We start from the raw sequence: 57,671 nt of genomic DNA on the forward strand, positions 1-57,671 counted from the left end.
CCCCAGCTCTTGCTTCTGGGGTGAAAAAGGCCGCTAACGGCGCGCCAGAGACAAACCTTAATACGGATTATTCAGCACATCCATCGCAAAATACGTAAAGATCATGTCCGCGCCCGCGCGCTTGATGGCGCCCAGGGTTTCCTGCACCACGCGGCGCTCGTCGATGGCGCCGGCTTGCGCGGCGAACTTGATCATCGCGTATTCTCCGCTGACCTGGTAGGCGCCAATCGGCAGGCGCGTCACTTCGCGCAGGTCGCGGATGATGTCCAGGTAGGCGCCGGCTGGTTTGACCATCAGCGCGTCGGCGCCTTCGGCTTCGTCGATCAGCGACTCGCGCACGGCTTCGCGGCGGTTCATCGGGTCCATCTGGTACGTTTTACGGTCGCCCTTCAGGGTGCTGCCGGCCGCGTCGCGGAACGGGCCGTACAGGCCTGATGCGAACTTGGTCGAGTACGCCATCACGGGCGTGTCGTGGAAACCGGCCGCATCTAACGCGCTGCGGATGGCCGCCACCTGGCCATCCATGGCCGCCGATGGCGCGATGATGTCGGCGCCCGCCTGCGCGGCGATAACGGCCTGCTTGCCCAGGTTCAGCACCGTGCTGTCATTGTCGACCGTGTCGCCATGCAGGATGCCGCAATGGCCGTGGTCCGTGTATTCGCAGAAGCAGGTGTCGGACATCACCACCATTTCCGGCACGGCGTCCTTGATGATGCGCGACATGCGCGCCACCAGGCCGTCCGGGTTCAGGGTGTCCGTGCCGTGGCTGTCCTTGTGGTGCGAAATGCCGAAGGTCATGACGGAGCGCAGGCCGGCGCGCGCGTAGCGCTCCACTTCCTGCGCCAGCTTCGCTTCGGGAATGCGGCGCACGCCGGGCATGGACTTGATGTCGATGAAATCGCTGCTGCCTTCGTCGACGAAGATCGGCAGGACCAGGTCGCGCGGATTGATCTCGGTTTCGCGGAACAGCTCGCGCAGTTGCGGGGTCGCGCGCAGGCGGCGCATGCGCGAAGTGGGGAATTGTGCTGGCATGGGGTGACTGGCTTCAGGTTAACAACGCCGATAAGTATACGCCGATCGCGCCAGTTGCGCCGGACCGCCCGGCAAAAAAGCCGCGCAAGTCAAGAAATGGTCCCCTGCGCCGTCATTGCGCGTGCAGCAGGGCCGCCACTTGCCAGCGCATGTCCGCCGCCAATTGCACCAGCATGGCGCCGCGGCGGCGCGCGTCCGACCGTTTTTTCGACGGCACCAGTTCCAGCTCCGGCATCCGGCAAGGGCCGCATGGCAGGCGGAAATTGCCGTCGCTGGTGGGCTGCGCATGCAGCTCGCGCCAGGCCAGGTCGTAATCGCACGAGATATGCCGGCGCCGGCGCCAATTCAGCGCGATGCGGTTGGCGTTGCTGACCAGGTCCAGGTGGACGCAGCCGAAAAAATCGCCCAGGTCGCGCAAGGCGGCCACCATCAGGTTTTTCGGCCGACAGCCATGCAGCGCCCGCGTGGCCTCTTTCACCGCCTGCGCGCCGGCGGACGAACGCAAGCCCTGCAAGGCGCCCAGCTGGATGACGGCGCCGCCAGGCTGGGGACGGAACAGGAAACTGGCCAGGTAGAGCGGCACGCCGTCGCGCGTCAGGCGCAGGCACAACTCCCCTTCGCGGTGGCTGTCGTGGATGGCCGTCAGCTGCAAGCGGTAGGTGGCGCCATCCTTGCCTTCGATGGCGGCCAGCACCAGCGCCCGCCGCGCCGCGTATTCCACCAGCGGCCGCGCGCCCGCCTGCCACAGGAAGCGGTAATGCCCGCACAGCAGGTCCACCCGCGCCGCGCCGCCGAACTGGCCGCTGGCGTAAGGACGATAGATCTTGTACAGCAGGCTGGGATGGGCTTGCGCCAGCGCCGCCATTCCCGGCGTCGCGGCAATGAACGCTTGCCAGCGCGCGCGCTGCAGGGGAAAGACGATGGCGCCCAGCGCGGCCTTGATACGGTGGCCATGCTGGCGCAGTGGCGCCTGCTGCGGCGCGGCGTTGTCGCCGGTGGCGGTAAAAGTATGCATGCAAACGGCTCTACGACGTGTCGGGATAAGCGGGACGCGGCGACGGCCGCAGGCAGCCCGGAACAGGCGGCTGCGCGCACGCAGCCGCTCTACGCCGGGTAGAGCGGATGATAGGGCGAGGTGAAAATGAAGGGGGTTACAGTTTGGTAATGTCGACCTGGCCTGTGGCGCACAAGCACATTATGGCAGCGAGCCGGTTGCAGGTTCCCTGACGCCGCGCTTGAGCCGCTGCAGCAGCCAACGCCGTGCCGGCACTTCCAGCAAGCGATAGCTGATGCTGCTGACAAAGAGCAGGATGCCGGTGAAGATCGCCGCCTTCATGATGTAAGCTGATATACCCGTGCCCGGAAACATCAGGCGCAGCAGTTTCTGCAGCATCATGGCCAGCGGCAGATGCAGCAAGTAGATGGCATACGAGCAATCGCCCAGGAAGGCTGCCGCCCGGCCCTCAAGTATGGCCGGCCGCAACCTGGCGGCGAGCCACACCGTCGCGGGCAATGCCCCCATCACGACGAGGCCCAGCGGTATGACACCGGCGCTATCACCCAACGCATGAAAGGCGGCAAACACGCCGAGCGCCAGGGCCGCAAAATAGGCCAGTATCCAGGCATGCATCCGACACTGGAACAACAGCAAGCCCCCTGAAAAGCCCAGCAGGCCGCGCAGCAAGCCTTCATGTACGTCATCCGACCTATAGCCGCTCAGATAGCGGTTCATCCAGACGGCGCATCCCCATAGCAGCAGCGCCGAGCAAAAGTGTAGCGCGAGTTTCCAGCGCAAAGTATGCATACCCATGCGCACGGCAAAGAACCAGATCAGATTGATGAACACCTCGACGAAAATCGACCAGCTGGGTCCGTTCAAGGGAAAACTAGGTCTGTCAGCCTGTAGACAGGGCAGCATCAGCGCATTGGGCGCGAAGCATACGATGTTGGCCGACGTGGTGCCGATGTGGCTCTTGATCAGGATGACGGCAAGGGCCGCCAGTAGCGCGACAGCGTATAGCGGATAAAGCCTGGCAAAGCGGTTGCGCAGAAAGTCTCTGAAGGGCATGCCGAGGTGGATGCGCTCTTCATAGCTATGTGCCATGACCCAACCGGAGAGGATGAAAAAGAAGTCGACTGCCAGGTAGGCGTGCGTGATCGTGAAACCAAATATGCCCGGCAGATGATGCACGGCGACCAGCATCGCCGCCAATCCACGCAAGCCATCGAGAGAAACGATACGGCCGCCGAAATGGCCAGCCTTCATGCCAGCACCAGTCATGTTTGCTCCATATCTATCCACCTGTCGAATTGGCGCAGCACGCCAACAACGAGAACCAGGCAGATTTGGCGATCACTCGATGCGGCCGCACGACGAAGGCCGTGATCTACGGTCAAATGGCGAGGTCGAAAAAAAGTAACAAAATTATATCACAATACTTTATTTAAAAGCAAATATGGCAACGTTTATGCTGCAAAAAAAAACGCGGCGGGGCGGACAACAAGAACGGCTTAGCGGACAACAAAACCTGACAGCCTAAAACGCAGCCGCAAGCCCGGCGCCGCATCCTCGATCTCCAGGCTGCCGCCATGCAGGGCCGCGATGGCTGCCACGATGGACAGGCCCAGGCCATTGCCGGGCAAATGGCGGCTCTTGTCGAGCCGGTAAAAGCGCTGCGTCAGTTTCGGCAGTTCTTCAGCCGGCACGCCGGGGCCGTTGTCGCGTACGGCCAGCCAGCTGCCGTGTTCATCGCTGCCGGCCGATACTTCCACCGTGGCGCCCCGCCCCGCATATTTGATGGCGTTGTCGACCAGGCTGGCCAGGGCACTGCCCAGCAGGTTGCGGTCGCCGCGCGCCGGCACGCCCTCGCCATACATCTGCACCAGCAGCACGCCCTGCTCGTCGGCCGTCGCTTCATACATTTCCACGATGTCGGCGCCGATCTGCTGCAAGTCGATATCGTCGAAATTCTCGGGACGCATGCCCGATTCGGCCGCCGCGATCTGCAGCAGCTTGTCGAACACGCGCGTGAGGTCGTCGATGTCGTCGATGGCCGCCTGCGCCGCGCTTTCGTAGCCTGCCACGCCCTGCTGCTGGCGCAAGGCGCCATCGAGCTTGTTGCGAATGCGCCCCAGCGGCGTGCGCAGGTCGTGCGCAATGGCGTTCGACACATGGCGCACGCCTTCCATCAAGTGTTCGATGCGGTCGAGCATGCGGTTGATGTCGCGACTCAGCAAGCCGAATTCGTCTTCGCTGGAAACGGGAATGCGCCGGCTCAGGTCGCCGGCCTCGATTTCCCCCGCCGTGCGGCGAATCTGCCCGATGCGCGCCTCGAGCTGGCGGCGAAACAGCCACGCACCCGCCACCACCAGCAGGATGGCTACCCCGCCGCCATAGGCCAGCGAGCGCAGCACCAAGGCGCGGATCGACCTGCCCTCTTCCATGTCGCGCCCGACGAACAGGCGCGCTCCGCCATCGAGGTCGCGGATCAGCATGCGCGCGGGCACCCTGCGCCCTTCGCGCGTGACGTCGCGGTGCAGCAGGCGGCCCACTGGGCTGCCCACGTCGGGCCAGGACGACAGATTGCCTGCCACGCGGCGGCCATCGGCGTCCACCAGCAAAAAAATCTCCGTGTCGCTGTCGGTGCGGTCGGTCAGCAAATGGGCGATTTCCGCCGTCGTGCGGCTGCTGCCGCCCTGCTGGTACAGCGCGGCGAGGCGCTCCGAGAGCAGGGTCAGCTTGCGGTCCACGCTGCGATCGAGCACGCCGATGGTGCCGAAATAGAACACGGCGCAGACGATGCTGATCGACACGACCACCAGCACGCCATAGCCGAGCGCCAGGCGGGCCGCGATCGAGCGGTGCCAGTTACGCACTGTCGATCACGCCCAGCGTGTAGCCGACGCCGCGCACCGTGTGGATCAGCGGCGGCGAAAATTCCTTGTCCACCTTGGTGCGCAAGCGGCTCACCTGCACGTCGATGACGTTCGTCTGCGGGTCGAAATGGTAGTCCCACACGGCTTCGAGCAGCATGGCGCGCGTGACGGACTGGCCCTGGTGGCGCATCAGGTATTCGAGCAGGCGAAATTCGCGCGGCTGCAGGGCGATTTGCCGGTTTGCGCGCGTCACGCGCATGGTGCGCATGTCGAGCACGAGGTCGGCCACCTGCAGCTGCGTCGATTCGGGCACGGGCGCGGCGCGCCGCAGCAGCGCCTCGATGCGCGCCAGCAGCTCGGCGATGGCGAACGGTTTCGACAGGTAATCGTCGCCGCCGCTGCGCAGGCCGCGCACACGCTCGTCGACGCTGGAAAGAGCTGACAGCACCAGCACGGGCGTGTTGCTGCCCATGCCGCGCAGGCGCGCGACGATCGCCAGGCCGTCGATCTCGCCGGGCAGCAGGCGGTCGAGTACCAGCGCATCCCAGTCTTCGCCGCAGGCCAGGCGCATGCCGTCGATGCCATTGTCGCAGGCGGTAACGTCGTGACCCGCCTCGCGCAGGCCGGCACAGATATAGCGGGAAGTTTCGGCTTCGTCTTCGATGACCAGGCAGCGCACGGGATTTCCTTGTAAAGATCAGGCAGCAAATAGGCGCAGCATACGCCAGGCGCGCGCCACTTGCCAGTCCCGCCGCGTGCGGCGCGCAATGACAGGGTCGGGTACAATACGGCCTCGACATTGTTTGGCCGCGCGCCTGCGCCCCTGTTTTATCGGCGCCTCCCGGCTTGCCGCGGCCTCTATAGCCACCACTGCCACTAACGAACATCCGGCGCGCCAGGCGCGCCACAGACCAATACAGCCATGAAATCGACCCACTCTCTCGCACTGGCGCTGGCCATGGCCATCAGCTGCGGCAGCGCCGCCGCCGCAGATACCAAACAAAGCATGCTGTTCGATGAAATCCCCATCGGCAGCTGGAGCACTTCCGCCGAACTGGGCGCCATCACCACTTCGGGCAACACGGTCGGTACCTCCGTCACGGGCAAGATCGACGCGCGCCAGGAACTCGATGACTGGAGCAACCAGTACATTTTCAGCGGCTACTTCAAGGAAGACGAAACGACGAACGACGATGGACAAAAGATCCGCGAACGCTCGGCCGAACGCTTTTCCGCTTCCGCCAAGGCCGCCTACAAACTGATGGCCGACCATGAAAAACTCTTCGTCCTGGCCTCGCACGTGAACGACAAGTTCGGCGCCTACACCAAGTACTCGACCCTGGCCGTCGGTCATGGCTCGCGCTGGTACCAGTCGACAGACAAAAGCGTCGACGTGGAATTCGGTCCTGGCTATTTCAGCGGCACCAACGACGCGGGAGAATCGGAACACGGCCTGACGGTGCGCGGCGCGGCCGCCATGAAGTGGAAGATCAGCCAGTCGGCCATGTTCACCCAGACGGTCAGCGTGGAACGAGGCACCTCGAACACCCACTCGATCGCCGAAACGGCCCTCAGCACAAAAATCAACGGCACCATGCAGATGAAGGCCGCCTTCAGCGCCCGCAACGACACGCGCGTACCGGACGACAAGAAGAACACGGATACGCAAACCTCGCTGACCCTGGTCTACTCGTTCTAGGACGCGCCCCCATGCTGATGCGGCGTCTGCGCGTATGCGCCCTCCTGTGCGCGGCGGCGCTGCTGAGCGGCTGCGCCGCCGTCACCGTCAGCGCGATTTCGCCGGCCGACTACCTGCAGCAGCGGCGCGGCGACATCCTCACGACGGGCAAACTGAGCGCCTCGGCCAGCGAGGTGCTGCGCATCATCGGCAGCGACATCGCCGCCTGCGAAGCCAATACGGGCAGCTGCCGCGCCGACCTGGCCCGCTCCGAGCTGCTCAGCGACGAGCAGCGCCTGGCCACCCTGTCCGAATTGTGGCTGGAAAGCGCGCTGGCGGAAGAAAAGCAGGGTGGCCACCCCAGCGCCGAACGCCTGGCCGCCTGGCTCGAATCGGCCCGCTACGCGTACGCCTACCTGTTCTACACGACGCGCACGCCGGGCCAGCGCGCCTTCGAGGAACGCCAGACGCAAATCCGCGACTACTATAACTATGCCGTCCAAAAGGCCGTCGGCAACCTGTTCCGCCACCGCGGCGAATACCGCCCGGACGGCCATGTGATCCGCGTCGCCGGCTGGCAGATCGACAGCGAACTGTCGGCCCTGCGCCTGCCCGACGACGGCACCCTGCCCGACGAACTGCTGCCGGCCACCTCGTTGACGTTTTCCGGCCTGCGCAATGTGTACCGGCGGGACGGCTTCGGCGCCGACCTGGTGGCCGTCATGCCCAAGCCCGCCGGAGCCAGGGACGCGGCCTTCCAGGAAAGCCGCTTCCCCGTCGTCACGGCGCTGATCCGCTTCGATGGCAACAGCCTGCAGGAGGTATTGGCCACGCAGCAGCTGCTGGTGATGCTGGTCGACCCGACGCGCAGCGAATCGACGCGCATGGCGGGCCAGGAACTGCCCGTGGCAGCCAACTTCACGGCCGGCTATGGCCTGTGGCTGGCCCGTTCCGGCTTCGGCGTGCAGGCGTTGCGCACCCTGTTCGGCAGCGCCGACGGCATTTCGCGCCCGCAGGTGCACCTGATGCAGCCCTACGACCCGAACAAGCGCACCATCGTCATGCTGCACGGCCTGGCCAGCAGCCCGGAAGCGTGGATCAACGTGGCAAATGAACTGATGGGCGACGAACAGCTGCGCCGCCGCTACCAGATCTGGCAGGTGTACTACCCGAGCAATGCGCCGCTGGCGGCCAACAACGCCGCCATCCGCAAGGCGCTGAACGCAACCCTGGCGCAGTTCGACCCTGCCGCCAAGGCGATGGCCGCGAACGACATGGTCTTGATCGGCCACAGCATGGGCGGCGTACTGGCGCGCCTGATGGTCTCCGACGCCAGCAACACCCTGCTCGACGCCATCACGGAAGAATACAATTTGAAGGGCAAGAAAGCGGAAAAAGTGCGCGCCGGCCTGGCGCCCTACCTGAATTTCACGGCCATGCCGCAGGTGAACCGCGCCATCTTCATCGCCGCGCCGCACCGCGGCACCTCGTTCGCCAACCACAAGGTGGCGCGCTGGATCGCCAACCTCGTCACGCTGCCCATCACCATGCTCGACCAGTTGTCGGACGCGGCCGGCAGCCTGGCGCAGCTCGACACGGGCAGCAGCGAACCGCTGCGCATCCCCAACAGCATCGATAACCTCAGCGACAAGGACCCGTTCGTGCGCCTGGTGGCCGACCTGCCCATCAGCCCGAACGTGCGCTACTACTCCATCATGGGCAACGACACGCCGGACCTGCCGCTGGCGGAATCGAGCGACGGCGTGGTGCCGTATGCCAGTGCCCACCTCGACGGCGCGCAGTCGGAAAAAGTCATCCCTTCGTGGCACAGCGTGCAGGAAAGCCCGCAGGCGATCCTGGAGATACGGCGCATACTACGCATGCCGGATTAAGTCGCCAAGGCGATAGCAGCGCAGGCCGGATCAGGCGGGGCCGCCGAGGCCGCAGGCGGTAATCCGACAACATTATTGGCCACGCCCATGGTGATGTCGGCTTACGCGCTCCGCGCTAAGCCGACCTACCCGACTGGTGCCAATGGCTGGGCTGGCAACCGTAGGTCGGATCAGGCGAAGCCGTAATCCGACAACATTGTTAGCTTCACTTTGGGCAGCGCCAGCATCACACCGGCTCGCGCCACTTGTCCTTGATCTCCAGCATGGCCGGCAGCTGCTCGATGAACAGCGCCAGCAGCTCAGGATCGAAGTGCGTGCCGCTGTCGCGCTGCATGGTGGCGATGGCCTCATCAATCGTCCAGGCGCGCTTGTACGGGCGTTCGCTGGTGAGGGCGTCGAAGACGTCGGCGATGGCGACGATGCGGCCTTCGTGGGGGATTTCCTCGCCTTTCAAACCTTGCGGATAGCCGCTGCCGTCCCATTTCTCGTGGTGCGTCAAGGCGATGGTGCGCGCCATTTTCAGCAAGCCGCTTGCGTGCTCGCCGATGATGGCCGCGCCAATTTCCGCGTGGCGGCGCATGACTTGCCATTCGTCCGCATCGAGCTTGCCCGGCTTTTGCAGGATGGCGTCGGGGATGCCGATCTTGCCCACGTCGTGCATGGGCGCCGCGTTGAGCAGGTCTTCCGCCCTGCCCGCGCTGTAGCCGGCCGCCAGCGCCAGCTGGCGCGCGTAGTAGCTCATGCGGATGACGTGCATGCCCGTCTCGTTATCCTTGTATTCGGCCGCCTGCCCCAGGGTCTGGATCACCTGCAGGCGCGAACGACGCAATTCCTCGGCGTCCACCAGCGACAGATGCGTGCGCACGCGGGCGCGCACGATGGGCGGACTGACCGGTTTCGTGATGTAGTCGACGGCGCCCGCGTCAAAGCCGTCCGCCTCGTCCTTCACGTCGCACAGGGCGGTGACGAAAATGACGGGGATGGAGGCGGTCGCCGGCATCGCCTTCAGTTGACGGCACACTTCATAGCCCGTCATGGCGGGCATCATGATGTCGAGCAGGATCAGCTCGACGGGGTTGTTCTGCGCCAGTTCCAGCGCCTTCTCGCCATCCTTGGCGTACAGCAGGCGGTAATCGTCCTGCAGGATCTGGCGCAGCACCTGCAGATTCGTCGCTTCGTCGTCAACCAGCAGCAGGATCGGTTTGTCTTCGTGTAAGGTCATCGTTGGCCCAATATCAGGAAAGGTCGGCAGGCATAGGCGCTTCCAGCCACGCCAGCAGCTGTCGCAGCACGCCTGCGGCGCGCGCGAATTCAAAGTCGTCGATGGCGCTGGCCAGCGCCTGCAATCGCGGCTGCTGGCCGTGCGGCGCCAGCATGGCCGCGATCTGCGCCATCAGGGCGTCGTCGAGCTGTCCGCCTTCCAGGCTGGCGATGGCTTGCCGCAGCAAGGCACCAAAGGCGGTGGCATCGAGGGGCGCGCCGGCAGCCGGCGCACTCGCGGCCACGGCCGGCATACCCGATTCTTCCAGTTCGCCGGCCAGCGCCATGAAGGCGGCAGCCAGCTGCACCAGCAATTCGGTCGCCGGCAGCTGGCGCGAGATGGCTTGCTCGATGCGTCCCAGCAGGCTTTCGATCCGCACCAGGCACAGGTTGCCCGCCGCGCCCTTGATACGGTGCAGCAGGTGGCCCGCCACGCTGCTGCCGCCGCGCTCCAGTTCGGCCGCCAGCATGGCGGCGCAGTCGCCATTGGCTTGCACGAAGCGGCCAATCGCCCGTTGCAAGGCTTCGCGGCCGCCCCACAGGGCGATGCCGCGCTGCCAGTCCACCTGGCCGGTGGCCGCACGCGCCGCCGCGCCGGCCGCCGTCGGCGGCATGGACACGGCGATATCGAGCAGGCGGGCGATTTCCGCCGTCAGCTTGTGCATTTCCAGCGGCTTCGAGGCAAAACCATTCATGCCGGCCGTCTGCGCGGCGCGCCGGTCCTGCTCCAGCACGCTGGCCGTCAGGGCGATGATGGGCGTCGCCGTCAGGCCCTGCTCGCGCTCGTACACGCGGATCAGGCGCGTCGCTTCCAGGCCATCCATGCGTGGCATCTGCACGTCCATCAGGACGACGTCGAAGCTGCCCTTGCTGAACTCGCGCACGGCGCTCTCGCCATCGCTGGCGGCGATCACCTGGTGACCGGCCGCGCCCAGGCTGATCAGGAGCAGCTCCACGTTCTGCGGCACGTCGTCGGCCGCCAGGATGCGCAGCGGCGGCAAGGCCACCACAGGCTGCTCGCTGCGGCGCGACACGGCCTTGCCCGGCGCCAGCGGCAGCAGCACGTGGAACACGCTGCCCACGCCCAGGGTGCTTTCCACGGTGATGGTGCCCCCCATCAGTTCGACCAATTGCAGCGAAATCGTCGTGCCCAGGCCCGTGCCGCCAAAACGGCGGCTCATCGAGGAATCGGCTTGCGTAAACGGCGCGAAGATTTTGTCCAGGCGGTCGGCGGGAATGCCGATGCCCGTGTCGTGCACGGCGATATGCACCTGCTCGCCCTGCATGCCGACGGCCACGCGCACATGGCCCACTTCCGTGAACTTGACGGCGTTGCCGATCAAATTCGTCAGCACCTGCTGCACCCGGCGCGCGTCGCCCAGGAAGAACTGGCCCATGCCGGGATCGACATCGACATGCAGCACCAGGTCGCGCGCATGCGCCGTGATGCGCAGGGACGCGGCCACGTGGTCGACCAGGTCCGGCAGCGAAAAGTCCACCAGTTCCAGCTCGGTGGCGCCTTTTTCCAGTTTGGCCATGTCGAGGATGTCGTTCAGCAGCTCGAGCAGCGAACGGGCCGACTGGCGCACCGTGCCCAGATGGCGGCGCTGCAGGCTGTCCAGGGCAGTCCCCAGCAGCACTTCCGTAAAGCCGATGATGGCATTCATCGGCGTGCGGATTTCATGGCTCATGTTGGCCAGGAAGCTGGTCTTCGATTCGGCGGCCAGTTCGGCACGGTCTTTCGCCGCGCGCAGGTTTTCCTGCATGGCGCGCCGCTCGCTCACGTCGGTGGCCAGCTTGACCACCTTGAACGGCTTGCCATCCGTGTTGAAGATCGGGTTGTACGAGGCCTGTATCCACACTTCCTTGCCATGCTTGCCGATGCGCTTGTACTCGCCCGTATTGAATTCGCCCTGCGCCAGGTGCTGCCAGAACGCGACGTAGTCGGGCGAGGTCACGTAACCCGGCTCGCAGAACACGCTGTGGTGCAGGCCCAGCACGTCCTCGAGCTGGTAGCCGGTCAGGTCGAGGAAGTTCTGGTTGGCCGCCAGGATGCGTCCCTGCAGGTCGAATTCGGCGACGGCCGTCGCGCGCGAGATGGCCGTCACCTTGCCTTCGTATTCGGCGTTACGCAATTCGCTTTCCGTGATGTCGAGGATGACGCCGTCGATCCAGCGCACCACGCCGTCGTTATCGAGCACGGGGCCGCTGCTTTCGCGCACCCAGCGCTCGCGCCCGTCGCGGTGGATCATGCGGTAGACGTTCTCGAAATCGCGCCGTTCGCCGGCCGCCTGCACGCAGGTGTCGTTGACGCGCTGGCGGTCGTCCGGGTGCACGAGGTCGAACAGCCTGACCCGCCCTTCGGCGAAGTCCTGCGGCAGCCAGCCCGTCAGATTGAAGACGGCGTCGCTGATGAAGATCATCTTCCATTCGGGCGCGAAGCTGCAGTGGAAGGACACGCCGGGGATATTGCGGATCAGGGTGCGGTACTGGCGTTCGCTGTCTTTCAGTGCCTGCTCCATGCTGCGTGAAGAGCGCATGTCCGTGACAAACGCCACGAACAAGGGCTGGGCCGGCGCATCGATCTTGCCGATCGCCACGCGCATGGGCAGCACGGCGCCATCCTTGTGGCGGCCATCGAGTTCGCGTCCGCTGTCGAGGATGCGCGAGGCGCCCGTTTCCAGGTAATCGCGCAGATAGCCCTCGTATTCGGCCGCGTCGGCCGGCTGCAGCAGCACGCTGGCGTCGCGCCCCACGATCTGCGCTTCGCGCCAGCCGAACAGGCTTTCCGCAGCGGGATTGAAGGAGCGCACCTTGCCCTGGCCATCGATGGTGATCAGGCCATCGGCCGCCGTGTCGACGATGGCGCGCAGGCGCGATTCGCTGACGCTGGCGTGGCGCAGCAGTTGGCGGTAGCGCAGCAAGCCGTTCGCGGCGGCCACGAAGACGGTCAAGGTGACGGTGATCAGGGCCACGGCCAGGGCCACGAACGAGGCTTGCACCGTGATCGTGTTCTCGCCTGCCGTGGGCGTGCCGGAAAAACGCGCCGCCAGCATGCCTGTGTAGTGCATGCCGGAAATGGCCAGGCCCATCACCACACTGCTGAGCAGCAAGGACGCCAGGGGGCTCAGGCGCTGGCGCATGGCGCTCAAGCCGAAGCGCACCCACAGCGCCAGCATGGCCATGGTGACAGCCACCAGCAGCGACAGGGCAAACAGCCAGGGTTCATAGCGCAAGGCCAGCGACGTTTGCATGGCGGCCATGCCGCTGTAATGCATGGAGCCGATGCCCACGCCGACGAGCACGCCGCCCACCACCAGTTGGCGCCAGTTGATGCTCGGACGCGCCAGCATGTGCAGCGCCACCCACGAAGCGGCCATGCCGGGCAGCATGGAGAGCAAGGTCAGGCCGGGGTCGAAGGACACGCGCGTGCAGATGTCGAAGGCCAGCATGCCGATGAAATGCATCGACCAGATGCCGCCACCCAGCGCGATGGCACCCGTGATGATGGCCGTCTGGCGCTGGAAGCCGCGCTCGCTGCTGCGCGCCATGCCGGCGATCTGCAGGGCCATGAACGAGGCAAAGATGGCGATACCGATGGAAAACAGCACCAGCCAGGCATTGTGCGTGCCATAGATGTACTGCATGGTATCGGTCGATACGGCAAAGATGGAACTAAGCATACTGTCGTGGCATAAGAGAGTGAAACCTAACGTCGCAAAACATGACGGCGCACCGCGCGCCGGCGCCAGGCTTTTTACTAAAGCGGCAACACAGCGGAAATGACAACGGTAGCAGTCGACCAGGGCAAGGCTCGGTCATCACGCCCGCGCCTGCCGCGCGGGGGAAAGGTGCTTTTTTCAGAGGGAAAAAGCGGAATGCGTACGAACTCTGGCGCGGATGTCTGGCCGCCAGCGTGACGATGATTTTTTAAAGAGCCATGAGTATAGTTGCTTTGCGAAAATATTCATAGGACTTCAGCAATATAGTTGCCAAAAGAAAACCACTTTGCGGCCACGATGCCACAAGTTCAGGGAAGCAGGCGCTCGGCCATCATCTCGCCATCCCCATCGAGTCCTGTTTCAACGAAACCAGCCTGCGCGTACAGTTGCCGGGCGCGCGCATTGGCGGGCACGTAATAGAGCACCACCCTGCCCGCGCCGCGCGAGCGCATCTCGTCCAGCAGCAGGGCCAGCGCCGCGCGGGCCAATCCCTGGCCCTGCCACGGCGCCGCGATCATCAGGCGGTACAACACGTACGTATCCTGCCGCCCCGCACTGCCCGGCAGCGCGTACATGGCAAAGCCGATCAGTTCGTCGTCGGCATAGATGGCGCGCGGGTGCATGTTGGCGTGGCTGGCGGCCAGCGCCAGCGACTCGGCATTGCCGGCAATAAAATCGCGTTGCGCCGCATGCAGCGGCAGCCCGATGACGGCGTCGGCGTTGGCCGCGCAGATGGCGCGCAGGGTCAAGACAGCGTTGATGCTCACGCCCTTCCTCATGCTGGCGGCCACTGCGCGCGTATCGCGGCAGATTCCTGATAGGTCGGACCGGCACGCACGGCCACAGGGATACCGGCCAGCGTACAGCGGCGGCTCAGCTCGTCCTTGATCTGCCGCAACGATAAACGCTGCGGCACGGGCAGATCCATGCCCACCACGCGGATCAGCGGATAATCGTCGAGGATCGTGTGCAGCAGCAGCTCCACGCGTGCCATCGGCGGCCCTCCGCGGTAGACATTCACCGCGCCCGCGTAACTGACCACTTCCAGCGCGCGGATCTGCCGCAGCTCCAGTTGCAGCACCTTGTCATGGCCGGGCAGGCGCCGCGCCACCCGGCGCAGCAACAGGCCAGCGTCGTTGATCTCGACATGAAAAAACAGATTGGGGCCCGGCAACAGGATCAGTCCGACGATCCATGCGGCCAGCGCCGGCAGGAGCAGCAGCACTGCCTCGCCCGCGTACGCCACGTCGCGCCAGACGGCTTGTCCGACAAAGGCGAGGATCAGGGCGCAGCCCCCTAGCAGCACGCTGCGCGACAGCACGGGACGCAGATTGGCCATCATCGCCGCATGCGAGCTTGCATCGTCGGCCGCCGCAAAGCGTATCCATTCCGCGCGCGCCGGGTTCAAGCGCCTGGCGGGAATGCCGCTCAAGTATGCTGCGCCAGCATGCCGCGGAACCATGCCAGTTGCTCGCGCGTCAGGTAATTGGCGCCATCGCCGTGCAGGATGACGATTTCGATCTCGGCCGGAATCGACGCGACCAATTGCGCGCCCGTCACGGGAATTTTCGGAAAGGCGATGCCGGCCAGGAAGGCCAGGTCTTCCGCCACCGTCACGCACTGGCGCTCGGGATTGGGCGACGGCACAAGGAACAGGTCGATTTGCTCGCTCTGCCCGCCGATAACGACGTGCAATTGGGCGGCCAGCAGTTCGGGCAGGATCAGCTCGATGTTATTCTCGGTGCGCGATTGCTGGAAAGCGCTTTTCAGGGGCGTGAGGACAGGAGTAGCGGTCATGGCAAAGTGAAAAGATAAAGACGGCGGCAGTGTAGCAGAGCCGCCTGGCCCGGCGCGCTCTGCTGGCGCAACGGCTACATCTTGTAGTGCAAGGACAGCAGCACGCTGCGCGGCGCACCGTAGCGTTCCAGCCCGCCCGACCACGCATAGCCGAGGCCCTGGTAGTAGCGGCGGTCCAGCACGTTGTCGATATTCACGCGCAGCTGCAGCTGCTCGCTGATGCGGTAGCCGGCAGTCAACCCCACGATGGCGTAGCCGCCCTGCCGCGTCAGGTAAGCCGTGTCGCGGCGGTATATCTTGTCTTGGGCGTAGACGGAAGCGCCCACATTCCACTGCGCCAGGCTGCCGCTCAGCTGTACGTTCGTCATCAGCTTGAACAATTGCTTCGGCTCGTCCGTGGCGATGCGCTGGCCGATGTTGGCGGCCACGCTGTCCTTCGTATACTTGGCCAGTACATAGGTGTAGCCGCCCGCGATCTGCCAGCCCGGCAATGGCGAACCGGACACCTGCAAGTCGACGCCTTCACTTTGCACCTGCCCGGCCGCGCGGGCGCAATAGATGGCGCCGCCCGTGGGACAATTGAGCTCGTCGGCCATGGCGCGATTATTCTGCTTGATGCGGAACAGCGCGCCGCTGGCGTTGAGCCGGCCGCCGAAATACTCGCCCTTGACGCCCACTTCCAGGTTGGTGCCGCTCAACGGCGGCAAGGTATTGCCGCGTACATCGAGCGAACTTTGCGGCTCGAAGATCTGCGTGCCGCTCGCATACACGGAGTGATGCCGGTCCACATCGTAGACGAGGCCTGCGTACGGCGTGAATTTCGCGTTTTCCGTCAGGCCGCGGCGCCAGGCGGGGTTGGTGGAGTACCAGCCCGTTACATCTTGCGCATACCAGCCGAAGCGCCCGCCCAGCACCAGGTGCAGCGGGTCGGCCAGGCTGAAGTTGCCAGCCGCATAAATGCCCTTCTCGTCCGTCTTGCGACCCCAATTGTACGGCTCGAACGCCGCGCCGCGCATCGGGTAGGCATACGGATTCCACTGGCGGATATCGATCACGCGCGTGGCAGCGCCTTCCCAGCTCTGGCCCGCGTCGGAATCGTCATGGCGGTAGCTGGCGCCGACGATCACGTCGTGCTGGCGGCCGAACCAGGTGACGGGGCCGCTCAGGCGCCAGTCGGCCACGACTTGCTCCGTGTTGTACTTCCAGCCCGTTTCCGATTGGTTCAGCTTGTATATTTCGCCATCGATGCGGCTGTTGGTGGTATTGCGCGTGCTGGAAGAGGCGTCGATGCGCGTGATGGCGAAGCGGCTGCGCCAGCCCTGCTCCAGCTGCGTTTCCAGGTCGGCGAAGACGACGTTGTTGTCGCGCTTCTGGAAGGAGTCGGCATTGTTCAGGAAGGTAGAGCGGGGCAAGTCCATGTGACGGCCGTCAAGCAAGGTCGGCAAGCCGACGAAGACGCCATCGGTGCGGCTGTGCTGGCGCGAAAAACCGATGCCGGCCGTGGTCGACGGCGTCAGGTCCGCCTCGACGATCGCATACACGGTGCTGTTCCTGTTGTTGACCACGTCGACAAAACTGTCGCTGTCGCGCCAGCTGGCCGCCACACGCCCCCGCACGCTGCCCGACGCATTCAGCGCATTGCTGGCGTCCACCGTCAATTGCTTGTCCTTCCAGTTGCCCAGGTGGGCCGAGGTGTTCAGCAAGGGCGTGGCCGTGGGGCGCTTGCGTATCATGTTGATGCTGCCCGACGGCGCGCCCGCCCCTTCCATCAGGCCCGTGGCGCCGCGCACCACTTCCACCCTGTCGTACATCAGCATGTCGGCCGAGACGTTGCGCTCATTGAAACCCGTGACGTCCAGCGGCAAGCCATCGACATTCACGTGGCTCAAGGCGAAGCCGCGCGCGAAATACGTGGTCTCCTGGTCGGACACGCCCTGTGTCTTGCCATAGATGCCAGGCGTGGCGCGGGCCACGTCCTGCAAGGTGGTCAAATCGAAATCTTCCATCTGCTGGCGCGAAATGACGCTGACCGTTTGCGGCGTGTGGCGCTGCGACAGGTTCAAGCCCGTCGCCGTCGACATATTCCTCGACGTGTATAAACCCGTGCCTTCAGTGGCGCGGTCCGCCTCGGCGCTGACGACGACGGCGGGCATGCTGGCCAGGCCGCCGTCGACCGTGCCGGTATTCATTTTGCGCAACAGGTAATTGGCATTGCCGCCGTCCGCCACTTCCAGGCCGCTGCCCTGCAGCAGCTTTTGCAAGCCCGCCGTGGTGCCATGGCGCCCCTGCAAGCCCGGCGTCGCCAAACCGTCGAGCGCCACGCCCTGGGTGGACAGATTGATCCCGGCGGCAATGGCAAACGAGGCCAGCGCATCGCGCAAGCTGCCGGCGGGAATGCTGTACTCGCGCACGGTGGCGGCCGGGCTGGCCTCGGCGGCCAGCGCCGTTTGCGGCAAGCCGGCGCCAGTGGCACCTATGGCGAGGAGCAAGACCAGCGCGGCGCGCACGGCGCCGGTGGTGGGATGGAGCGTCATGCGTGCTGCTGTAAAGTTACGGTGCTGCAAAGCCATGTAAAGCCCTTTCGATGGTTCGGATTGTTCGTTCTCTACCTTGTATGACGAAGCAATCCGGAAAAAGGGACAGGGGAAATGCAAATAGTGGCGCTTGCCAGCTTGGCGGGGCGCAGCCACGCGTAAGCCGACAAGGACACCCGGCGTTGCCTGTCGGCTTACGCCCTGCGGGCTAAGCCGACCTACACAAGCACGCCAAACTGCCCATATCCGCACAAACCGTAGATCGGCTTAGCGGGGCGCAGCCGCGCGTAAGCCGACAAGACCAGCCCGCATTGCCTGTCGGCTTACGCCCTGCAGGCTAAGCCAACCTACAAGACCGGCATGCGTAAGACGACTAGCTCAAGCCGCCTCGACACTGATCCAGTAGCGCGTGCGGTACGCCAGCCGGATCGGCAAGGAACGTTGCAGCAAGAGCAGGATGTTGTCCGGGTCGTTCAACTGGAAGATGCCGTCCACGGGCATGGCCGCCAGTGCGGGATCGCAGCGCAGCACGCCGTACCGGTAACGCGCCACCTGTTCCAGCACCTCGCCCAGCGGCATGCGTTCGGCGATCAGCACGCCCTGCAGCCAGCCGGCAGCGTGCGGCGCCAGCGGCGTCAAGGCAGAAACAGCACGGTCATCGAAACTACCCTGCCGGCCCGCATCGATCCTGCGCGAGGCGTCGGGCGCTTGCGATGGCGCAATCTCGACGGCGCCCTCGCTGACGCTCACCTGCGTGCGCGCCAGCACGGTGCCAAGGTGGCGTACGCTGAAGTGCGTGCCCAGCGCGCGCACGGCGCCATTGCTGCTGCGCACGAGGAAAGGCCGCGCCGGCATGGACCTGTCGTGCGCCGTGGCGACGTGGATTTCCCCTGCATGCAACAAGACTTGCCGCGCCGCGCCGTCAAAGCGCACGTCGATGGCCGTGTCCGTATTGAGCACCAGCTGCGTACCGTCGGGTAATGTCATGCGGCGGATTTCTCCCCTGGCCGTGCGGATGCCGGCGCGCCACGCTTGCCATGGCGCCGACTGGCTGGTCAGCCACAGCGCCGGGCCGGCCGCGATCAGCCCGGCCAGACCGTAGAGCACGGCGCGCCGCTGCGGCGACTGCGGCGCCGCGTCCGCCGTCTGGCGCAATGCAGGCGGCACGCTGGCCAGGGTGCTGCACACCAGCTCGGCCCTCTGCCACGCCGCTTCATGCGCGGGATCGCTGGCGCGCCAGGCCTGGAACGCCTGCTGCTCGTCGGGGGCCAAGGCGCCCCCATGCAGGCGCACCAGCCATTGCGCCGCCGCCCGCGCCGCGCGGGGATCGATGGCCCCGCTCACAGGATCAGCAGGATGCAGCGCTCGAACGCCTGCACCATGTAGCGCTTGATGCTGCGCTCGCTCACGGCCAGGCGCCGGGCGATTTCCCCGTAGCCGAGGCCATCGACATGGGCCAGCAGGAAGGCGCTGCGCACGAGCGGCGGCAAGCCGTCGAGCATGGCGTCGATGCGCTGCAAGGCTTCGCGCACGAGCAGCCGCTCTTCCGGCGACTGCATCAGCAATTCAGGCTGCTGCGCCAGGGTTTCCAGCCATGCCTGCTCCAACGACAGGCGCCGGTAGTGGTCGATCAGCAGGCGCTGCGCCACGGTGGTCAGGTAGGCGCGCGGCTCGCGCAAGGCCTGCCGGCCGTCCGGCGGCGCCGTCAACAGGCGCACGAAGGTATCCTGCGCCAGGTCGGCCGCATGGTCGGCGCACTGCAGCTTGGCGCGCAGCCAGCGCATCAGCCAGCCGTGGTGGCTGCTGTAGATGCAGGCTATCGACTCGCTGGACTGCGCAATGTTCACTGGGGACTCCGATGCGCGCAAGGCAAGGCGCGGCTAATTGATAATAATTCTCATTATCACAAATCATGGCCTCCGGCGTCAATGCCGGCGCCTGCCTATCCCTGGAAACTGTTGTTTCAGCGTGGCTGCAATCTTCTAGCGGTCGGTATACAAGCTCTTCATCACCATGCCGCCGCGCATTTTCTTTGCGCCCGGCGCCAACCCCGCCGGACAGGCTCCCTGGAACACGGCCGCCAATTCCGTATGCTGCACCTCGCTCTTGCCATTGACTTGCACGGTGGTATCGGCGCTCAGGGTATATGCCTTGGCCAGATCACCCTTGAAGGTGCCGGTCAGCCTGGCGTCCGGACAGCTGGACGCGAATTGGTAGCTGTCGCCCTGGCGGCTGTGCGACTCGATCTTGCATTCCTGCTCGAAGCCGGACCACAGGTCGTCGTCGATCAGGCGGTCGCGCGCATGGTCGACGCAGATTTCCCAGGAAAATGGCGAGGTGGCGGGCGTCACTTTCCACAACCCCGTGGCGCGCTGCAAGCGCTGCGCCGGCTCGGCCGCGGAAGCGAACGTGGCCGCGCACAGGGGGAAAACAGTCATCAGAATCCAGGTCGTGCTGCGCTTCATGAGCATTCCTTTTAGCTAAAAGTTTAAATATAGCAAAGAGGAACGCGCGCAGGCCGCACGCTTAGCCCGGCATCCCGGGCCTTGCGACCAACACGAAGGGAATGGCAAACGGCCCCAGGAAAGTCACCAGGATGGCACGTATGGTCGTTATTCGTAAGGAGCGGCGTTTGGCAATGAAGAGGCAAGCGAAGGCCGACAGCGACCAGATCAAGGCAGGCAGGTATGCGGTCATCATGAACTCCGGATGCGCCCTGGAAGGCAGGAAACCATGCTGACATGAAAATGTGACCACCGCAATGGCAGATTGGGTATCTGCCATTGCGGTGGATACGGGTCCAATACGATCAGTGCTGGCCGATCTTCATGATTTTCAGCGCATTCGTGCCGCCGACCTTGCCCATCGGCTCGCCCCAGGTCAGCACGACGGTGTCGCCCTTGGCCACGACTTTATGTTCGACCAGCAAATCTTCCGCCTGTTGCAAGACCTTGTCGCGGTCGGTGCCGGACGTCAGTTCCAAGGTGCTGACGTTGCGGTACAGGGCCAGCTTGCGGCGCGTACCCACGCTCGGGGTCAGCGCGACGATGGGGATATCGATGTTGCAGCGGCTCATCCACAGTGCCGTCGAACCCGATTCCGTCAGGGTGGCGATGGCTTTCACGCGCAAATGGTGGGCCGTAAACAGGGCGCCGTAGGCGATCGACTGGTCGATGCGCGAGAACGTGGCGTTGAGGAAATCGGCGTCCAGCTTGCAGGTGTCCCACTTTTCCGCATCCAGGCAGATGGCGGCCATCGCTTCCACCGTTTCGATCGGGTAACGGCCCGACGCCGTTTCCGCCGACGTCATGACGGCGTCCGTGCCGTCGAGCACGGCATTGGCCACGTCGGACACTTCCGCGCGGGTCGGCACGGCGTTGACGATCATCGATTCCATCATCTGCGTGGCCGTAATCGCCAGCTTGTTCGACGCGCGCGCCATCTTGATCATGCGCTTTTGCAAGGCAGGCACGGCCGCATTGCCCACTTCCACGGCCAGGTCGCCACGGGCCACCATGATGCCGTCGGAGGCGTCGAGAATTTCTTGCAGCGCAGGAATGGCTTCCGCGCGCTCGATCTTGGCGATCATCATCGGCTTGTGGTCCCATGCTTCGCCGGCGATGTTGGCCAGCTGGCGCGCCATGACCATGTCGGTAGCGTTTTTCGGGAACGAGACAGCCACGTAATCGGCCTGGAAGCTCATCGCCGTTTTCACGTCTTCCATGTCTTTCGCCGTCAGCGCCGGCGCCGACAAGCCGCCGCCCTGGCGGTTGATTCCCTTGTTGTTCGACAACTCGCCGCCGATCTTGACGGTGGTGTGGATTTCGCTGCCGACGACTTTATCAACGGTCAGCACGATCAGGCCGTCGTTGAGCAGCAGCACGTCGGCAGTGCGCAAGTCGCGCGGCAATTCCTTGTAGTCGAGGCCGCAGCGCTCGATGTTGCCCAGTTCGCCGTTTTCGCCCCATTTCGCGTCGAGGATGAACTTGGCGCCGTTTTCCAGGAAAATCTTGCCTTCTTCAAACTTGCCGACGCGAATTTTCGGGCCTTGCAAGTCGGCCATGATGGCCACTTCGCGGCCGCACAGGGCTGCCGCTTCGCGCACCATGCGGGCGCGGTCGATATGGTCTTGCGCCTTGCCATGCGAGAAGTTCAGGCGCACGACGTCGACGCCAGCCTTGAACATGCGGACCAGGGTATCGATATCGTTCGAAGCGGGGCCGATGGTGGAAACGATCTTGGTGGCGCGTTGCTGTACTTGCATGGTCATGGTTGCTGCTTTCTAAAATAAGTTGCTACAAGGGCCGGCCTTGTGGGCCGGCCGTCCTGGTGCGCTGGATCAGCGGTGGTTCTTTCTTACTTGGCCGCCATCAGGGCGACCGTCGTGTCGAGCATGCGGTTCGAGAAACCCCACTCGTTGTCGTACCACGACGACACTTTCACGAGGCGGCCCGAAACCTTGGTCAGGGTCGAATCGAAATTCGACGAGGCCGGGTTATGGTTGAAATCGATGGAAACGAGCGGTTCCGTCTGGTACGTCAGGATGCCCTGCAGCGCGCCTTCCGATGCCGTTTTCAGCAAGGCGTTGACTTCCTCGACCGTCGTGTCGCGCTTGGCGATGAACGACAGGTCGACCAGCGACACATTGATCGTCGGCACGCGGATGGCAAAGCCATCGAGCTTGCCATTGAGTTCCGGCAAGACCAGGCCGACGGCGGCAGCCGCGCCCGTCTTGGTGGGAATCATCGAATGCGTGGCCGAGCGGGCGCGGCGCAAGTCTTCATGCATCACGTCGGACAGCACCTGGTCATTCGTGTATGCATGCACGGTGGTCATCAGTCCCGATTCGATGCCGATGGCGTCGTTGAGAGGTTTGACCAGCGGCGCCAGGCAATTCGTCGTGCACGAGGCGTTGGAAATCACGGTATCCGTGGCTTTCAACACCTGCTGGTTGACGCCGAATACGATGGTGGCGTCCACGTCCTTGCCGCCCGGCGCGGAAATGATGACTTTTTTCGCCCCGCCCTTCAGGTGGGCCGACGCTTTTTCCTTGGTCGTGAAGAAACCCGTGCATTCGAGCACCACGTCGACGCCGAGCTCGCCCCACGGGATCAGTGCCGGGTCGCGCTGCGCGAAGACGCGGATGCGGTCGCCATTGACGATCATGTTGTCGCCGTCGATGGTGACGACGCCGGGAAACTTGCCGTGCACCGTGTCGTAGCGCGTCAAGTGCGCATTCGACTTGGCGTCGCCCAGGTCATTGATGGCGACGATCTCGATATCCTGCTGCTTGCCGCCTTCATAAAACGCGCGCAAGACGTTGCGGCCGATGCGGCCATAGCCATTGATGGCAACTTTGATGGTCATGCTGTCTCCTTGATGTTTTATTTAAAACCAACCCAAGTGCACAATCCGGGGGCAGACCTTAAGGTCTGACCCCAGCATTTGCCGTTGGGTTAAAAAGAATCAACCACTATTTCTCAAGCCCGCCGCAATCCCATTGATCGACAAATGGATGCCCGTGCGCGCCGCCGCATCCTGCTTGCCTTCGCGGAAACGCTTCAGCAGCTCCACCTGCACGTGATTGAGCGGGTCGATGTAGGGGAAACGGTTGCGTATCGAACGCTGCATCAGCGGATTGGCTTGCTGTAACTCTTCCTGGCCCGTGATCAGTTTCAAGGCGTCCAGGGTGGCCGCGTATTCGGCGCGGATGCGCGTAAATATGGCGTCGCGCAAAGCCTTGTCCTTGACGAGTTCCGCATACTTGCCGGCAATGGCGATGTCGCTCTTGGCCAGCACCATATCCATGTTCGACAGCAAGGACGTAAAGAAGGGCCAGTCCGTGTACATGCCGCGCAGCACGTCCGCGCCATCGGCGGGATGGGCGGCCAGGTAGGCTTGCACGGCGGAACCGAAACCGAACCAGCCCGGCAGCATCAAGCGGCATTGCGCCCAGCTCAAGACCCAGGGAATGGCGCGCAAGTCTTCGATGGACGTGGATTTCTTGCGCGAGGCGGGACGGCTGCCGATATTCAGCGCGGCAATCTCCGCGATCACCGTCGATTCCCAGAAATACTGCTCAAAGCCATCCGTGCCGTAGACGAGGTCGCGGTAGGCGTTCAGGGCCGTGCCGGACAGCTCTTCCATCGCGGCAAGGTGGCCCGCGCCGGCAGACGCCTTCGGTTGCAGCTGCGCTTGCGGCAATAAAGTCGACTGGATGGTGGCGGCCACCAGCACTTCCAGGTTGCGGCGCCCCACTTCCGGGTTCGCATACTTGGCCGTGATGACTTCACCCTGCTCCGTCAGCCGGATCTGTCCCTGCACGGCGCCTGCAGGCTGGGCCAGGATGGCTTCGTAGCTGGGTCCGCCGCCGCGTCCCACGGAACCGCCGCGGCCGTGGAACAAACGCAGCTTGATCTGATACTCCTTGAAGACCGTCACCAGCTCGATCTCGGCCTTGTAGAGTTCCCAGCCGGAGGTCAGGAAGCCGCCGTCCTTGTTGCTGTCCGAGTAGCCGAGCATGACTTCCTGCTGGTCCGCGCGCGACTTGAGCAAGCCACGGTAGAACGGCAAGCCGAACGCGCGCGCCATGATGGCGGGGCCGGCGCGCAAGTCGTCGATGGTTTCAAACAGGGGGATGATGTTCACGTCCACTTCGCGGCTGTCCTGGCGCAGCAAGCCCACTTCTTTCAGCAGCAAGGCCACTTCCAGCAAGTCCGACACGCTGGCTGCCTTCGAGATGATGCAGTTCGGTACCGATTCACGGCCGTATTTGACGTGGGCTTCGCGCACGGCGCGGAAGATGTCGAGTTCGGACGTGGTTTCTTCCGAATATTGCGCATACGGCGACGTCAGCAGGCGTGGCGACTCCAGCTCGGCCAGCAGCAAGCTGATGCGCTGCTCTTCATCGAGGTCCAGGTAGACGAGGCCCGGCTGGGCGCCCGCGAACAATTCGTCCACGACGCGCTCATGCACGTCGGAATTCTGGCGCAAGTCGAGCGGCGCCAGCGAAAAACCGAAGACCTTGACGGCGCGGCGCAGCTGGCGCAAGCGGCCACGGGCCAGCGCGCGCAAGCCATTGTTGACGAGCGAATGCTGGACCACGTCCAGGTCGGCCAGCAGTTCGGCTGCCGCAGCATAAGGCTGCACGCCGTCGGCTTGCTTGCCCTTGCCGGAAAGCACGACGCGCGTATTTTCCAGGCGCGCATGGATGCCATGCAGGGCGCGGCGGTATGGCTCATCGACGCGGTGCGGCGACGCATCGGCCGAGCGTTCGGCCAGCGCGCGCAGCGGCTCGCTGCAGGCATTGAGGATTTGCGCCAGCGACAGTTGCGAAGCGAGCTTGCGCAATTCACCCAGGTAAAAGTCGAGGACCTTGTCGGCCTGCGTTTGCAGGGTGCTGCGCAGGATGTCGGCCGTGACGAAGGGATTGCCGTCGCGGTCGCCGCCTATCCAGCTGCCGACTTTCATGAAATTCGGTAATTCCGCATCTTCCCAGCGGGCATCGCGCTGGGCCAGCATGGTTTCCAGCGAAGAATACAGTTTCGGCAATTCGCGCAAAATCGTGTGGTCGTAGAACGACAGGCCATTGGCCACTTCATCCATGACGGACAGCTTGCTCGTGCGCAGCAAACGCGTCTGCCACAGGGTAACGATGCCGCGGCCCAGCGCTTCTTCGTTTTGCTCGGCTTCTTCCGGCGTCATCTGCACGCGGTCGCGGTCGCTCAACAGGCGCGCGATGGCCATCTGGCAATTCTGGATACTCTTGCGCTGCACTTCCGTCGGGTGCGCCGTGAAGACGGGGCTGACGAACGCATCTTCAAAGAAAGTTTCCAGCGCATCGGCCTTGCCCGCGTCAAACACATTGCCGACGGCGTGGCTGAGGCTACCCTGGCGCGGCGGCGAGCCGGCGATCAGGTGGGCGCGCGTGCGGCGGATGTGATGCTGGTCTTCCGCAATATTGGCCAGCAGCGAGAAATAGCTGAAAGCGCGCGTCAACTGCGTGGTTTCTTCCTGCGACAGCGCTTGCAGCGCGTCCGACAGCTGCACGCGCGCCGCTTCATCATTGTCGCGGCGGAAACGGATGGCCAGCTGGCGCACGTGTTCGATGCGCTCGAAGGCGGGGTCGCCCAGGTGGTTGCGGATGGCGTCGCCCAGCAGACGGCCCAGCTGGCGGATATCGCTGCTCAGCAGCTCGTCTTTCACTTCATTCATTTGCATGGTATTCATTTCCTGGGGCGGCCACGGCGGCACCGCACAGATTGCGTAGTACGCGCTTCCCGGCCCGGGAAACGCCCATCGTCGAATTTGTAGTAAATTTACCTTATTGCTTCACCATCCTCTTGATTTCCATCAACAAAAATCCTACCCAAAGGGACGACAAGGGCTTGCGAGCTGTTTGCCAGGGCAACAATATGAAAATTTACTACGCATTTAAGCGAAAGGCAATCAACTTTTGTCTTTCGAGGCGGAAAAGTGACGGCGCGACACACATGGCCGGCTCTCTCCTGTATGCTGCGGCTGAAACAAGGATGTAATCCACATCTTTCACACACCTGACAAAAACGTAGCGAGCGGATGAGAGTTGTGGCCGAGAAGCGCAGCTGTGCGGATGCACAGTGAGCATCGCAGGCCGCAAATCGCGACGCGCAGTAGCTTTGTCGGGTGTTTACTCTCTATTCCCATGCGACTGACTGCCTACACCGACTACACCCTGCGCACCCTGATGTACCTGGGCGTGCACCGCGACCACCTCGTGACCATCCAGGACATCGCCGACCTGCATGCCATCTCGAAGAATCATTTGATGAAGGTGGTGCACCAGCTGGGCCTGTCCGGCATCGTGGAAACGGTGCGAGGACGCAATGGCGGCCTGCGCCTGGCGCGCGACCCGGCCGAGATCAATATCGGCACCGTTGTGCGCGAGACGGAAAACGATTTTTTCATGGCGGAATGTTTCAACAAGGAAAACAATACCTGCCCGCTGACACCCGATTGCCTGCTGAAGGCCAAGCTGGGCCAGGCCACGGCCGCCTTCCTTGCCGTGCTCGACACGGTGACCTTGGCGTCGATACTCGAAGCGACGCCAGGCGCGCCAGCGCTGGCGGCCGGCGTGATTCCCCTGCGCGTGGCAAAGTAAGCGTGCCAAAAACAACAATGCCCGGCGAACCGGGCATTGTTTCCTGCAGCGACCATCTAAAACATCAATGCGCGCTGGCGCCTGCCGCGCCGATGCCCGTCTCCGAACGCATTTGCTGCGCTTCGTAGCCGGCGCGGTCGATGCGCGCGCGGGGGCTCTTGTCGAGCACCGAGAACAGCCAGATGCCGACAAAGCCGGCCGTCATCGAGAACAGCGCCGGCGAGGCATACGGGAACAGCGCTTCGCCATGACCGAGCACGTCGACCCACACGGACTTCGACACCACCGTCAGCGCGACGGCCGTGATCAAACCGAGGAAGCCGCCGATGGTGGCGCCCCGCGTGGTGCAATCCTTCCACAGCACCGACATGAACAGCACGGGGAAGTTGGCCGAGGCGGCAATCGCGAACGCCAGCGACACCATGAAGGCGATGTTCTGCTTTTCAAAGGCGATACCGAGCACCACGGCGATAATGCCCAGCACGATCGTCGTCACGCGCGACACCTTCAATTCGTTGGCGCCCGTGGCCTTGCCCTTCTTGATGACGGTGGCGTACAGATCGTGCGATACGGCCGACGCGCCCGACAGGGTCAAGCCTGCCACGACGGCCAGGATGGTGGCGAACGCGACCGCCGACATGAAGCCGAGGAAGACGTTGCCGCCCACGGCCTTGGCCAGATGCACGGCCGCCATGTTGTTACCGCCCAACAGCTTGCCGGCCGCATCCTTGAACTCGGGATTGGTGCTCACCAGCACGATGGCGCCAAAGCCGATGATGAAGGTCAGAATGTAGAAATAGGCGATCCAGGTGGTGGCCCAAAACACGGATTTGCGCGCTTCCTTGGCGCTCGGCACCGTGAAGAAACGCATCAAAATGTGCGGCAGGCCGGCCGTGCCGAACATCAGCGCCATGCCGAACGAGATGGCCGAAATCGGGTCCTTGATGAAGGAACCCGGGCCCATGATGGCTTCCTTGGTGGCGTGCACGTCCACCGACTTGGCGAACAGCGCTTCCGGGCTGAAGTTGAATTGCGCCAACACGGCCACTGCCATGAAGGTGGCGCCGCCCAGCAGCATCACGGCCTTGATGATCTGCACCCAGGTGGTGGCCGTCATGCCGCCGAACAGCACGTAGATCATCATCAGGGTACCGACCAGGACAACAGCGATCCAGTATTCGAGGCCGAACAGCAGCTTGATCAGCTGGCCCGCGCCCACCATCTGCGCGATCAGGTAGAAGGCCACGACGACAAGGGTGCCGGAAGCCGAGAAAATGCGGATCGGCGCCTGCTTGAAACGGTAGGCGGCCACGTCGGCAAAGGTGAAGCGGCCCAGGTTGCGCAGGCGCTCGGCCATGAGGAAGGTGATGACGGGCCAGCCGACGAGAAAGCCGATGGCGTAGATCAGGCCATCGTAGCCGTTCAAAAAGACAGCGGCGGAAATGCCGAGAAACGATGCGGCCGACATATAGTCGCCCGCGATGGCCAGGCCGTTCTGGAAGCCAGTGATGCCGCCGCCGGCCGTGTAGAAATCGGAGGCCGACTTGGTCTTCTTGGCCGCCCACTTGGTGACGAACAGGGTGAAGATGACGAAGGCGGCGAACATGATGATCGCCGTCCAGTTGGTCGGTTGCTTGACTGCCTGGCCCAGGTCGGCGCCGGCCGCGAATGCGGCATTGCTGGCACCCAGCAATGCCAGGACACTCAGGCAAGACATGCCGCGCAGCGCCTGCTTGGCGGCGCTCATGCCTGCACCCGTGCCTGGATGGCGCTGGTCAGGTCGTCGAATTGCTTGTTGGCGCGGCGCACATAGATGCCGGTGACGAGCACGGTAAATACGATGACGAACAGGCCGATCGGCATGCCCCAGGTCATCACGCCGGCGCCCGTTTTCGTGGCCAGGAATTCCTTGTTGAAGGCGATGAGCAGGATGTAGCCGTAGTACACGAGCATCATCAGGCCCGTCAGCGCCCAGCCGAAGCGGGAACGCACCTTGACCAGCTGATGGTAACTGGGGTCGCTCTTGATTTTTTGAACCAGATCGTCATGCATTGTGTTGCCTCCTGTTATGTAAAAGCGTGCTCTTTTGTGTGAGCTTGGATTCACAGTACAGCGCGAGGCTTACCCGCCCCTTACGGCAGCGTTTTTTCTCGCGGCGGCAACACAAGGCAGACAGAAAAATCAGTTCAATGCGGCAGCCGGTCCGAAGAATTCATGGTGCGTCTGCTGCTCCGGCACGCCCAGTTCGCGCAGGTATTGCTTGACGGCCCGCATGAATGGCTGCGGTCCCAAGAAATAGGCGTCGACATCGCGCGAGGCCGGCAGCCAGTTTTTCAGCTGCTCTTTATTCAGCAAGCCGACGGCGTCCGGCGCGTGTTGTTCACCGCCATGCTCCGCATAGCAGTAATAGCGCTGCAGCTGCGGATGTTGCGCGGCCAGTTCGTCGATCTGCGCGCGGAACGCATGCACGCCGTGGTTGCGCGCCGCATGGATGAAATGCACGGGACGCTTGCCGCGCAGGGCCGCCGTCAGCATGGCCAGGGTCGGCGTGATGCCCACGCCGCCGCTGATCAGCACGAGCGGCTTGTCGCCATCGGTCAGCACGAAGTCGCCCGATGGCGGCGTCAGCTGCACGGTGTCGCCCGCCTGCACGTGGTCGTGGAAGAAATTCGACACCTTGCCGCCCGCTTCGCGCTTGACGCTGATGCGGTAGGTCTGGCCATTGCTGGCGGCCGACAAGGAGTACTGGCGACGCATGGGCACGCCATCGACGTTGGCCAGCACGCCGATATACTGGCCGGGCGCGAAGTCGAGCACGGGCTGGCCATCGGCGGGCGCCAGCAGGAAGGACGTGATCTCGCCGCTTTCCACCGTCTTGCTTTGCACCAGAAAATCGCGCGCGCCGCTCCAGCCGCCCGGTGCTGCCGCCTGCGCCTTGTAGATGCGTCCTTCCTCGCCGGCCAGGATGTCGGCCAGCTGGCCGTAGGCGGCGCCCCAGGCGTCGATGACGGCGTCGCTGGCGACCTCTTCGCCCAGCACTTCGCGGATCGCCTGCAGCAGGCTGGCGCCCACCAGCGGATAGTGCTCGGCGCGGATCTGCAAGGCCACGTGCTTGTTGACGATGGTGGCCACCAGGTCGCCCAGCGCATCCAGTTGATCGATATGTTTGGCATACATCAGCACGCCATTGGCCAGCGCGCGCTGCTGGTCGCCGCTGTGCTGGTGCGCCTGGTTAAAGTACGGCAGCACTTCGGGATGGTCGCGGAACAGATTCTTGTAGAAGTGGCGCGTCAGGGCTTCGCCGCCCTGCTCGAGGATGGGGACGGTGGCCGTGATGATGGCGCCTTGTTCTTGGGTCAGCATGTAAAACTCCTGTGGGGATATGGGTAAGCGGTCTCAGGCCAGAGATTCGATGGCCGGGTACAAATCATGGTCTTCGCGGCGCATGCGCTGGAACAGCGCGTGCAGGACGGTATTGGCTTCGCTGCGGAAGGCATCCGGTTCCGCTTCCAGGCGCACGGGCGTATTCCAGCGGCCGGCGAAATCCAGGTAGGCGCCGGCGATGCCGTGCATTTCGTTTTCGTACCGGCGCCCCAGCCGGGCCACCTTGGCCACGCCGGACGCTTGCGCGGCCGGATACAGGTAGCGCTGCTCGACGGCCAGGTGCAGCTTGATCAAGCCGCTCATGGCGACGATCTGTTCCGCGATGGCCTGCGCCTGCGCGGCCACACCGCCGCGCGCCAGCTGGCGCAAGTCGTCGATGGCGGCCAGGATGGCCAGGTGCTGCTGTTTAAATTTGTCGATATTCATGGCGTTTTTCTCTTGTTGAGTGTTCCCAGTGTAGCGGGATTTGCATAAACATGCAAATCATATACATCTTTAATTCGCAAATGTTGTCACCAGGAATGTACGTCGACATGCGCCACTATGTGCGGCACAGAACACAAGCTTCCACGATGCCTGCCTATAATTTATTCATCACAGCGCGGGCCCGATTGCGGCCGTGCCGCACCCTCCACTCCATCCAAGGATGAGCATGAAAAACAAGACGGGCACGGGCCATTCGCAGCAACTGGCCAGCATCATCAACGAGCACCACACGGAACTGCTGGACGGCTGGATGGCCGGTCTGATCGCCCGCCTCGTGCGGCGCGACAAGATCGCTGAAAACGAGCTGCGCCAGCAGGCATCGCAATTCCTGCCCCTGCTGGCGGGCGCGCTGGAAAGCGGCGACTCGTTCGACATCGAAGGCGGCGCCTGGGACGATACGCGCCAGCTGATCGCGGAAATATCGCAGTCGCGCGTGCGCCAGGGCTATTCGCCGATCGACACGGCCAGCTTCATGTTCGCCTTGAAAGAGCCGCTGTTCGGCTACCTGCGCAAGGCAATCACGGCGCAGCCGGAGCTGCTGGGCGACGCCATCGTCAGCACCAGCAAATTGTTCGATGAACTGGGCCTGCTGACCATCGCCATCTACCAGAAGGCGCGCGAACAGGTGATCCTGCGCCAGCAGCAGGAGTTGCTGGAACTGTCCACGCCCGTGGTGCAGCTGTGGCAAAACGTGCTGGCCCTGCCCCTGATCGGCACGCTCGACAGCGCCCGCACGCAGGTGGTGATGGAAAGCCTGCTGCAAAAGATCGTCGACACGGGCGCCCTGATCGCCATCATCGACATCACGGGCGTGCCGACCGTCGACACCCTGGTGGCGCAGCACCTGCTGAAAACCATCGCCGCCGCGCGCCTGATGGGCGCCGACTGCATCATCAGCGGCATCCGCCCGCAGATCGCGCAAACCATCGTGCACCTGGGCGTCAACCTGGAAGACGTGATGACCAAGGCCACCTTGGCCGACGCCTTCGTCGTGGCCCTGAAACGCACGGGCTCCAGCATCACCTACCAGCAGCAAGCACACTGAGGCGCCTATGGAAAGAATCCCCATTTTACGCATGGGCCGGCTGCTGCTGGTGACGATCCAGGTGGACATGCATGACCGCCTGGCGATGACTTTGCAGGACGACCTGACCAACCGCATCGTGACTGACCGCGCCACGGGCGTGCTGATCGACATTTCAGCGCTCGACATCGTCGACTCCTTCATCGGCCGCATGATCAGCAACACGGCGGCGATGGCGAAAATCCTCGACGCGCGCACCGTCGTCGTTGGCATGCAGCCAGCCGTCGCCATCACCCTGGTGGAACTGGGGCTGACCCTGGAAGGCGTGAGCACGGCGCTCAACGTGGAGCTGGGCATCAAGATGCTGGAACGGGGCGGCGCATGCGCATGACGGGGGCGCCATGCTAGGCGCGCAGGCTCAGGAACGGGCGCAGGCGGGGGGACAGCAGATGCAGCAGATCCTGCCCCTGCACAGCGATGAAGACGTCGTGCGCTTGCGCAAGCAGGTGCGCGACAGCATGGTCGCCATGGGGTTTAGCCTGATCGAACAGACCAAGATCATCACGGCAGCCAGCGAGCTGGCGCGCAATACCTTGCGCTACGGCGGCGGCGGCGAAGCGCGCATCGCGCGCGTCTGCGATGGCGCGCGGCAGGGACTGGAGCTGCGCTTTGTCGATGCGGGACCGGGCATCGACGATATCCCCCTGGCGCTGACCGATGGCTATACCAGCGGCGGCGGGCTGGGACTGGGGCTGGGCGGCGCCAAGCGCCTGGCCGACGCATTTCACATCGACACGGCACCCGGCGCGGGCACCACCGTCACCATCGCGAAATGGAAGCTGTTTTGAACCACCAGGAACCACAGCCTGACATTCTCAGGCAAAGAAGTTTTCCCATCGGCGAACCGAGCGAGATCGCCGCGGCCCGCCGCGCCGGCAACGAACTGGCGCGCCGCATCGGTTTCGACGACGTGCGCACGGGCCAGCTGGCCATCATCATCAGCGAAGCGGCAACCAACATCGTCAAGCACGCGCAGCGCGGCGAAATCCTGCTGCGCAAGGTGCTGCGCGGCGGCACCAGCGGCATCGAAGTACTGGCCATCGACAACGGCCCCGGCATGGCCAATGTGCGCCAGCACATGCAGGATGGCCATTCCACCACGGGCACCTACGGCGTGGGGCTGGGCGCGATACGCCGCCTGGGCCAGGAATTCGACCTGTACACGGCGCCCGGCAAGGGCACGGTGCTGATGGTGGTGGTCTGGGGCCAGCACGCCAGCAGCGCCATTCCCGCCCATCCGAACTGGCGCATCGGCGCCGTGTGCCTGCCGCTGGCCTCGGAACAAGTGTGCGGCGACGCCTGGAACGTGGTCTGCGAAGGCCATGAACTGAGCCTGATGGTGGCCGATGGCCTGGGCCACGGCCCGCTGGCGGCGCGCGCCTCGGAACGAGCCAGCGCCCTGCTGGAAACCGACACGCCCGGCCTGCCGCCCCTGCCCGCCCCCTTCATCGAACTGGCCCACGGCGCTCTGCGCACGACGCGCGGCGCGGCCATGGCCGTGGCGCATATCGACAGCGCACGCCGCGAATTGCGCTATGCGGGCGTGGGCAATATCGCCGCCTGCGCCTTCGATGCGCAGCAGCGCCGGCACCTGCTGTCGCATAACGGCATCGTCGGCAGCAACCTGCGCAAGGTGCAGGAATTCTGCTATCCGTGGCAGCTGGGCGCGACCTTGATCATGCACTCGGACGGCTTGCACACGCGCTGGGACCTGGAACAGTATCCGGGCCTGGCGCAATGCCATCCCAGCCTCGCCGCCGCCGTGCTGTACCGCGATTTTGCGCGCGGACGCGACGACGTCACGGTGGTGGTGCTGCGCGAACATGAGGAATGCCAGGCCGTCGCCGAGGAAAGGAGCGAAACAACATGACGCAACGCATATTGACGGCCCATATCGGCAGCGAACTCGATGTGGTGGGCGCACGCCAGCGCGCGCGGCAGATCGCCGCCCTGTGCGGCTTCGGCGTGCAGGACCAGGTGCGCATCGCCACGGCCGTGTCGGAACTGGCGCGCAACGTCTACAACTACGCCGGCAGCGGCAAGGTGCACTTCGCCATCGACGGCCAGACGGCGCCGCAGGTACTCAGCATCCGCATCGAAGACCAGGGCCCCGGCATCGCGCAGCTCGACAAGATACTGGCCGGCACCTACCGCTCGCCGACGGGCATGGGCCTGGGCATCCTGGGCGCGCAGCGCCTGATGGACCGCTGCCATATCCACAGCACGCCGGGCGAAGGCACGCACATCACGCTGCACAAGCTGTTCCCGCGCGACGCGCCCCTGCTCGACGGCAGCATGATCGGCACGCTGTCCGGCAGCCTGCAGGCGCTGCCCTCGGATATCACGCTGTCCGAAGTGCAGCAGCAGAACCGCGAACTATTGACCACCCTGGCCGAACTGAAGACGCGCCAGGACGACCTGCTGCAGCTGACGCGCGAACTGGAAGACACCAACCGCGGCGTGGTGGCGCTGTTCGCGGAACTCGACGAAAAAGCCGACCACCTGCGCCGCGCCGACCAGATGAAATCGCGCTTCCTGTCGAACATGAGCCATGAATTCCGCACCCCGCTCAGCTCCATCCGCGCCCTGTCCAAGCTGCTGCTCGACCGCATCGACGGCGAGCTGTCCGAGGAACAGGAAAAGCAGGTGATGTTCATTCTGCAAAGCGCCGTCAGCCTGAGCGACCTTGTGAACGACTTGCTGGACCTGGCCAAGATCGAGGCGGGCAAGGTCGACGTGCACGCCAACAGCTTCCAGGTGGCCGACCTGTTCAGCGCCCTGCGCGGCATGCTGCGCCCGCTGCTGGTGTCCGATACGCTCATCCTGACCTTCATCGACCCCGACCCGGCGCTGCATATCCACACGGATGAAGGCAAGCTGTCGCAAATCCTGCGCAACTTCATTTCCAACGCCCTCAAGTTCACGGAAGCCGGAGCCATCGTCGTCAGCGCCACGCCCTTGCCGGAGCAGGACGCCATCCGCTTTTCCGTCTCCGATACGGGCCTGGGCATCGATGCCGAAGACGTGCAGCTGATCTTCGAGGAATTCAGCCAGGTGGAAAACCACATGCAGCGCAAGGTCAAGGGCACGGGCCTGGGCCTGCCCCTGTGCCGCAACCTGGCCACCTTGCTCAATGGCACGGTGAACGTGGAAAGCACGCCGGGCCACGGTTCGCTGTTTTCCGTCGTCCTGCCCACCAGCTACCATGCGCCCGAAGGCAGCCTGCCGCCCAGCGCGCCGGCCAACGACAATGGCAACGACCAGCGCATCGGCGTGCTGGTGGTGGAAGACAATCCTCCCGTGCGCCTGCTGTATGAAAAATTTTTGGCCGGCAGCGAATTTCGCGTGGTCCCCGCGCGCAGCGTGCGCGAAGCGCAGGAGCGCTGGGAACAGCAGCGCCCCGCCGCCGTCATCCTCGACATCCTGCTGCACGGCGAAACGGCGTGGCACTGGCTGGCCGAGCTGAAAAACGACCCGCTGCGGCGCCAGGTACCCGTCATCGTCGCCACCGAGATCGACGACGTGCGCAAGGGCCTGGCCCTGGGCGCCGACGCCTACTACGTCAAGCCGCTGTCGCGTCAGCAATTGCTGGCGACCCTGCGCGCGCTGATCGGCAATACACACCACCGGCAAGAGCCGGTTCCGCCGCAAGGCACAACCACCTGGGACAATGCGCATGCTACCGGATAACAACAGCGATGCTCTGATCCTGAACGTCGATGACAGCGACGGCGCACGCTACGCCAAATCGCGCATCCTCAAACGCGCCGGTTTCAAGGTCATCGAAGCCTCGAATGGGGGCGACGCGCTGCTGCGCGCCCGCCAGGACCGCCCCAACCTGATCCTCCTCGACGTCAAGCTGCCCGACATCAACGGCCTGGAAGTGTGCCGCCAACTGAAGGGCGGCGACGAGACGAACACCATCCTCGTGCTGCAAACGTCCGCTTCCTGCATCGGCTCGGCCGACAAGATCCGCGCCCTCGACGGCGGCGCCGACAATTACCTGGTCGAGCCGATCGAGGCCGATGAACTGATCGCCAACGTCAGGGCGCTGCTGCGACTGGGGCGGGTCGAGCGCGCACTGCGCGACGTGGACCGCCGCAAGGACGAGTTCCTGGCCACCCTGGCGCACGAATTGCGCAACCCGCTGGGCCCCATCCGCACGGCGCTGGCCCTGCTGTGCAAGCTCGACCCCGTCGTGCCGGCCGTGCAGGACAACGCGCGCCGCACCATCGGCCGCCACACGGACCACCTGGTGCGCCTGGTGGACGACCTGCTCGACGTGTCGCGCATCTCGCAGGGTAAAATCTCGCTGCAATGGGAAAGCGTGAGCCTGGCCAGCGTCATCCGCAGCGCGCTGGAGACGAGCTCGCACAGCGTCGAGGCGCGCGGCCATGCGCTGGACGTGAACCTGCCCAAGGAAGAACTGTGGGTCTGCGGCGACGCCGTGCGCCTGTCGCAGATCGTCGCCAACCTGCTGCTCAACGCGGCCAAGTTCACGGCGCCGGGCGGGCGCATCGCCATTACCGCCGCGCGCGACGGCGACAACGTGCGCATCCGCCTGAGCGACAACGGCATCGGCATCGCCGCCGCCAGCATCGACAGCATCTTCGGCCTGTTCGAGCAAAGCGGCCACTCGCCCGACCGGGTGCAGGACGGCCTGGGCATCGGCCTGTCGCTGGTGCGCAACCTGGTGACCTTGCATGGCGGCCAGGTCAGCGTGCACAGCCCGGGCGTGGGGCTGGGCAGCACCTTCGAAGTCATCCTCCCGCTCGACGCCAACGTGCCGCAACCGGCCGCGCCAGTACCGGAAGCGGCCACCGGCGGCAGCCAGCGCATCCTCGTCGTCGACGACAACTGCGATGCGGCCGATACCCTGGCCGAATTGCTGGAAATGTACGGCCACACGGTGCGCACGGCCTACACGGGCACGCAAGCGACCGAGCGCACCTTGGAATTCAAGCCCGACATCGTCTTTCTCGACATCGGCCTGCCCGACATGAGCGGCTACGACGTGGCAATCAAAATGCGCCAGCTGCCGATACCGCAGCAATTCCTGCTCGTCGCGCTGACCGGCTATGGCCAGGAACACGACCGCCAGGCGGCCCTGGCGTCGGGTTTCAATGAGCACTTCGCCAAGCCCGTCGATTTCGGCAAGCTGGCCATGCTGGGATTGCATATCGCGCCATGAGCGGGGGTGGCGGCTGCGTGTTGCCGGGGCGTCCGCTATAATCGGCGGCCGCCTCACCTCTGGAACCATGACATGAAAACCCGCACGCCGCTGCTGCGCATCACCATGATACTGGGCGCCCTGCACGCCCTGCTGGGCTGGCTGCTGCTGCCTGCCCTGCCCGTCGGCCTGGCAGGCTGGCTGCTGGGCGGCGCCGTCTTGCTCGCCTCGACCATGCTCATGCCGATGACCATCTTCGCCCGCGCCGTCACCAACGATGGGCGCCTGGCCGACCGCTTGAGCTGGGCCGGCTCGCTGTGCATGGGCTTTTTTTCCTCGCTGTTCGTGCTCACCGTGCTGCGCGAGTTGCTGATGCTGATTCCCGCCACCCGCCCGCACGCGCAGGCGTCCGCCGTGGCCGTCCTCGTTCTGGCACTGCTGGCCACCGCCGTCGGCTACCTCAACGCCCGCAGGGTGGCGCGCGTGCGCGAGGTCGACGTGCCCATCGCCGGCCTGCCGGCCGCCTTGCAGGGCTTGACCATCGTGCAACTGAGCGACATCCACGTGGGCGCCACCATCAAGCGCACCTATGTGGAAGCCATCGTCGCGCGCGCCAACGGCCTGCGGGCCGACATCGTCGCCATCACGGGCGACGTGGTCGACGGCACGGTGGCGCAACTGGCCAGCCATACGGCGCCGCTGGGCGAGCTGCGCGCGCGCCATGGCGTCTTCCTCGTGACGGGCAACCACGAATACTATTCGGGCGCCGCGCCGTGGGTGGCGGAGTTCCGCCGCCTGGGCCTGCGTGTGCTGATGAACGAACACACACTCCTTGAACACGACGGCGCGCGCCTGGCGCTGGCCGGCGTCACCGATTTCAATGCGGCCAGTTTCGACCCTGCCCAGAAAAGCAACCCGCAAGCGGCCATCGCCGGCGCGCCCGCCGATATCCCCCGCATCCTGCTGGCGCACCAGCCGCGCAGCGCGCCCGAGGCCGAAGCGGCAGGTTACGACCTGCAACTGTCGGGCCACACGCACGGCGGACAATTCTGGCCCTGGAATCTGTTCGTGCCGCTGCAACAGCCGTACGTGGCCGGCCTGCACCGGCAAGGCCGCTTGTGGATTTATGTCAGCCGCGGCACCGGTTACTGGGGCCCGCCGAAACGCATCGGCGCGCCGGCGGAGATTACGAGACTGAGGCTGGTGGCGGCGTAAGCGTTACTCCGCGCAGCTGGCCATCCACGCCGCGAAACGCGCCGCCACGGCCGGCGGATTCAATCGTTCCATCGCGCCTTCCACCGCTTCGCTGTCGCTGACCTCGAACAGCAGCACGAAATCGTCGCGCTGCGTGCTCCCACCAAAACAGCCTTCGGCGTCAAGCTGCGCCAGCGCGGCAATGCAGGCGTCGAACACGCCAGTGCGGAAGGTATCGAAATCGACGTCGAACGGCAAGCCGCGGTGCGCCTGCAGCAGTAATCGGTAGGCGCTGTCGAAATAGGCGACCCCGTCCTCAAACGCCCATTCGGCCGGATTCCACAACATCTCTTCGCCGTATTCCGACGCGGCCAGCGCTTCGTGGCTGTTGGCCGCCGGGCCGATGGTCATGGCGCTGTCGTCGCTGACCAGCGCGAAAGCGTTGATGTGTTGATCGGAATGGGCACGGCGCACGGCAGCGAAAGCACTGCGCGCGGCGTCCGCCACCAGGGTGTGCAGCAGCACGAAATCAAAGACGGCCGGGTCGATGAGCATGGCGCGCGCCAGGGTATAGCCATCGGCAACAGCCGCATCGCAGTGGGCCAGATAGGCGGCCTGCGCTTCGGCTACGCTGGCGTACTGCGTGCGCGTCTCCTCGCCCCAGGTCATGGCCGCGCCGCTGGCCGTCCACACGGTGGTGCCGAACACGCGCGCTTCCTGGAAGCGGGCCGGCTGGTCATGGTCAAAGGTGTAAAACAGGCTGTAGTTGTCAGGCATAAGATTTTTCATTGATTAATCGGGCCGTATCTGCGCGGCGAAATCGCGCTGGCGGAACTGTTCCAGCAAAAAATCGACGAACACGCGCGTCTTCGCGGGCAGCAGCTTCTTGCTGGGATAGTACACGGACAGGGGGCCGGAATCGGCATGCCAGCCGGGCAGCAAGCGGACCAGGGCGCCGCTGCGCAAGTGGGCCAGCGCGTGCGGCATGGGCAGCAGCGCCACGCCGACACCGAGGATGGCCGCCTGCGCCATCGCTTCCGGATCGTCGAAGATGGCGCGCGGACGGCATTCGGCCACGCCTTCGCCGCCCGCGCCATCGCGCAGTATCCAGCTGCGCAATCTGCCGCTGCCGGCCGAGCGGCGCGTTACGCCGTCGAATTGGGCCAGGTCCGAAGGGTGCGTGGGCATGGTTTTCCCCTGCATGAAGGCGGGCGACGCCGTGGCGACGATGTGGGCGTGGCCCAGCTCGCGCGCCACCACGCCCGGCGTCAGTTCGATGCCGCCGCCGATGGCGACATCGAACCCTTCGCCGACCAGGTCCACTTGCCGGTTGTCGAAATGGCAGTCGGGGATGACGCCAGGGTAGCGGGCGATGAAGTCGCCCAGCAGGGGCACCACGTAGCTGCGCCCGAACGACGGCGCCATGCTGATTTTCAGTATGCCGGCCGGCTGGCCGCCCTCCTCGGCCACGCCGGCGATCGCCTCACGCAAGGTGGACAGGGCGCCGCCGATCTGCTGCAGGAAACGCTCTCCCCCTTCCGTCAGGGTCAGGCGGCGCGTGCTGCGCTGAAACAGCCGCAACCCCAGGCTCGCTTCCAGCCGCGCCACGTTCTTGCTGACGGCCGCCGGCGTCAGCCCCAGGCGGCGCGCGGCGGCCGAAAAGCTGCCCAGCTCGGCAGACAACACGAACGATTGCAAGTGATTGAGGGCTTCCATGCCCCTATTCTACCCGCTCATTTGATACTCAAGGTTGAAAGTGATTGTAGCGATTCATGGCTAGCGCGGCAGGAATGAAAGGCAGATACTGAATTCCTCGACTCCCCACTTTGAAAGCTCATCATGCAAACCCAAGCCACCATCTCCCTGCCACTGCTGAACAAAATCGCCTTCGTCACCGGCGGCTCGCGCGGCATCGGCGCCGCCATCGTGCGCCGCCTTGCCAGCCAGGGCGCCAACGTCGTCTTCACCTATCAAAGTTCCGCCGCCGAAGCGCAGGCGCTGGCCGCCAAAGTGGAGGCGGCCGGCGGCAAGGCCCTGGGCGTGCAGGCCGATGCGGCCGACGCCACCGCCCTGACGGCAGCCATCGCCAAGGTGGCGGCGCAGTTTGGTCGTGTCGACATCCTCGTCAACAATGCGGGCGTCTTCCTGCCCGGCGCCATTGACGACTTTTCGCTGGAAGACTTCGACAAGACCTTGAACGTCAACGTGCGCGCCGTCTTCGTCGCCATCAAGGCGGCCGTGGCGCACATGCCGACGGGCGGGCGCATCATCAACATCGGCAGCACGAATGCACACCGCATGCCGTTCGGCGGCGCGGCCGCCTACGCCATGAGCAAATCGGCGCTGAGCGGCCTGACGCAAGGCCTGTCGCGCGACCTGGGCCCGCGCGGCATCACCATCAACAACGTGGAACCGGGCCCTGTCGCCACGGACATGAACCCGCCGACGGGCGACTTCGCCGACCTGATGCACGGTCTGATGGCCCTGCCCCGCCACGGCACGGCCGATGAAATCGCCGGTATGGTCGCTTACCTGGCCAGCGCCGAGGCGGCGTTCGTCACGGGCGCCGGACTGAAGATCGATGGCGGTTTTGCCGCCTGATCGAGTCCGAACATCAGCGAGCGGTGCGCCGCCACGCCCGCCATGGCGCCATCGGCCACCGCGAACGCCACGCTGCCAGCCATGCGGCCCGCGTCACCGCAGCAAAAGATGCCAGGCACGCTGCTGGCCTTTTGCTCGTCGGTGCGCACGAACGGGCCCATGGGTCCCTCTTCCAGCGCGCAGCCCAATTCACCGGCCAGGGAACTGGCCAGGCGGGTGCGGGTCGCCACGAACAGGCCGGCCATCGCGTGGCGGCTGCCGTCCGCCGTGACCACGTCGGCCACGCCGTCGATCCGCGCCACTGGCGTACGCACCAGCTTGACGCCGCGCGCCTCCAGTTGCGCCAGCTGCGCCGCATCGGGCTCGAACGCGCCATTCAGGAAAAAAGTGACCGTGCCCCAGTCGGGCAGCATCAAGGCATGGTGCATGGACAGGGGGCCGGTGGCCAGGACGCCGATGGCGCCCTGCTCCAGTTCATAGCCGTGGCAATACGGGCAGTGAAAGACGCTGCCGCCCCAGCGCTCGGCCAGGCCATCGACGGGCGGCAGTTCATCGATCACGCCGGTGGCCAGCACGAGGCGGCGGCCGTGCACGACATGGCCGTCCGCCAGGCTCACGCCGAAGCCATCGCCATCGCCGCTGGCCGCCGCCTGCACGGCCATGCCGTCCAGCCAGGTGACGGTGGCATACGCCATCAGCTGCGCCTTGCCTTCGGCTGCGATGGCTGCCGTCCCGCTGCCGTCCCGGGTCAGGAAACCGTGGGAATGGCTGGCATAGCGGTTGCGGCGCTGGCCGCCGTCGATCACCAGCACACGGCGGCGGGCGCGCGCCAGTTGCGTGGCGGCGGACAGGCCCGCGTAGCTGCCGCCGACGATGATGGCGTCGAACGGGACGCCAGGCGATTCAGGAATGTGCATGCGGTGCTCCTTTGTGGGTGGCGTATTGTTGGCTGAAACGGTCGGCCAGGTCGGCCAGGGTGACGGCGCCAAAACGCTGGATCAGCAGCGCCTCGGCTTCGTCGAAGGCGCCGGCCAGCGACTGGTTGACCACCTGCTCGACCAGGCAGCCCGGCTGATCGACGCGGTTGCCCATGGCGAAGATGGTGGGCGATCCCACGGCCACGTAGATGTCTTGCAAGGTCACCCTGTGCAAGTCGCAGACGATACGCCAGCCGCCGCCGTGGCCCTTGTCCGACGCCACGTAGCCACGCTCGCGCAAGCCGGCCATCACGCGCCGCACCAGCACGGGGTTGGTGTCCAGGTAGCCGGAAAGTTCCTCGGACGTCATCGGGCGTCCCGCATGGGCCATGTGCAGCAGTACATGGAGGATCGATGATAGTTTGCTGTCGCGTCTCATGTAACTAATGATAGTACATAATTTTCACGAATGCAAACGAGTTGCAAAAACCTGTGTGAAAAAGGGGGCAGACCCTGTCGGATCTGACCCCAGCCCTTGCTTCACGGTGTATTTTTACGCTGCTGATGCTTCCTTTTGGCGCCGTCCGCGCCACCACAGCAGCAAGGCCAGCAGCACCAGAACGCCGACGACGATGCCCGCGCGGGCCAGGCCGATCAGGTTCGACGGTGCGCCGCCGTTGCGCAAAGTCGTCACCTGTTCCGCCGTTACCTTGATGGCGGGATTGCCGTACATCCGCTGCACGTAATTGCCGAGGGTGACGATCTGTTCGTCCGACAGGGTCTGGCGGAAGGCGGGCATCAGGTGGCCCGCAGTATGACTACCCTTGCCATCCCGCCGCTCCACCCCATCGAGTATCGCCATCACCAGGTTGTTGCTGTTGCTGCGGCCCGTCGCCGAGTTGTGGAACAGCGGCGGCAAGCTGCCGTCGAAACTGCCCTCGCCCCTGGCCTGGTGGCAGCTGGCGCACTGCGCATCGTACAGCTGCGCACCCGACATCCGGTTCAGGTTTTGCGGCAGCGGCACGCCGCGTACGCTGCTCAACTCGTCGCCCGCCTGGCCCCATTGCGTCACCGGTTTCACGTCCGCCTTGTCGCGGATGGCGGGCACGCTCTTGATGTAGTGGGCGATGGCGTTCAAGTCCGCGTCGCTCAGGTGCTTGAGGCTATGGTCGATGGCTTCGGCCATCGGGCCTGCCGCCTGCCCACGGTGCGCGGCGCGGCCCGTGCGCAGGTAGCCGGCCAGTTCCTGCTGGCTCCAGCCACCCACGCCGCTGTTGACGTCCGACGTGATGTTCGGCGCGTACCAGGTGCCCAGGTCGGCCCCTCCCAGCTCCTTCGACAGCTGCTCGGCCATCAGCGCATTGCGCGGCGTGTGGCAGGTGGTGCAGTGGGCCAGGCCTTGCGCCAGGTAGGCGCCGCGGTTCCACTCCATGCTTTTCGACGCATCGGCTACGAACGGTTTTTTATCGAGGAAGAGCAGATTCCAGCCCGCCATCGACAGGCGGATGTTGAACGGGAACGGCAAATCCGTCTTGTGCGCCGGCGCCGTGTCCACGGCCGCCACACCATGCATGAAGTAGGCGTACAGGGCGGCCGTGTCGTCATCCGTCACCTTGGCGTAGGCCGTGTAGGGCATGGCCGGGTACAGATTGGCGCCGTCGGCCCGCACTCCATGGCGCACGGCGGCGGAAAACTGCGCCAGCGTGTAGTTGCCGATGCCATGCGTTTTCGACGGCGTGATGTTGGTCGCGACGATGGCGCCCAATGGCGTGGCCAATGCCAGGCCGCCCGCCATCGGCTTGCCACCGGGTACACTGTGGCAGGCGATGCAGTCGCCGGCCGTGGCCAGGTAGCGGCCACGTTCGATTGCCCGCACGTCCGCGCCCGGCGCTGGCGCCGCCAGCACGGGCAAGGCCAGGGACAACAAGGCGGCGCCGGCCGCCAGTCTGAAGATCGCCATCATGCCGTTCCTCCCTGTTGTTCGTCGAGGATATGCTTGACGGTGCGCAGCGCCACGGCCAGGCCGTTTTCCGTCGAATTGCAGGTACCGGACGTGGGCAGCACACCCGTGCTGCACAGGAACAGGTTGGTGTGGTCAAAAGTGCGGCCCCACTGGTCGCACACGGCCTTGGCCGGGTCGGAACCCATCGACAGGGTGCCGCAGATGTGCTGGTTGTTGGCGAACACGCCTTCCTTGCTGTGGCGCAGATTGGTGCCGCCCATCAGCTTGGCGATGCGCTCGAAATCCTGCTTCGAGCGCTCGTGGCCCCGCTTCGTGTACTCGTCGATCGCATAATGCGCCTGCGGCTTGGGAATGCCCATGGCATCCTTTTCGCTGCTGAGGGTAATGCGGTTTTCCCGGTTCGGCAGCACTTCCAGCACGTTTTTCAGGCTCATTTCACGGGCCGAGCGGAAACGCAGCTGCTGTTCAAATGCTTCGCCGAAGACACCCTTGCCGATCAGTTCCTTCGATGCGCCGTCCACTCTCGAGATGTTCGTGAAATCCAGGCGGTACGGCGAATGCTGGCTGCGGAAATCGCCGTCGCGCATGGTGTTGATGGAATTGGGGCTTTGCGGGCCCCGGCCCAGCCACAGGTCTTCATCGGCGTCGAAGGTAATCGAGGTGCTCGGGTGGTCCATCAGGTTGCGGCCCACCATGTCGCTGCTGTTGGCCAGGCCGTTCGGGTATTTGTCCGAGGCGGAAACGAGCAGCAAACGGGGGCTTTCGATGCCGTTGGCCGCCAGAATAAACGTCTTGGCCGTGACCCGGTGGCTCTTCTTGTCCACGTCGTAGTACAGGGCAGCCGTGATGCGGCCCTGCGAGTCATGTTCCAGCTTGTAGACGTTGGCATTGCAGACGATCTTGACGCCAGCTTCTTCCGCCTGCACTGCGGCGATGCCGCCATGGTATTGCGCGTCGATGGGGCAGATCGGCTGGCAGCTGTTGTTGCCGCAGCAGGCCGGGCGGCCATCGTAGCTGACGCTGTTGCGCGCCACCGTGTTGCCGACGACCTTGAACGAGGGGTCGAGGCGCTCGCGGATACGGCGCATGGCGTACGGCTCCGTCACGGAGTCCATCGGGAATGCCTGCTTGCGCGGCGAACCCGTATTGTCGGCACCGGAGACGCCCATGATCTCTTCCGCTTCCTGGTAGAACGGCTCCAGGTCTGCATAGCTGATCGGCCAGTCGACGCCCACGCCATACAGGGTATGGATGCGGAAGTCGTTCGGCACGTTGCGCCACGCCTGGGCGGCCCAGTGCCACGAAGTGCCACCGAACTGGCGGATGTATTCGGCGGGGTACGGATACGGGCCGGCCTGCACCAGGTAGCCGTTATCCTTCGGCTGGTAGATCGGGTGCGGCGCCGTGGCCACCGATGGATACGGCGACATCCAGTCGCTGCGGCGCGTCGTGTTGCGGAAACGGGCAACGATTTCGCCGCGCGAGACGCGCGGGCCCGCTTCCAGGATCAGCACCGAGGCACCCGCCAGCGCCAGCTTGCGCGCGGCCAGGGAACCGATGATGCCGGAGCCGATCACCAGGTAATCGGCGGAGAGTTCTTCAGCCATGATGGCTCCTTAAATTGGTTTTCTGGCCCAGCTGCCGTACGCGCCGTAGGAATACGTGGGAGGCTTGAGCACATCGGCCACGACGGCCGCGTTCAGCGCCTGCTCGTAGGCGACGCAGACGGCCGCCTCGCCCGTGCCGACGATGCCCAGGTACCAGGCGCTGGCGATCTGGCGTGGCAAGGCCGCCAGCGGCGACTGCGCGGGATCGAGTCCGTCGAGCGCTTCCTGCAGGCCTGCCGCCTGCAAGCCCTGCGCATTGATCAGCGCCAGCAGCGCGCGCACCTTCGTCGGGAAGGCGGCGTCCTGCGCCACCAGCGCGTCATACAGGCGCTTGGCCAGCACGGGATCGAGCACCTGGCGCCCGACCAGCATGGCCGACACGCCCAGGAAAGCGCCCTGCTCCGCGCTGGCGACCGGTTCGGCCAGGGCCCAGGGAATCAGCGCCGCGGCCGAAGCCGACAGCAAGCCGGCCAGCACCATGCGGCGGCCGGGATTCAGGGGGCCGCGGCCCTCCTTATTGTGTGTAGCGTCCAATTGAAACTCCCGTGAGTTCAGCAACCGTTCAGAAAGAATGCTTGAGACCGACCATCACCACCGTCTGGCCGCCGTTCGACGACGGCGTGCCGTTTTGCGAATCGCCGACCGAGGCGACGGCGTTGACGATGCTGCCGTCCTGGCCCAGGGTCTGGCCGCGCGCCAGCTGGCGCGCTTCGATCAGGTAGATTGCCGTGCGCTTCGACAGCGCGTAAGTCTGTTCGAACGACAGCTGGCGGTAGCGCGCGCGGTCGGCAATGCCGTTGGCGTGGCTGGCGAAGGTGTCGCTGTAGCCGGCGGACAGGAACCACTGCGGCGTCAGCTGGTAGCTCGAGATCAGGCCGGCCGTGTTGAAGATGGCCGTGTCGCGGAAGGCCGAACGGCTGCCGGCCTGGTATTGCACGTTGCTGGCATTGGCGCCCACCATCCACTTGCCCATGGTGTAGCGCGCGCTGGCGGCGATGAATGCGATGCTTTCAGCCGAGGCGTAGCCCTGGTTGAGGGCCGAGATGCCGAAGCTGCCTGATGCGTTGTCGCTCCAGCCGGCGCCGCTCTGCCCATTTTTCAGTTTCAGATAGCCAAGCGCGAATTCGGCTGGCGACGTGCTGTACTTGACGGCGGCGCTGAAGCTGCTGCCCACGGCCTTGCCGTCGGCTGCCTCGCCAAAGCCGTATTGCGCGCTGGCCTGCAAGCCACGCCATGCCGGCATGCTGTAGGTGACGGAATTGCTGATGCGCACGGTCGTATCGAGGCCGTCGATGTCGCCAGGATGAGCGCCGGTGGCACCCGTCAAGACATTGCTCGACGCCAGGGAACCCACGAGCAGGTAGTACGGCGTGTACTGGCGCCCGGCCGTCACGCTGCCGTAGGCTGCCGATTGCAAGCCTACGTAGGCCTGGCGGTTGAACAGGGCGCTGGCCGAACTTTGCGCGCCTGTATCGCTTTCAAAACCGTTTTCCAGCAGGAACAGCGCCTTCAGGTCGCCGCCCAGGTCTTCCACGTCCTGGAAACCGATCTTGCTGGCGGACAAGCTGCCGCTGCGCATATAGGTAGTCGACTTGCCGCCCTGGTTGCTCGCGTACGCGGTGGCCGCGTCGACCACGCCGTAAATGGTGACATTGCTTTGGGCGCAAACGTTTGCGCCGATGAGCGTGGAGACGGCCAGCGCCGCAGCGCGCATGCATGGTGTGTTCATTTTTTTCCTGACTTTCCTGTTTTATCTGGCGAAATACGGGCGTGGCGCCACGTTGCCGCCCCATCCATCGATACGGGCGTCCGCTGCTCTTCTTGATTTGGATCAAGTGCGGCAAATTATACGCTTATTTACTCACATGTAAGTGATCGACTGTAGGGCTTAGTCTTATAGCAAATCCGGCAGGCGTGCGGGCGCACGCCCCGCAGCACGGGGAAATCACGGGGACAGGCATGGGGAAAGCAGCGGCGGCGCGTGTCGAAAAACACGCGCCCGATGAATAGTCAGGCAGGCAGAAAAACGGGAGAGGCTGGGAAAATCAGCGCAGAATGGCGGGCGCCACCGGCAGGGTTTCAAGAGCAATAAACGCTTCCAAGGCGCGGCGCATGTCCTCGAACACTTGCTTGCCGTAAGCCGCTTCCAGATGGGCATATTGCAGATCGATCAGCTTCCCCATCTGCATCAGCAAACTGGCGCCCGCTTCCGACAGATGCACCTTGCGGCGGCGCTGGTCGCCTTCGAACTTGCTGCGCCCGATCAAGCCGATTTCTTCCATGCGCGCGAGGATGCCGCTCATGCTGGGACTGGAAATCTGGCAGATCTCGCACAGCTCGCGCGGCTCCAGGGTCGGGCTTTCATTCAGCGCGCGCATGATGCGCCACTGCTGCTCCGTCACGCCGAAGTGATTGAGGATGGGACGAAAATGCTGGAGCAGGCTGTCGCGGGCCTTCAGCAGCAGTTGCGGCATGTTCGGATAACGGATCGGTAGCTGCAAGTGGAACTCCTGGGTGGGCCAGCACAATGAGCGTCATTATACGACTGGCCCGGGGACAATAGCGGCAAAATTCCCCATCCCTGCCGCTCCCGTGCCATGGCGTCAGCTTTTGGTTTTTCTCTGCTCCGGGATGAAGTGTTCACGCACGGCCTTGGCCAGCAAGTCCGGCGGCAGCAAGCCCTGCCCCAGCAGGAAGTTATTGAAGGCCAGGCGGTCAAATTTCTCGCCCAGCGCCAGCTCCGTTTCCGCGCGCAGCTGCAGGATGCGCGTATAGCCATAGAAATAACTGCCCGCCTGGCCCGGCATGTTGAAGGTGTAGCGGTCCAGTTCCTGGCGCGCCATCGGTTTCGACAGCATCACTTCATCCGTCAGGATGCGCCCCGCTTCCTCGCGCGTGACCTGCCCCAGGTTCAGCATCGGGTCGAGCATGGCGCGCGCCGCGCGCAGCATGCGGAACTGCAGCGCGATAAACTGGCCTTCGGCCGGCTCGTACGGGATCATCTCCGCTTCCGCGTACAGGGCCCAGCCTTCCACGTTGACGCTGTTGAACGCATACAGGCTGCGCGCCTGCGACACGCCCCGCTCCACCATGGCGCTGAACTGCAGCTCGTGGCCTGGACGGCCTTCATGCGCGCTCAGGGTCCAGGCGGCGCCCGCGAAATTGAAATCGTCATACGCCTCGCCCTTGCCGCTGGCGGCCGGATTGCTGACGGGCAGAACGAACTGGCCGTGTTCTCCCGTATTGCCGATCAGCGGAGGCGGACGCATGTGCGGCGCCGGCTGTGCCGCCGATTCCGCGGCGGACGCCAGGCGCATGGTCATGGCGCGCGCCGGAATATCGACCACGCGCCGCTGTGCGATGCGCTGTTCCAGTTGCGTATTGACGCCCTTGTAGTGCGCCTCAAGCTGTTCGTTGGGAATCGAATCGCTTTTCAGCGCGCGCAGCACCTGGCGGTAGTCCGTGCCGTCGACGCCCTTCAATGCCAGCTTGGCCGCCACCACGGGCGCCAGCGCCTGCATGGCCGCGCGCGTTTCCAGGTAAGCCACCTGCGCCCGTTCGACCAGGGCGCGCGGCTCGATGTCGATGCCCACCTGTTTCAGGCGAAACGCATACAGCTCGGGCGCCATGCGGAAATCCGTGCGCGCCAACGGCAGCACCACTTGCTTTTCCCACGTCGCGTATTCGTTCAGCTGCTGCTCCATGGCCGCCAGCGCGCTTTCCGCACCCTTGATCCTCATGTCGGCGAACAGCTTGCGGATGCCGGCGATATACGTCGGCACGTTTTCCAGCGACTGCTGCACCTGCAGGCGCACGGGTCCCGCCAGGCCAGGCTGGCCGATTTTTTCCGTGAAGCGCGCCTTGGCCTGCTGCGTGATCGGCGTGCTGCCCGGGAACTGGCCCACGTAACGTTGCAGGCGTTCGAGCGCCTTGGCGCGGCGCGCGGCCGGACGCTGCTCCTGCAGCAGGCTTTGCATGCTGCCAAAGACCATTTGCGGCACATCGACCCACGGCAGGGGGTATTTGGCTTCCAGCTGGGTGCCCATGATTTCCTGGTCGACGGCGCCGATCAGGATTTCCAGGTCCTGGCGTATGCGCTCGTCGCGTTCCAGTTCCAGCTTTTGCTGCAATTGCGCGCGCGCCTTCTGCATGGCCGCCACATGGCGCTCGGTGATGTTCGGCCCCAGGTCGGCGGCCAGGCCGTCGTACTGGGCCAGGCCCGTATCGGAGGCGTCTTCGGGCGAAAACTGCGCCTGCGCCGCCAGCACGATGGCCGCGTTGCGGTTGCTGGTCTCGACCCACGCCGATGAAGCGCCGACAGCTGCAGGGACGGCGGCCATGGCGGGCATGGTAAACGCGATGGAGAGTGCGGCTACCAGCACGGTCTTGCACAATTGCGGAGTGACGGACATCGGGGGATTCCTTCCTGAGGTGAGCGATGAGCGAAGCGGCGAGTATCGGCCAGCCTCGCATGCCTGTCAATTCAGCCCGTTCAGTGCGGGCAAATTCCACGGCGTGACGATCTGGATGGCGGACAATAGCGGCGCCTGCGCCAAGGCCGGCAGCGCGCCCTGCGCCCGCAGTATCTCTTGGCAGGCGCGGCGCATGTCCTGGCCCAGGTCATGGTGCAGCACGGCGTGGATGGCGCCCGACTTGAGCAGCGCCACGTTGTCCGCATCGAGGTCGTGGCCAATGAAGACCCGGCAAGGCCGGCCCGCCTGCGCGAATGCCTGCACGATGGCGGCATTGCCGCCGCCGATGGAATACACGGCGGCGATGCCTGGATGTCCGGCCAGGGCCTGGCGCACCAGCGCACCCGTGGCGCCGTCGATGCCGTGGCCCTCGCTCACTTCGACGATGGATAAATGGCGGTGCCGTTCGCGCAGCGCGCGGCGAAAACCGATCTCGCGCTCTTCCTCGCCATGAAAACGGTTGCTGCTCAAAGTCACCAGTACCTGCTGTTTTCTGGGCCGCCGGCCCGCGCCCAGCCACTGGCCGATCAGGCAGGCGGCCGTCTCGCCCGCCGCGCGGTTATCCATGCCGACATAGCTGCGGCGCGCGGAGGACGGTAAATCCGTCACCAGCGTCACCAAGGGAATGCCGGCCGCCGCCAGCCGGTTCACCGCCTCGGCCACCGGAGGCAAGTCCGGCGCTTTCAGCAGCACGCCGTGGCTGCCATTCTTGCGGATGCGCTCCAGCTGGTCGACGATGCCGTCCGCGTCCAGCGTTTCATGCAGGTGAAAGCGCGAGCGCAGCACGGCCGGATGCAGGGACGGCAGCTCCGATTCGAGTGCGGTGCACACGGCATCGGTAAAGCGGCGCGGCGCCACCATCAGCACGTCGAGCATGAATTTTCTGCCCGCCAGGCCCACCTGCGTGCTTTGCCGCGCCAGTTCATCGAGTGCCTGCATCACGCGGCGCACCGTATTGGCGTGCACGCCCCCGCGCTGCTTGATCACGCGGTCGACGGTCGCCACGCTGACGCCGGCCTGCAGCGCCACGACCTTGACGGGAAACGGATGCGTCATGCGATGTCCATTGTAATTGATGGTTTTTTGATGGATTTCCTGATGAAAAATGCGGATTTTCATCCCTATACTGATTCTACAACTTAAAACATCAGGAGACATCGCATGATCACCAAAGACGCCGCGCCGCCCGTCCCCTTCTGGCTGTCGCAGCAGGATTGCCGGCTCGATGATTTCATCCGCACCGTCAGCCAACGCACGGCGCTGGCCGACTATCCCCACGCCGTTGCGGTGGAAGACAATATCCTCGTCTACGATTGCGACAAGGTGCGTGCGCTGGCCGCCAGTACCGCGTCGCTACTCGCGCTGCAGGCAGAATGGGGCAAGGCGCTGATGGATGGCCCCGGCGTCGTCGTGCTCCAGCGCGCCGTCGACGACACGGGGACGCTGGAACAGGTGAGCAGCGTGTTTCGCGCGCTGATCGCCGAACAGCATGCGAGCGGCCAGGCGGGCGGCGACCATTTCGCCAAGCCAGGCGCGAACGACCGCATCTGGAACGCCCAGCAAAAACTGTGCATCCGCGCGCCCGAGGCGTTCGCGCGCTATTACGCCAATCCCGTGTTTGCGTGGATAGCCCAGGCGTGGCTGGGCCCCGCCTACCAGATGACGGCGCAAGTCAACGTCGTCAACCCGGGCGGTGCGGCCCAGGCGCCGCACCGCGACTATCACCTGGGCTTCCAGAGCGCCGCCGCCTGCACTTCCTACCCGGCGCCCGTGCACCAGATGTCGGCCCTTTTGACCTTGCAGGGCGCCGTCGCCCACTGCGACATGCCGGTCGAATCCGGTCCCACCCTGTACCTGCCGTATTCGCAGCGCTACCAGGCCGGTTTCCTCGCCTGGCAGCAACCGCCGTTCCGCGATTATTTCGCCCGGCATTGCGTGCAATTGCCGCTGTCACAAGGCGACGCCGTCTTCTTCAACCCCGCCCTGTTCCATGCGGCGGGCCATAACCGTTCATCCGACATCCGCCGCATGGCCAATCTGCTGCAAGTGTCGTCGCCGTTCGGGCGCGCGATGGAAGCGCTGGACCGCCGCGCCATGAGCGCCGCGCTGTATCCGGCGCTGCAGACCTTGCGCGCGCAGGGCGTCCTGTCCGCCGCCGGCATTGTTCACGTGATAGCCGCCTGCGCCGAGGGCTACGCCTTTCCCAGCAACCTGGACCGCGACCAGCCCATCTACGGCATGGCGCCGCCCACGCAGCAGCAGCTGATGCACGAGGCGCTGGCGCAGGACTGGCCCGCCGCCCGCTTCCTCGACGCACTAGGCAGCCATGCTTGGCGCCAGCAAGCTTGATCCCCTATCGCGACACCCTCGGAGACTCCCTATGCAAGACATCAACATCGGCCTGGTCGGCGCCGGCTACATGGGCAAGGCCCACACCATCGCCTACAAGGCCGTGCGCAGCATTTTTCACACAGCCTTGAACCCCGTGTGCGAATGCATCAGCACCAGCAGCGAAGCAGGCGCCGCCCGCAGCGCCCAGGAACTGGGCTGGAACCGCTCCACGGGCGACTGGCGCGCGCTGGTCAATGATCCCGCCATCGACGCCATCGTCGTCGCCACGCCGCCAGCAATGCACAAGGACATCGTGCTGGCGGCGTTGGCCCTGGGCAAACCCGTATTCTGCGAAAAGCCGCTGGGCATGACGGCCGCCGAATCCCTGCTGCTGGCGCAGGCGGCGGAAGCGGCGGGCGTGGCCAACATGGTGGGCTATAACTACATCCGCACGCCGGCCAGCCAGCTGGCGCGGCAGATCATCGAGTCGGGCGAAATCGGCGAGATCATCCACGTCGCCGCCGAACACGTGGAAGACTATCTGCACGACCCGGGCGCGCCTGCCTCGTGGCGCACGCGCGAAGCGACAGCGACGCGTGCCGGCGCGCTGGCCGACGTGGGATCGCACCTGCTCAACCTGGCCCTGCGCCTGGGCGGCCCCGTCGACTCGCTCGTGGCGGACATGAATACCGTGCACGCGCAGCGCCAAGGGCCGGCTGGCATGGAGGCGGTGGAGAATGACGACCAGGGGAATGTGATGCTGCGCTTTGCCAGCGGTGCGCTGGGCGCCCTGACCTTCAGCCGCGTGGCGGCCGGGCGCAAGATGGGGTACACCTACCGCATCACGGGGACGAAAGGCGCGATCGCCTTCGACCAGGAAAACCAGAATGAACTCTGGCTGTACGACGCCGGCCGCCCCGCGCAGCGCCAGGGTTTCCAGCGCCTGCTGATGGGACCCGCCCACCCCGACTACCTGGCGTTCAGCCAGGGCGCCGGGCACGGCACCGGCTACAACGAGCAGATCGTCATCGAAGCGCGCGATTTTCTGCAAGCGATCGCCGGCGGCCAGCCGGTCTGGCCCACCTTCCGCGACGGCTACGAAGTGGACCGGCTGATAGCCGCGGCGCTGCGCTCTGTGCAGGAGCGCAGCTGGATTACCGTACGTTGAACGGCTTTAGTAGGCCAGTCCGTAACCGAACTTGTACAGCGGATGGGCCGTGTCATACGGCACGTCCGATTTCTGCACCTGCACTTCGGCCATCGACGATGGCAATTCGAACGGCAGCTTGCCTTGCGGCTTGGCCTTGCCTGTCAGGACATCGAACAGCGCGCCGTCGCTCACGCCGAAGTTGGCGAGGATGGCGCTGGCCTTGTCCTGCACGTTGCCGAGGATGGCCGGGCGGTCCAGGTACACGGTGACCACCGTCTTCGGCGCGAATTTCGCCGCGTTCTTGATCGCCTCGTAGTCGGCGTCGCCATCGGCGTAGTTCAACCGTCCCTCATGCTGCATGCTGCCGAAGATGTAATTCGGGTGCAGGATTTCATACGGCGCGGCCACGCGCAGCAGGGCCACGTCCGCTTCCTGCGGCGTGGCGACCACCGTGTAGCCATACTGCTTCGCCACGGCCGCATCTATGCCGTACAGGTAGACCTTCTTGACGGTGGCCGCCAGCGGCAAGACCTTGTCCTTGTTTTCCAGCAGGACCAGCGAGCGGCGTTGCGCATCCAGGCCCGCCTCGATGAAGTCCGCCTTGCCCACGGTGGTGGCCGCCTTGGCCGCATCGACGAAAGGATGCTCGAACAGGCCCTGCTTGAATTTCTGGATCAGGATACGGCGCGCCGACGCGTTGATGCGCGCCTCCGTCAGCTGGCCGCGTTGCACGGCCTGCGTCAGGTACGGCGCTTCCGTCACGCCGCCAAACTGGTCCATCCCTGCCGTGACGGCTTTCACATAGCGCTCGGCCTTGGTGGCGTTTTCCATGCCCCACGGCGTGCCGAAGCCCATGAAGGAAGGCGCGACGCCTGGCGCCGTGCCGTTGCGGCAGTTGGCGTCGCAGTCGGACGTGATGCCCCAGTCGGACAGGATCACACCCTCGAAGCCGTATTTTCCGCGCAGCAGATCCGTCAGCATGGTCTTGCTGAAGCCGGCCGCCACCTGTTCCAGGGTGATGCCGTCGATGGTGATATTGCCGTCCGGCAGAGCGTAGGTCGGCATGACGGAAGCCGCCTTGGCCGTGAAGGCGCCTTCGAACGGTTTCACGTGGTAGGCGAAGTTATTGCCCGGGTAAGTCATGTAGCGGCCATAGTAATTGTGGCCGTCGTAGCCCTCTTTCGTGGCGCCGTAGCCGACCCAGTGCTTGACGACAGCCACCACGCTGCCGTCGTGCAGACCCGTGTTCCCGTCCTGGAAACCTTCGATATAGTGCTGCACCATGCGCTTGGCCAGGTCCGCGTCTTCGCCAAAGGTACCGTTGATGCGCGACCAGCGCGGCTCGGTGGCCAGGTCGGCCTGCGGCGACAGCGCTTGCGTGATGCCGACGGCAAGGTATTCCTGGCGCGCGATGTCGCCGAAGCGGCGCACCAGCGCATCGTCGCCGATGGCGGCCAGGCCCAGGGTTTCAGGCCACTGCGAAAAACCCTTGGTGCCGGCGCTGGCGCCCACCGTGTACTGGAAATGGTGGCGCGGATCCGTGCTGATGGAGACGGGGATGCCGTGGCGCGACGTTTCGCTCAGGGCTTGCACCTTGTTGTACTGGGTCGCCATGTTGGCCGTGTCGCCCGCCATGCGCGTGATGAAGGTGTTGACGTACTGCTTGACGATCAGGTCTTGCAGGGCCGTCAAGTCGTACGCGCCGCCCTGGCCGATGCCGGTGGGGTCGGCCACGGTGGGCGCCGTGCCGTGCATCATCAGGCCCGCTTTTTCATCGAGGCTCATGCGCGACAACAGGTCGTCCGCGCGCGCCTCGGCCGACAGGCGCCAATCCTCATACGGATCGATCTTGCCGTTGCGGTTCATGTCCTTGAAAGTATAGGCGTCGACCCTGAGCTGGGCATAGGTGGTGGCGCCGAACACGGGCTGCTTGTATTCCTCGCTGACGGTGTCGTTGCCGCAGGCGGCCAGGGCAAGCGTGGCGACGCAGCCGGCGACCAGGCGGGCCATCGGTTTCAAAGTGCAATTCATCATTATCTCCAAGACTGTTTTTGTAGGTATCAAGGCGCGGCAGCAAGGCTGGCCGAAAACAATATAGCGTGAGAATGCGTGAGTTTCTTGACCGCGCAGCACGCGTTTTATACCCGCGAGAACAATTTTTGGTTAGATGGCATAACAACCAACAATCTCCTACAAAGTGCTAATATTTGTGAAAAATTACTACAACAAGCAGAATAAGCAGAATAAGCAGGAGGCAGCCTTGCACAAACCCGACACGCGCACGGTTTCGAACCGGATCGCGCAGCAATGCGCGCGCGCCATGCAGGCCGATGGCCACGACCCCGCCGAGTTTTTTCAGCGCACGGGCATCACGCCGGCGCAGCTGGACGAACCGGGCGGCCGCATCAACGCCGAGCGGCACCGCCGCATGACGGCCTACGCCCAGCAGTTGCCGCAGCACCGCGGCTTGCTCGACCTCGACGTGACGCACTGGTTCGCGCATTACTCGGGCATCGCCCACGTCTGCTTCAACCGCCCCACCCTGCGCAGCGCGCTGCACGAACTGCTGCATTTGCGGGGCCTGATCGGCGAATTCGATTTCATGCTGATGAGTGAAAATGGCACGCGCATCGAGATCGAATACCTGTCCGAGTTCTGCCCATCGGGCGGCGCCATGCAGGCGCTGGCCAATTTCCGCATGCTGTCGCTGGTGGCGCGCGCCTACGACGATGGCGCGCCCACCGCCTTCCGTGCCGGCTTCCAGGGCAAGGCGCCATGGTTCGCGCCGGCCATTTCCGAGTGTTTCGGCGCAGCCGCCACATTCGGCCAGGCGCGCAATACATTGACCTTCGACGCGCCGGCGCTGGACCGGCCCTTCGCCCAGTTCAACGCCATGCTGGCGCCGCACGCGCTGCGGCACGCGCAGGGGCAATTGCAGCAGCTGCAGGGAGCGCAGCTGTTTTCGGCCCGCGTGGAGCAAGCCATCATCGATCTGCTGGGCCAGCAAGGCTCGGGCGACGCCGATAGCGCCTCGCTGCTGCCGGCCCTGTGCGACGGCCTGGCGATGAACCGCTGGACCCTGCAGCGCCAGCTGCAGCAGGAACAGACCTCGTTCCGCGCGCTGGAACTGCGCGCGAAAAGCCGCGAATCGCGCCGCCTGCTGCGCGAAACGAGCCTGAGCGTGGCGGAAATCGGCGACCGCCTGGGCTTTTCCTCGCAAAGCGCGTTCACCCGCTTCTTCAAGAACCAGTTCGAACTGCCGCCGGCGCGCTACCGGCAGGATGCCACAGGCGCCTAGACAAAGACACAAGCAAACCGGCAAACCAAGAAACGGCCCAAGTCAAGGAGACAGGCTCCCCGGGCCAAGCGAGCCTGAAAAATGTCGAGGGCAAGGCGCAGCGACGCAGACAGTACGCAAGTACGGCAAGGAAGCTGCAACGCCGCCCTCGGCATTTTCTCAGGCCCGCGTCTCCGGCCCGCCGTTTTCAATCTCCGCCACCGTTGCCTGCCCCCGTATCCGAAACCAGATCGCATACATGGCGGGCAGGAAGACCAAAGTCAGCACCGTGCCGGCAAACGTGCCGCCGATCAGGGTATAGGCCAAGGTCCCCCAAAAAACCGAATGGGTCAGCGGAATAAATGCCAGGATGGCCGCCAGCGCCGTGAGGATCACGGGTCGCGCGCGCTGCACGGTCGCTTCGACCACGGCGTCGAACGGCGCCAGGCCCGCCGCCTCGTTCTGGTGGATCTGGCCGATCAGGATCAGGGTATTGCGCATCAAAATGCCCGACAGCGCGATCAGGCCAACGAGCGCATTGATGCCGAACGGCTGCTGGAACAGCAGCAAGGTAGGCACCACGCCGATCAGGCCCAGGGGGCTGGTGAGGAACACCATCACCATCGCCGAAATCGAGCGCACCTGCAGAATGATCATCAACAGGGTCAGCGCCAGCATGATGGGGAACAGCGGCAGCATCGCTTGCGTGGCCTTGGCCGATTCCTCGATGGAGCCGGCCTGCTCGATGCGGTAGCCGGCCGGCAGCTTGTCGATGACCGTTTGCAGCTGCGCCGTGATGGCGCCCGAGACGTCGGGCGGCTGCATACCGTCGGCGATGTCACCGCGCACGGTAATCGTCGGCTGGCGGTCGCGCCGGCGCATCACGGGTTCTTCCGAGCGCACCTCCACGCTGCCCACCTGCGACAGCGCGATGCGTTCGCCATTCGCGCCGGCCAGGGTCAGGTCGGCGATGCGCGCCGGGTCCAGCCGCACGTCGCCGGCCGCGCGCGCCACCACCTGCACCGTGCGAATATCTTCGCGCACGGCCGTGACGGGCACGCCGCTAAGCAAAAACTGCAGCTGCTGCGCCACCGCGGACGACGTC

48 protein-coding genes (1 of these 48 running past the window's edge) are annotated in these 57,671 nt (G+C 64.7%); 14 read left to right on the top strand and 34 right to left on the bottom strand.

Annotation, left to right across the window (positions count from 1 at the left end):
- Window positions 1–57: 57 nt before the first annotated feature.
- The 5 genes from hemB to ASN89_RS10360 form a co-directional block, all read right to left on the bottom strand.
- Window positions 58–1,032 (bottom strand): porphobilinogen synthase, encoded by a 975-nt coding sequence (gene hemB, locus ASN89_RS10340; protein ID WP_035819309.1) that lies wholly within the window; start codon window positions 1,030–1,032, stop codon window positions 58–60.
- Window positions 1,033–1,144: 112 nt separating this feature from the next.
- Entirely contained in the window at window positions 1,145–2,047 is a 903-nt protein-coding gene (locus ASN89_RS10345; protein ID WP_058049213.1) for a VirK/YbjX family protein, read from the bottom strand.
- A gap of 180 nt (window positions 2,048–2,227) precedes the next feature.
- On the bottom strand, window positions 2,228–3,313 hold the full coding sequence (locus tag ASN89_RS10350) for an acyltransferase family protein (protein ID WP_082654510.1): 1,086 nt from the start codon (window positions 3,311–3,313) through the stop codon (window positions 2,228–2,230).
- Between the two features lie 230 nt (window positions 3,314–3,543).
- Window positions 3,544–4,908, bottom strand: a complete 1,365-nt coding sequence (locus tag ASN89_RS10355; RefSeq protein WP_046682859.1) for a sensor histidine kinase — start codon at window positions 4,906–4,908, stop codon at window positions 3,544–3,546.
- Window positions 4,901–5,587 carry a winged helix-turn-helix domain-containing protein gene (locus ASN89_RS10360; RefSeq protein WP_046682860.1) on the bottom strand — a complete coding sequence of 229 codons (687 nt, stop codon included), beginning with the start codon at window positions 5,585–5,587 and terminating at the stop codon, window positions 4,901–4,903. Before ASN89_RS10360 ends, ASN89_RS10355 begins: the two co-directional genes overlap by 8 nt.
- Before the next feature lie 243 nt (window positions 5,588–5,830).
- Here ASN89_RS10360 and ASN89_RS10365 point away from each other — a divergent pair, with 243 nt between their 5' ends.
- Together ASN89_RS10365 and ASN89_RS10370 are read left to right on the top strand one after the other, a co-directional pair.
- Window positions 5,831–6,607, top strand: coding sequence for a YdiY family protein (locus tag ASN89_RS10365; protein WP_058049215.1), 777 nt, complete (start codon window positions 5,831–5,833; stop codon window positions 6,605–6,607).
- 11 nt (window positions 6,608–6,618) lie between these two features.
- Window positions 6,619–8,478, top strand: a complete 1,860-nt coding sequence (locus tag ASN89_RS10370) for an esterase/lipase family protein (RefSeq protein WP_082654511.1) — start codon at window positions 6,619–6,621, stop codon at window positions 8,476–8,478.
- Window positions 8,479–8,704: 226 nt separating this feature from the next.
- Here the strand turns inward: ASN89_RS10370 and ASN89_RS10375 are convergent, their stop codons facing one another.
- The 12 genes from ASN89_RS10375 to ppc form a co-directional block, all read right to left on the bottom strand.
- Window positions 8,705–9,700 (bottom strand): HD domain-containing phosphohydrolase, encoded by a 996-nt coding sequence (locus ASN89_RS10375; RefSeq protein ID WP_058049216.1) that lies wholly within the window; start codon window positions 9,698–9,700, stop codon window positions 8,705–8,707.
- A gap of 13 nt (window positions 9,701–9,713) precedes the next feature.
- The gene (locus ASN89_RS10380) at window positions 9,714–13,421 is read right to left on the bottom strand and encodes a PAS domain S-box protein (protein WP_058049217.1); all 3,708 of its coding nucleotides are present in this window, start codon (window positions 13,419–13,421) and stop codon (window positions 9,714–9,716) included.
- Window positions 13,422–13,768: 347 nt separating this feature from the next.
- Window positions 13,769–14,227 carry a GNAT family N-acetyltransferase gene (locus ASN89_RS10385; RefSeq protein WP_161911766.1) on the bottom strand — a complete coding sequence of 153 codons (459 nt, stop codon included), beginning with the start codon at window positions 14,225–14,227 and terminating at the stop codon, window positions 13,769–13,771.
- Between the two features lie 8 nt (window positions 14,228–14,235).
- Complete coding sequence (locus tag ASN89_RS10390) at window positions 14,236–14,892, bottom strand: hypothetical protein (protein ID WP_058049218.1); 657 nt, start codon at window positions 14,890–14,892, stop codon at window positions 14,236–14,238.
- Window positions 14,889–15,257, bottom strand: coding sequence for a hypothetical protein (locus ASN89_RS10395; RefSeq protein ID WP_058049219.1), 369 nt, complete (start codon window positions 15,255–15,257; stop codon window positions 14,889–14,891). The genes ASN89_RS10390 and ASN89_RS10395 overlap by 4 nt, the downstream gene beginning before the upstream one ends.
- Window positions 15,258–15,331: 74 nt before the next feature.
- Window positions 15,332–17,791, bottom strand: a complete 2,460-nt coding sequence (locus ASN89_RS10400; protein WP_082654513.1) for a TonB-dependent siderophore receptor — start codon at window positions 17,789–17,791, stop codon at window positions 15,332–15,334.
- Between the two features lie 378 nt (window positions 17,792–18,169).
- Complete coding sequence (locus tag ASN89_RS10405; RefSeq protein ID WP_058049220.1) at window positions 18,170–19,135, bottom strand: FecR domain-containing protein; 966 nt, start codon at window positions 19,133–19,135, stop codon at window positions 18,170–18,172.
- The gene (locus ASN89_RS10410) at window positions 19,132–19,638 is read right to left on the bottom strand and encodes a sigma-70 family RNA polymerase sigma factor (protein WP_058049221.1); all 507 of its coding nucleotides are present in this window, start codon (window positions 19,636–19,638) and stop codon (window positions 19,132–19,134) included. The genes ASN89_RS10405 and ASN89_RS10410 overlap by 4 nt, the downstream gene beginning before the upstream one ends.
- A 135-nt stretch (window positions 19,639–19,773) precedes the next feature.
- Window positions 19,774–20,256 (bottom strand): DUF3617 domain-containing protein, encoded by a 483-nt coding sequence (locus ASN89_RS10415; protein ID WP_058049222.1) that lies wholly within the window; start codon window positions 20,254–20,256, stop codon window positions 19,774–19,776.
- 344 nt (window positions 20,257–20,600) lie between these two features.
- The gene (gene pyk, locus ASN89_RS10420; protein ID WP_080698726.1) at window positions 20,601–22,061 is read right to left on the bottom strand and encodes a pyruvate kinase; all 1,461 of its coding nucleotides are present in this window, start codon (window positions 22,059–22,061) and stop codon (window positions 20,601–20,603) included.
- A gap of 86 nt (window positions 22,062–22,147) precedes the next feature.
- Window positions 22,148–23,158 (bottom strand): type I glyceraldehyde-3-phosphate dehydrogenase, encoded by a 1,011-nt coding sequence (gene gap / locus ASN89_RS10425; RefSeq protein WP_058049223.1) that lies wholly within the window; start codon window positions 23,156–23,158, stop codon window positions 22,148–22,150.
- 99 nt (window positions 23,159–23,257) lie between these two features.
- Window positions 23,258–26,011, bottom strand: coding sequence for a phosphoenolpyruvate carboxylase (ppc, locus tag ASN89_RS10430; protein WP_200969015.1), 2,754 nt, complete (start codon window positions 26,009–26,011; stop codon window positions 23,258–23,260).
- Between the two features lie 463 nt (window positions 26,012–26,474).
- Between ppc and ASN89_RS10435 the strand changes: the two genes are divergently transcribed.
- A complete protein-coding gene (locus ASN89_RS10435) occupies window positions 26,475–26,930 on the top strand; it encodes an RrF2 family transcriptional regulator (RefSeq protein WP_058049224.1) in 456 nt (151 codons plus the stop codon).
- A gap of 64 nt (window positions 26,931–26,994) precedes the next feature.
- On the opposite strand, the gene ASN89_RS10440 is transcribed toward ASN89_RS10435, so the two are convergent.
- The 4 genes from ASN89_RS10440 to ASN89_RS10455 form a co-directional block, all read right to left on the bottom strand.
- Window positions 26,995–28,677 (bottom strand): cation acetate symporter, encoded by a 1,683-nt coding sequence (locus tag ASN89_RS10440; protein WP_152988530.1) that lies wholly within the window; start codon window positions 28,675–28,677, stop codon window positions 26,995–26,997.
- Window positions 28,674–28,982: a DUF485 domain-containing protein gene (locus tag ASN89_RS10445; RefSeq protein ID WP_046682872.1), complete on the bottom strand. Its 309-nt coding sequence runs from the start codon at window positions 28,980–28,982 to the stop codon at window positions 28,674–28,676. The genes ASN89_RS10440 and ASN89_RS10445 overlap by 4 nt, the downstream gene beginning before the upstream one ends.
- 129 nt (window positions 28,983–29,111) lie before the next feature.
- Window positions 29,112–30,293: an NO-inducible flavohemoprotein gene (gene hmpA / locus ASN89_RS10450; RefSeq protein WP_058049225.1), complete on the bottom strand. Its 1,182-nt coding sequence runs from the start codon at window positions 30,291–30,293 to the stop codon at window positions 29,112–29,114.
- A 33-nt stretch (window positions 30,294–30,326) separates the two neighbouring features.
- A complete protein-coding gene (locus ASN89_RS10455) occupies window positions 30,327–30,740 on the bottom strand; it encodes a hemerythrin domain-containing protein (protein WP_058049226.1) in 414 nt (137 codons plus the stop codon).
- A 226-nt stretch (window positions 30,741–30,966) separates the two neighbouring features.
- Here ASN89_RS10455 and ASN89_RS10460 point away from each other — a divergent pair, with 226 nt between their 5' ends.
- From ASN89_RS10460 to ASN89_RS10490, 7 genes are all read left to right on the top strand, one after another.
- On the top strand, window positions 30,967–31,845 hold the full coding sequence (locus ASN89_RS10460; RefSeq protein ID WP_058049255.1) for an STAS domain-containing protein: 879 nt from the start codon (window positions 30,967–30,969) through the stop codon (window positions 31,843–31,845).
- A gap of 7 nt (window positions 31,846–31,852) precedes the next feature.
- A complete protein-coding gene (locus tag ASN89_RS10465; RefSeq protein ID WP_046682875.1) occupies window positions 31,853–32,215 on the top strand; it encodes an STAS domain-containing protein in 363 nt (120 codons plus the stop codon).
- 10 nt (window positions 32,216–32,225) lie between these two features.
- A complete protein-coding gene (locus ASN89_RS10470; protein ID WP_235501926.1) occupies window positions 32,226–32,672 on the top strand; it encodes an ATP-binding protein in 447 nt (148 codons plus the stop codon).
- Complete coding sequence (locus tag ASN89_RS10475) at window positions 32,669–33,754, top strand: ATP-binding SpoIIE family protein phosphatase (RefSeq protein ID WP_235501927.1); 1,086 nt, start codon at window positions 32,669–32,671, stop codon at window positions 33,752–33,754. Before ASN89_RS10470 ends, ASN89_RS10475 begins: the two co-directional genes overlap by 4 nt.
- A complete protein-coding gene (locus ASN89_RS10480) occupies window positions 33,751–35,574 on the top strand; it encodes an ATP-binding protein (protein WP_082654514.1) in 1,824 nt (607 codons plus the stop codon). The genes ASN89_RS10475 and ASN89_RS10480 overlap by 4 nt, the downstream gene beginning before the upstream one ends.
- Window positions 35,561–37,075, top strand: a complete 1,515-nt coding sequence (locus ASN89_RS10485; RefSeq protein WP_058049256.1) for a response regulator — start codon at window positions 35,561–35,563, stop codon at window positions 37,073–37,075. The genes ASN89_RS10480 and ASN89_RS10485 overlap by 14 nt, the downstream gene beginning before the upstream one ends.
- Window positions 37,076–37,147: 72 nt before the next feature.
- Entirely contained in the window at window positions 37,148–38,269 is a 1,122-nt protein-coding gene (locus ASN89_RS10490) for a metallophosphoesterase (RefSeq protein ID WP_058049229.1), read from the top strand.
- A gap of 3 nt (window positions 38,270–38,272) precedes the next feature.
- Here ASN89_RS10490 and ASN89_RS10495 read toward each other — a convergent pair whose 3' ends face one another.
- A complete protein-coding gene (locus ASN89_RS10495) occupies window positions 38,273–39,025 on the bottom strand; it encodes a DUF4303 domain-containing protein (RefSeq protein ID WP_052755602.1) in 753 nt (250 codons plus the stop codon).
- 15 nt (window positions 39,026–39,040) lie between these two features.
- Window positions 39,041–39,964 (bottom strand): LysR family transcriptional regulator, encoded by a 924-nt coding sequence (locus ASN89_RS10500; RefSeq protein ID WP_046682880.1) that lies wholly within the window; start codon window positions 39,962–39,964, stop codon window positions 39,041–39,043.
- A 123-nt stretch (window positions 39,965–40,087) separates the two neighbouring features.
- Between ASN89_RS10500 and ASN89_RS10505 the strand changes: the two genes are divergently transcribed.
- Window positions 40,088–40,849, top strand: coding sequence for an SDR family oxidoreductase (locus ASN89_RS10505; RefSeq protein WP_058049230.1), 762 nt, complete (start codon window positions 40,088–40,090; stop codon window positions 40,847–40,849).
- Here ASN89_RS10505 and ASN89_RS10510 read toward each other — a convergent pair.
- The 9 genes from ASN89_RS10510 to ASN89_RS10550 form a co-directional block, all read right to left on the bottom strand.
- Window positions 40,777–41,766, bottom strand: a complete 990-nt coding sequence (locus ASN89_RS10510; protein WP_082654515.1) for an NAD(P)/FAD-dependent oxidoreductase — start codon at window positions 41,764–41,766, stop codon at window positions 40,777–40,779. The two genes, ASN89_RS10505 and ASN89_RS10510, sit on opposite strands and share 73 nt — an antisense overlap.
- Window positions 41,753–42,205 carry an RrF2 family transcriptional regulator gene (locus ASN89_RS10515; protein WP_058049231.1) on the bottom strand — a complete coding sequence of 151 codons (453 nt, stop codon included), beginning with the start codon at window positions 42,203–42,205 and terminating at the stop codon, window positions 41,753–41,755. Before ASN89_RS10515 ends, ASN89_RS10510 begins: the two co-directional genes overlap by 14 nt.
- 114 nt (window positions 42,206–42,319) lie before the next feature.
- On the bottom strand, window positions 42,320–43,729 hold the full coding sequence (locus tag ASN89_RS10520) for a cytochrome c (protein ID WP_152988531.1): 1,410 nt from the start codon (window positions 43,727–43,729) through the stop codon (window positions 42,320–42,322).
- Entirely contained in the window at window positions 43,726–45,336 is a 1,611-nt protein-coding gene (locus ASN89_RS10525; RefSeq protein ID WP_058049232.1) for a GMC family oxidoreductase, read from the bottom strand. The genes ASN89_RS10520 and ASN89_RS10525 overlap by 4 nt, the downstream gene beginning before the upstream one ends.
- A gap of 9 nt (window positions 45,337–45,345) precedes the next feature.
- Window positions 45,346–45,870 carry a sorbitol dehydrogenase family protein gene (locus tag ASN89_RS10530; RefSeq protein WP_235501928.1) on the bottom strand — a complete coding sequence of 175 codons (525 nt, stop codon included), beginning with the start codon at window positions 45,868–45,870 and terminating at the stop codon, window positions 45,346–45,348.
- Window positions 45,871–45,898: 28 nt separating this feature from the next.
- Window positions 45,899–47,065 (bottom strand): porin, encoded by a 1,167-nt coding sequence (locus tag ASN89_RS10535; RefSeq protein ID WP_058049234.1) that lies wholly within the window; start codon window positions 47,063–47,065, stop codon window positions 45,899–45,901.
- Window positions 47,066–47,381: 316 nt separating this feature from the next.
- The gene (gene hpaR / locus ASN89_RS10540; RefSeq protein ID WP_223278727.1) at window positions 47,382–47,837 is read right to left on the bottom strand and encodes a homoprotocatechuate degradation operon regulator HpaR; all 456 of its coding nucleotides are present in this window, start codon (window positions 47,835–47,837) and stop codon (window positions 47,382–47,384) included.
- Between the two features lie 102 nt (window positions 47,838–47,939).
- Window positions 47,940–49,748, bottom strand: a complete 1,809-nt coding sequence (locus ASN89_RS10545; protein ID WP_058049235.1) for a DUF885 domain-containing protein — start codon at window positions 49,746–49,748, stop codon at window positions 47,940–47,942.
- Window positions 49,749–49,814: 66 nt separating this feature from the next.
- Complete coding sequence (locus ASN89_RS10550) at window positions 49,815–50,864, bottom strand: LacI family DNA-binding transcriptional regulator (RefSeq protein WP_058049258.1); 1,050 nt, start codon at window positions 50,862–50,864, stop codon at window positions 49,815–49,817.
- A 105-nt stretch (window positions 50,865–50,969) separates the two neighbouring features.
- Here ASN89_RS10550 and ASN89_RS10555 point away from each other — a divergent pair, with 105 nt between their 5' ends.
- On the top strand, window positions 50,970–52,157 hold the full coding sequence (locus tag ASN89_RS10555) for a phytanoyl-CoA dioxygenase family protein (RefSeq protein WP_058049236.1): 1,188 nt from the start codon (window positions 50,970–50,972) through the stop codon (window positions 52,155–52,157).
- 31 nt (window positions 52,158–52,188) lie between these two features.
- Window positions 52,189–53,307 (top strand): Gfo/Idh/MocA family protein, encoded by a 1,119-nt coding sequence (locus tag ASN89_RS10560; protein WP_058049237.1) that lies wholly within the window; start codon window positions 52,189–52,191, stop codon window positions 53,305–53,307.
- A 6-nt stretch (window positions 53,308–53,313) separates the two neighbouring features.
- Here the strand turns inward: ASN89_RS10560 and ASN89_RS10565 are convergent, their stop codons facing one another.
- On the bottom strand, window positions 53,314–55,323 hold the full coding sequence (locus ASN89_RS10565) for a glycoside hydrolase family 3 protein (protein ID WP_058049238.1): 2,010 nt from the start codon (window positions 55,321–55,323) through the stop codon (window positions 53,314–53,316).
- A gap of 226 nt (window positions 55,324–55,549) precedes the next feature.
- Here ASN89_RS10565 and ASN89_RS10570 point away from each other — a divergent pair, with 226 nt between their 5' ends.
- Window positions 55,550–56,587, top strand: a complete 1,038-nt coding sequence (locus ASN89_RS10570) for a helix-turn-helix transcriptional regulator (protein ID WP_152988532.1) — start codon at window positions 55,550–55,552, stop codon at window positions 56,585–56,587.
- A 159-nt stretch (window positions 56,588–56,746) separates the two neighbouring features.
- Here the strand turns inward: ASN89_RS10570 and ASN89_RS10575 are convergent, their stop codons facing one another.
- A protein-coding gene (locus ASN89_RS10575) for an efflux RND transporter permease subunit (RefSeq protein WP_058049240.1) crosses the window boundary here: on the bottom strand, window positions 56,747–57,671 show its 3' portion. The gene runs 2,177 nt beyond the window's last position; only the last 925 of its 3,102 coding nucleotides appear in the window; its start codon lies off the right edge, out of view; its stop codon occupies window positions 56,747–56,749.

Origin of the sequence: Janthinobacterium sp. Ant5-2-1 (assembly GCF_001445815.1) — a bacterium.
GTDB classification, from domain to species: Bacteria; Pseudomonadota; Gammaproteobacteria; order Burkholderiales; family Burkholderiaceae_D; genus Janthinobacterium; species Janthinobacterium lividum_E.

Coding starts and splice junctions, on each gene's coding strand:
- ASN89_RS10455 (WP_058049226.1), bottom strand. CDS start 30,740: ATGAATATCGACAAATTTAAACAGCAGCACCTGGCCATCCTGGCCGCC.
- pyk (WP_080698726.1), bottom strand. CDS start 22,061: ATGACCATGCAAGTACAGCAACGCGCCACCAAGATCGTTTCCACCATC.
- ppc (WP_200969015.1), bottom strand. CDS start 26,011: ATGCAAATGAATGAAGTGAAAGACGAGCTGCTGAGCAGCGATATCCGC.
- ASN89_RS10470 (WP_235501926.1), top strand. CDS start 32,226: ATGCTAGGCGCGCAGGCTCAGGAACGGGCGCAGGCGGGGGGACAGCAG.
- ASN89_RS10465 (WP_046682875.1), top strand. CDS start 31,853: ATGGAAAGAATCCCCATTTTACGCATGGGCCGGCTGCTGCTGGTGACG.
- ASN89_RS10500 (WP_046682880.1), bottom strand. CDS start 39,964: ATGGAAGCCCTCAATCACTTGCAATCGTTCGTGTTGTCTGCCGAGCTG.
- ASN89_RS10445 (WP_046682872.1), bottom strand. CDS start 28,982: ATGCATGACGATCTGGTTCAAAAAATCAAGAGCGACCCCAGTTACCAT.
- ASN89_RS10525 (WP_058049232.1), bottom strand. CDS start 45,336: ATGGCTGAAGAACTCTCCGCCGATTACCTGGTGATCGGCTCCGGCATC.
- ASN89_RS10545 (WP_058049235.1), bottom strand. CDS start 49,748: ATGTCCGTCACTCCGCAATTGTGCAAGACCGTGCTGGTAGCCGCACTC.
- ASN89_RS10565 (WP_058049238.1), bottom strand. CDS start 55,323: ATGATGAATTGCACTTTGAAACCGATGGCCCGCCTGGTCGCCGGCTGC.
- ASN89_RS10555 (WP_058049236.1), top strand. CDS start 50,970: ATGATCACCAAAGACGCCGCGCCGCCCGTCCCCTTCTGGCTGTCGCAG.
- ASN89_RS10435 (WP_058049224.1), top strand. CDS start 26,475: ATGCGACTGACTGCCTACACCGACTACACCCTGCGCACCCTGATGTAC.
- ASN89_RS10535 (WP_058049234.1), bottom strand. CDS start 47,065: ATGAACACACCATGCATGCGCGCTGCGGCGCTGGCCGTCTCCACGCTC.
- ASN89_RS10440 (WP_152988530.1), bottom strand. CDS start 28,677: ATGAGCGCCGCCAAGCAGGCGCTGCGCGGCATGTCTTGCCTGAGTGTC.
- ASN89_RS10400 (WP_082654513.1), bottom strand. CDS start 17,791: ATGACGCTCCATCCCACCACCGGCGCCGTGCGCGCCGCGCTGGTCTTG.
- hemB (WP_035819309.1), bottom strand. CDS start 1,032: ATGCCAGCACAATTCCCCACTTCGCGCATGCGCCGCCTGCGCGCGACC.
- ASN89_RS10505 (WP_058049230.1), top strand. CDS start 40,088: ATGCAAACCCAAGCCACCATCTCCCTGCCACTGCTGAACAAAATCGCC.
- ASN89_RS10375 (WP_058049216.1), bottom strand. CDS start 9,700: ATGACCTTACACGAAGACAAACCGATCCTGCTGCTGGTTGACGACGAA.
- ASN89_RS10345 (WP_058049213.1), bottom strand. CDS start 2,047: ATGCATACTTTTACCGCCACCGGCGACAACGCCGCGCCGCAGCAGGCG.
- ASN89_RS10550 (WP_058049258.1), bottom strand. CDS start 50,864: ATGACGCATCCGTTTCCCGTCAAGGTCGTGGCGCTGCAGGCCGGCGTC.
- ASN89_RS10495 (WP_052755602.1), bottom strand. CDS start 39,025: ATGCCTGACAACTACAGCCTGTTTTACACCTTTGACCATGACCAGCCG.
- ASN89_RS10380 (WP_058049217.1), bottom strand. CDS start 13,421: ATGCTTAGTTCCATCTTTGCCGTATCGACCGATACCATGCAGTACATC.
- ASN89_RS10490 (WP_058049229.1), top strand. CDS start 37,148: ATGAAAACCCGCACGCCGCTGCTGCGCATCACCATGATACTGGGCGCC.
- ASN89_RS10365 (WP_058049215.1), top strand. CDS start 5,831: ATGAAATCGACCCACTCTCTCGCACTGGCGCTGGCCATGGCCATCAGC.
- ASN89_RS10515 (WP_058049231.1), bottom strand. CDS start 42,205: ATGAGACGCGACAGCAAACTATCATCGATCCTCCATGTACTGCTGCAC.
- hmpA (WP_058049225.1), bottom strand. CDS start 30,293: ATGCTGACCCAAGAACAAGGCGCCATCATCACGGCCACCGTCCCCATC.
- gap (WP_058049223.1), bottom strand. CDS start 23,158: ATGACCATCAAAGTTGCCATCAATGGCTATGGCCGCATCGGCCGCAAC.
- ASN89_RS10480 (WP_082654514.1), top strand. CDS start 33,751: ATGACGCAACGCATATTGACGGCCCATATCGGCAGCGAACTCGATGTG.
- ASN89_RS10415 (WP_058049222.1), bottom strand. CDS start 20,256: ATGAAGCGCAGCACGACCTGGATTCTGATGACTGTTTTCCCCCTGTGC.
- ASN89_RS10560 (WP_058049237.1), top strand. CDS start 52,189: ATGCAAGACATCAACATCGGCCTGGTCGGCGCCGGCTACATGGGCAAG.
- ASN89_RS10350 (WP_082654510.1), bottom strand. CDS start 3,313: ATGACTGGTGCTGGCATGAAGGCTGGCCATTTCGGCGGCCGTATCGTT.
- ASN89_RS10460 (WP_058049255.1), top strand. CDS start 30,967: ATGAAAAACAAGACGGGCACGGGCCATTCGCAGCAACTGGCCAGCATC.
- ASN89_RS10395 (WP_058049219.1), bottom strand. CDS start 15,257: ATGACCGCTACTCCTGTCCTCACGCCCCTGAAAAGCGCTTTCCAGCAA.
- ASN89_RS10485 (WP_058049256.1), top strand. CDS start 35,561: ATGCTACCGGATAACAACAGCGATGCTCTGATCCTGAACGTCGATGAC.
- ASN89_RS10520 (WP_152988531.1), bottom strand. CDS start 43,729: ATGATGGCGATCTTCAGACTGGCGGCCGGCGCCGCCTTGTTGTCCCTG.
- ASN89_RS10370 (WP_082654511.1), top strand. CDS start 6,619: ATGCTGATGCGGCGTCTGCGCGTATGCGCCCTCCTGTGCGCGGCGGCG.
- ASN89_RS10510 (WP_082654515.1), bottom strand. CDS start 41,766: ATGCACATTCCTGAATCGCCTGGCGTCCCGTTCGACGCCATCATCGTC.